This window comes from Streptomyces sp. NPDC057950 (genome assembly GCF_042887295.1).
In the GTDB taxonomy this organism is placed as follows: Bacteria; Actinomycetota; Actinomycetes; order Streptomycetales; family Streptomycetaceae; genus Streptomyces; species Streptomyces kaempferi.
The window spans coordinates 57,672-113,319 of record NZ_JBHVPP010000021.1 but is presented as its reverse complement, the minus strand read 5'-3'; the positions used below and the strand labels follow the sequence as shown (position 1 = coordinate 113,319).

General features: G+C 70.2%; 55 protein-coding genes (2 of these 55 only partly in view). 14 read left to right on the top strand and 41 right to left on the bottom strand.

What is annotated here, in order from left to right; genetic code table 11:
* The 13 genes in view from ACFVTC_RS30935 to ACFVTC_RS30875 are tightly spaced (at most 29 nt apart) and all read right to left on the bottom strand, a layout consistent with a single transcriptional unit that may run on beyond the window.
* Window positions 1-1,460 carry the 5' portion of an NADH-quinone oxidoreductase subunit M gene (locus ACFVTC_RS30935; protein WP_390131783.1) on the bottom strand. The gene continues 112 nt to the left of window position 1, outside the view, so 1,460 of the gene's 1,572 nt are visible here — the first part of the coding sequence; it begins with the start codon at window positions 1,458-1,460; its stop codon lies beyond the left edge, outside the window.
* Between the two features lie 5 nt (window positions 1,461-1,465).
* The gene (nuoL, locus tag ACFVTC_RS30930; protein ID WP_390131782.1) at window positions 1,466-3,379 is read right to left on the bottom strand and encodes an NADH-quinone oxidoreductase subunit L; all 1,914 of its coding nucleotides are present in this window, start codon (window positions 3,377-3,379) and stop codon (window positions 1,466-1,468) included.
* 14 nt (window positions 3,380-3,393) lie between these two features.
* Window positions 3,394-3,693: an NADH-quinone oxidoreductase subunit NuoK gene (nuoK, locus tag ACFVTC_RS30925; RefSeq protein ID WP_018568277.1), complete on the bottom strand. Its 300-nt coding sequence runs from the start codon at window positions 3,691-3,693 to the stop codon at window positions 3,394-3,396.
* Window positions 3,690-4,508 carry an NADH-quinone oxidoreductase subunit J gene (locus tag ACFVTC_RS30920; protein ID WP_390131781.1) on the bottom strand — a complete coding sequence of 273 codons (819 nt, stop codon included), beginning with the start codon at window positions 4,506-4,508 and terminating at the stop codon, window positions 3,690-3,692. Before ACFVTC_RS30920 ends, nuoK begins: the two co-directional genes overlap by 4 nt.
* Window positions 4,505-5,107, bottom strand: coding sequence for an NADH-quinone oxidoreductase subunit NuoI (nuoI, locus tag ACFVTC_RS30915; protein WP_168529530.1), 603 nt, complete (start codon window positions 5,105-5,107; stop codon window positions 4,505-4,507). The genes ACFVTC_RS30920 and nuoI overlap by 4 nt, the downstream gene beginning before the upstream one ends.
* Window positions 5,100-6,482, bottom strand: a complete 1,383-nt coding sequence (gene nuoH / locus ACFVTC_RS30910) for an NADH-quinone oxidoreductase subunit NuoH (RefSeq protein ID WP_390131780.1) — start codon at window positions 6,480-6,482, stop codon at window positions 5,100-5,102. Before nuoH ends, nuoI begins: the two co-directional genes overlap by 8 nt.
* A complete protein-coding gene (locus ACFVTC_RS30905) occupies window positions 6,479-8,983 on the bottom strand; it encodes an NADH-quinone oxidoreductase subunit G (RefSeq protein ID WP_390131779.1) in 2,505 nt (834 codons plus the stop codon). The genes nuoH and ACFVTC_RS30905 overlap by 4 nt, the downstream gene beginning before the upstream one ends.
* Window positions 8,980-10,365, bottom strand: a complete 1,386-nt coding sequence (gene nuoF / locus ACFVTC_RS30900; RefSeq protein ID WP_168529524.1) for an NADH-quinone oxidoreductase subunit NuoF — start codon at window positions 10,363-10,365, stop codon at window positions 8,980-8,982. Before nuoF ends, ACFVTC_RS30905 begins: the two co-directional genes overlap by 4 nt.
* On the bottom strand, window positions 10,365-11,174 hold the full coding sequence (nuoE, locus tag ACFVTC_RS30895; RefSeq protein WP_390131855.1) for an NADH-quinone oxidoreductase subunit NuoE: 810 nt from the start codon (window positions 11,172-11,174) through the stop codon (window positions 10,365-10,367). The genes nuoF and nuoE overlap by 1 nt, the downstream gene beginning before the upstream one ends.
* Window positions 11,175-11,203: 29 nt before the next feature.
* Window positions 11,204-12,538 carry an NADH-quinone oxidoreductase subunit D gene (locus ACFVTC_RS30890; RefSeq protein ID WP_390131778.1) on the bottom strand — a complete coding sequence of 445 codons (1,335 nt, stop codon included), beginning with the start codon at window positions 12,536-12,538 and terminating at the stop codon, window positions 11,204-11,206.
* Window positions 12,535-13,281, bottom strand: coding sequence for an NADH-quinone oxidoreductase subunit C (locus tag ACFVTC_RS30885; protein WP_390131777.1), 747 nt, complete (start codon window positions 13,279-13,281; stop codon window positions 12,535-12,537). The genes ACFVTC_RS30890 and ACFVTC_RS30885 overlap by 4 nt, the downstream gene beginning before the upstream one ends.
* The gene (locus ACFVTC_RS30880) at window positions 13,278-13,832 is read right to left on the bottom strand and encodes an NADH-quinone oxidoreductase subunit B family protein (RefSeq protein ID WP_007383964.1); all 555 of its coding nucleotides are present in this window, start codon (window positions 13,830-13,832) and stop codon (window positions 13,278-13,280) included. Before ACFVTC_RS30880 ends, ACFVTC_RS30885 begins: the two co-directional genes overlap by 4 nt.
* A 14-nt stretch (window positions 13,833-13,846) precedes the next feature.
* Window positions 13,847-14,206, bottom strand: a complete 360-nt coding sequence (locus ACFVTC_RS30875) for an NADH-quinone oxidoreductase subunit A (protein WP_007383963.1) — start codon at window positions 14,204-14,206, stop codon at window positions 13,847-13,849.
* A 722-nt stretch (window positions 14,207-14,928) separates the two neighbouring features.
* Here ACFVTC_RS30875 and ACFVTC_RS30870 point away from each other — a divergent pair.
* Complete coding sequence (locus tag ACFVTC_RS30870; RefSeq protein WP_390131776.1) at window positions 14,929-15,762, top strand: C40 family peptidase; 834 nt, start codon at window positions 14,929-14,931, stop codon at window positions 15,760-15,762.
* Between the two features lie 508 nt (window positions 15,763-16,270).
* On the opposite strand, the gene ACFVTC_RS30865 is transcribed toward ACFVTC_RS30870, so the two are convergent.
* Window positions 16,271-17,566, bottom strand: a complete 1,296-nt coding sequence (locus ACFVTC_RS30865; RefSeq protein WP_390131775.1) for a geranylgeranyl reductase family protein — start codon at window positions 17,564-17,566, stop codon at window positions 16,271-16,273.
* A gap of 100 nt (window positions 17,567-17,666) precedes the next feature.
* Here ACFVTC_RS30865 and ACFVTC_RS30860 point away from each other — a divergent pair, with 100 nt between their 5' ends.
* Both ACFVTC_RS30860 and ACFVTC_RS30855 read left to right on the top strand, forming a co-directional pair.
* Complete coding sequence (locus ACFVTC_RS30860) at window positions 17,667-18,173, top strand: GNAT family N-acetyltransferase (RefSeq protein ID WP_390131774.1); 507 nt, start codon at window positions 17,667-17,669, stop codon at window positions 18,171-18,173.
* Window positions 18,174-18,415: 242 nt separating this feature from the next.
* A complete protein-coding gene (locus tag ACFVTC_RS30855; protein WP_390131854.1) occupies window positions 18,416-18,760 on the top strand; it encodes a PASTA domain-containing protein in 345 nt (114 codons plus the stop codon).
* Here the strand turns inward: ACFVTC_RS30855 and ACFVTC_RS30850 are convergent.
* The 6 genes from ACFVTC_RS30850 to ACFVTC_RS30825 form a co-directional block, all read right to left on the bottom strand.
* Window positions 18,750-19,442 carry a demethylmenaquinone methyltransferase gene (locus ACFVTC_RS30850; protein WP_390131773.1) on the bottom strand — a complete coding sequence of 231 codons (693 nt, stop codon included), beginning with the start codon at window positions 19,440-19,442 and terminating at the stop codon, window positions 18,750-18,752. The genes ACFVTC_RS30855 and ACFVTC_RS30850 overlap by 11 nt on opposite strands.
* A 437-nt stretch (window positions 19,443-19,879) precedes the next feature.
* Entirely contained in the window at window positions 19,880-20,326 is a 447-nt protein-coding gene (locus ACFVTC_RS30845) for a hypothetical protein (protein WP_390131772.1), read from the bottom strand.
* Between the two features lie 7 nt (window positions 20,327-20,333).
* Window positions 20,334-21,533: a cyclic dehypoxanthinyl futalosine synthase gene (gene mqnC / locus ACFVTC_RS30840; protein ID WP_390131771.1), complete on the bottom strand. Its 1,200-nt coding sequence runs from the start codon at window positions 21,531-21,533 to the stop codon at window positions 20,334-20,336.
* A gap of 71 nt (window positions 21,534-21,604) precedes the next feature.
* Window positions 21,605-22,405, bottom strand: a complete 801-nt coding sequence (locus ACFVTC_RS30835) for a prepilin peptidase (protein WP_390131770.1) — start codon at window positions 22,403-22,405, stop codon at window positions 21,605-21,607.
* Window positions 22,406-22,497: 92 nt separating this feature from the next.
* Window positions 22,498-24,261: a serine/threonine-protein kinase gene (locus ACFVTC_RS30830; RefSeq protein ID WP_390131853.1), complete on the bottom strand. Its 1,764-nt coding sequence runs from the start codon at window positions 24,259-24,261 to the stop codon at window positions 22,498-22,500.
* A 100-nt stretch (window positions 24,262-24,361) separates the two neighbouring features.
* Window positions 24,362-25,210, bottom strand: a complete 849-nt coding sequence (locus tag ACFVTC_RS30825) for a menaquinone biosynthetic enzyme MqnA/MqnD family protein (RefSeq protein WP_168529507.1) — start codon at window positions 25,208-25,210, stop codon at window positions 24,362-24,364.
* Window positions 25,211-25,555: 345 nt separating this feature from the next.
* Here ACFVTC_RS30825 and ACFVTC_RS30820 point away from each other — a divergent pair, with 345 nt between their 5' ends.
* On the top strand, window positions 25,556-25,759 hold the full coding sequence (locus ACFVTC_RS30820; RefSeq protein WP_148009945.1) for a cold-shock protein: 204 nt from the start codon (window positions 25,556-25,558) through the stop codon (window positions 25,757-25,759).
* Between the two features lie 280 nt (window positions 25,760-26,039).
* Here ACFVTC_RS30820 and ACFVTC_RS30815 read toward each other — a convergent pair whose 3' ends face one another.
* Complete coding sequence (locus ACFVTC_RS30815) at window positions 26,040-27,938, bottom strand: AMP-dependent synthetase/ligase (RefSeq protein WP_390131769.1); 1,899 nt, start codon at window positions 27,936-27,938, stop codon at window positions 26,040-26,042.
* A gap of 277 nt (window positions 27,939-28,215) precedes the next feature.
* Here ACFVTC_RS30815 and ACFVTC_RS30810 point away from each other — a divergent pair, with 277 nt between their 5' ends.
* Complete coding sequence (locus tag ACFVTC_RS30810; protein WP_390131768.1) at window positions 28,216-29,103, top strand: MaoC family dehydratase; 888 nt, start codon at window positions 28,216-28,218, stop codon at window positions 29,101-29,103.
* Here ACFVTC_RS30810 and ACFVTC_RS30805 read toward each other — a convergent pair.
* The 6 genes from ACFVTC_RS30805 to ACFVTC_RS30780 all read right to left on the bottom strand — a co-directional run bounded on the left by ACFVTC_RS30805 (window position 29,100) and on the right by ACFVTC_RS30780 (window position 34,056).
* Window positions 29,100-29,792, bottom strand: a complete 693-nt coding sequence (locus ACFVTC_RS30805) for a TetR/AcrR family transcriptional regulator (protein ID WP_390131767.1) — start codon at window positions 29,790-29,792, stop codon at window positions 29,100-29,102. The genes ACFVTC_RS30810 and ACFVTC_RS30805 overlap by 4 nt on opposite strands.
* 84 nt (window positions 29,793-29,876) lie before the next feature.
* Complete coding sequence (locus ACFVTC_RS30800; protein WP_390131766.1) at window positions 29,877-30,179, bottom strand: DUF4229 domain-containing protein; 303 nt, start codon at window positions 30,177-30,179, stop codon at window positions 29,877-29,879.
* A 95-nt stretch (window positions 30,180-30,274) separates the two neighbouring features.
* Entirely contained in the window at window positions 30,275-30,814 is a 540-nt protein-coding gene (locus ACFVTC_RS30795) for a GNAT family N-acetyltransferase (protein WP_390131765.1), read from the bottom strand.
* Between the two features lie 86 nt (window positions 30,815-30,900).
* Complete coding sequence (gene mqnE / locus ACFVTC_RS30790) at window positions 30,901-32,064, bottom strand: aminofutalosine synthase MqnE (RefSeq protein ID WP_390131764.1); 1,164 nt, start codon at window positions 32,062-32,064, stop codon at window positions 30,901-30,903.
* Window positions 32,065-32,256: 192 nt separating this feature from the next.
* Window positions 32,257-33,426, bottom strand: coding sequence for a hypothetical protein (locus ACFVTC_RS30785; RefSeq protein WP_390131763.1), 1,170 nt, complete (start codon window positions 33,424-33,426; stop codon window positions 32,257-32,259).
* A 93-nt stretch (window positions 33,427-33,519) separates the two neighbouring features.
* Window positions 33,520-34,056, bottom strand: coding sequence for an RICIN domain-containing protein (locus ACFVTC_RS30780; protein WP_390131762.1), 537 nt, complete (start codon window positions 34,054-34,056; stop codon window positions 33,520-33,522).
* On the opposite strand from ACFVTC_RS30780, the gene ACFVTC_RS30775 reads away from it, so the two are divergent.
* Complete coding sequence (locus ACFVTC_RS30775; protein ID WP_390131761.1) at window positions 34,043-34,582, top strand: DUF3515 family protein; 540 nt, start codon at window positions 34,043-34,045, stop codon at window positions 34,580-34,582. The genes ACFVTC_RS30780 and ACFVTC_RS30775 overlap by 14 nt on opposite strands.
* 163 nt (window positions 34,583-34,745) lie before the next feature.
* On the opposite strand, the gene ACFVTC_RS30770 is transcribed toward ACFVTC_RS30775, so the two are convergent.
* Window positions 34,746-35,303 carry a TlpA family protein disulfide reductase gene (locus ACFVTC_RS30770; protein WP_390131760.1) on the bottom strand — a complete coding sequence of 186 codons (558 nt, stop codon included), beginning with the start codon at window positions 35,301-35,303 and terminating at the stop codon, window positions 34,746-34,748.
* Between the two features lie 282 nt (window positions 35,304-35,585).
* On the opposite strand from ACFVTC_RS30770, the gene ACFVTC_RS30765 reads away from it, so the two are divergent.
* The gene (locus ACFVTC_RS30765) at window positions 35,586-35,948 is read left to right on the top strand and encodes a LuxR C-terminal-related transcriptional regulator (RefSeq protein WP_390131759.1); all 363 of its coding nucleotides are present in this window, start codon (window positions 35,586-35,588) and stop codon (window positions 35,946-35,948) included.
* A 236-nt stretch (window positions 35,949-36,184) separates the two neighbouring features.
* Here ACFVTC_RS30765 and ACFVTC_RS30760 read toward each other — a convergent pair whose 3' ends face one another.
* The 5 genes from ACFVTC_RS30760 to ACFVTC_RS30740 all read right to left on the bottom strand — a co-directional run bounded on the left by ACFVTC_RS30760 (window position 36,185) and on the right by ACFVTC_RS30740 (window position 40,432).
* Entirely contained in the window at window positions 36,185-36,457 is a 273-nt protein-coding gene (locus ACFVTC_RS30760) for a hypothetical protein (RefSeq protein ID WP_390131758.1), read from the bottom strand.
* 307 nt (window positions 36,458-36,764) lie between these two features.
* Window positions 36,765-37,220 carry an Lrp/AsnC family transcriptional regulator gene (locus tag ACFVTC_RS30755; RefSeq protein WP_148009934.1) on the bottom strand — a complete coding sequence of 152 codons (456 nt, stop codon included), beginning with the start codon at window positions 37,218-37,220 and terminating at the stop codon, window positions 36,765-36,767.
* Between the two features lie 146 nt (window positions 37,221-37,366).
* A complete protein-coding gene (locus tag ACFVTC_RS30750) occupies window positions 37,367-38,050 on the bottom strand; it encodes a UbiX family flavin prenyltransferase (protein WP_168529486.1) in 684 nt (227 codons plus the stop codon).
* Window positions 38,051-38,081: 31 nt separating this feature from the next.
* Window positions 38,082-38,984, bottom strand: a complete 903-nt coding sequence (gene mqnP, locus ACFVTC_RS30745) for a menaquinone biosynthesis prenyltransferase MqnP (protein ID WP_390131757.1) — start codon at window positions 38,982-38,984, stop codon at window positions 38,082-38,084.
* Window positions 38,981-40,432 carry a menaquinone biosynthesis decarboxylase gene (locus ACFVTC_RS30740; protein WP_390131756.1) on the bottom strand — a complete coding sequence of 484 codons (1,452 nt, stop codon included), beginning with the start codon at window positions 40,430-40,432 and terminating at the stop codon, window positions 38,981-38,983. The genes mqnP and ACFVTC_RS30740 overlap by 4 nt, the downstream gene beginning before the upstream one ends.
* A 186-nt stretch (window positions 40,433-40,618) precedes the next feature.
* On the opposite strand from ACFVTC_RS30740, the gene ACFVTC_RS30735 reads away from it, so the two are divergent.
* The 7 genes from ACFVTC_RS30735 (at window position 40,619) to ACFVTC_RS30705 (ending at window position 48,409) form a co-directional block, all read left to right on the top strand.
* The gene (locus tag ACFVTC_RS30735) at window positions 40,619-41,032 is read left to right on the top strand and encodes a PLD nuclease N-terminal domain-containing protein (protein WP_390131755.1); all 414 of its coding nucleotides are present in this window, start codon (window positions 40,619-40,621) and stop codon (window positions 41,030-41,032) included.
* Window positions 41,033-41,105: 73 nt separating this feature from the next.
* Window positions 41,106-41,765, top strand: coding sequence for a class I SAM-dependent DNA methyltransferase (locus tag ACFVTC_RS30730; protein ID WP_390131754.1), 660 nt, complete (start codon window positions 41,106-41,108; stop codon window positions 41,763-41,765).
* A gap of 156 nt (window positions 41,766-41,921) precedes the next feature.
* The gene (locus tag ACFVTC_RS30725) at window positions 41,922-43,034 is read left to right on the top strand and encodes an abortive phage infection protein (protein WP_390131753.1); all 1,113 of its coding nucleotides are present in this window, start codon (window positions 41,922-41,924) and stop codon (window positions 43,032-43,034) included.
* 78 nt (window positions 43,035-43,112) lie between these two features.
* Window positions 43,113-43,583: a nucleoside deaminase gene (locus ACFVTC_RS30720; RefSeq protein ID WP_390131752.1), complete on the top strand. Its 471-nt coding sequence runs from the start codon at window positions 43,113-43,115 to the stop codon at window positions 43,581-43,583.
* A gap of 40 nt (window positions 43,584-43,623) precedes the next feature.
* Window positions 43,624-44,595 (top strand): isopenicillin N synthase family dioxygenase, encoded by a 972-nt coding sequence (locus ACFVTC_RS30715; protein ID WP_390131852.1) that lies wholly within the window; start codon window positions 43,624-43,626, stop codon window positions 44,593-44,595.
* Between the two features lie 141 nt (window positions 44,596-44,736).
* The gene (locus tag ACFVTC_RS30710) at window positions 44,737-46,842 is read left to right on the top strand and encodes a hypothetical protein (RefSeq protein WP_390131751.1); all 2,106 of its coding nucleotides are present in this window, start codon (window positions 44,737-44,739) and stop codon (window positions 46,840-46,842) included.
* Window positions 46,843-46,861: 19 nt separating this feature from the next.
* Window positions 46,862-48,409 (top strand): ABC transporter substrate-binding protein, encoded by a 1,548-nt coding sequence (locus tag ACFVTC_RS30705; RefSeq protein ID WP_390131750.1) that lies wholly within the window; start codon window positions 46,862-46,864, stop codon window positions 48,407-48,409.
* Window positions 48,410-48,423: 14 nt separating this feature from the next.
* On the opposite strand, the gene ACFVTC_RS30700 is transcribed toward ACFVTC_RS30705, so the two are convergent.
* The 8 genes from ACFVTC_RS30700 to hemL form a co-directional block, all read right to left on the bottom strand.
* Window positions 48,424-48,846 carry a hypothetical protein gene (locus ACFVTC_RS30700; protein WP_390131749.1) on the bottom strand — a complete coding sequence of 141 codons (423 nt, stop codon included), beginning with the start codon at window positions 48,844-48,846 and terminating at the stop codon, window positions 48,424-48,426.
* Between the two features lie 58 nt (window positions 48,847-48,904).
* A complete protein-coding gene (ccsB, locus tag ACFVTC_RS30695; RefSeq protein WP_390131748.1) occupies window positions 48,905-49,981 on the bottom strand; it encodes a c-type cytochrome biogenesis protein CcsB in 1,077 nt (358 codons plus the stop codon).
* Window positions 49,978-51,849, bottom strand: coding sequence for a cytochrome c biogenesis protein ResB (locus ACFVTC_RS30690; RefSeq protein ID WP_390131747.1), 1,872 nt, complete (start codon window positions 51,847-51,849; stop codon window positions 49,978-49,980). Before ACFVTC_RS30690 ends, ccsB begins: the two co-directional genes overlap by 4 nt.
* Before the next feature lie 3 nt (window positions 51,850-51,852).
* Entirely contained in the window at window positions 51,853-52,590 is a 738-nt protein-coding gene (locus ACFVTC_RS30685; protein WP_356801103.1) for a cytochrome c biogenesis protein CcdA, read from the bottom strand.
* Window positions 52,591-52,626: 36 nt separating this feature from the next.
* Window positions 52,627-53,250 carry a TlpA family protein disulfide reductase gene (locus ACFVTC_RS30680; RefSeq protein ID WP_390131746.1) on the bottom strand — a complete coding sequence of 208 codons (624 nt, stop codon included), beginning with the start codon at window positions 53,248-53,250 and terminating at the stop codon, window positions 52,627-52,629.
* A 66-nt stretch (window positions 53,251-53,316) separates the two neighbouring features.
* A complete protein-coding gene (locus ACFVTC_RS30675) occupies window positions 53,317-54,636 on the bottom strand; it encodes a hypothetical protein (protein ID WP_390131744.1) in 1,320 nt (439 codons plus the stop codon).
* Window positions 54,637-54,809: 173 nt separating this feature from the next.
* Window positions 54,810-55,523 carry a histidine phosphatase family protein gene (locus ACFVTC_RS30670; protein ID WP_390131743.1) on the bottom strand — a complete coding sequence of 238 codons (714 nt, stop codon included), beginning with the start codon at window positions 55,521-55,523 and terminating at the stop codon, window positions 54,810-54,812.
* On the bottom strand, window positions 55,520-55,648 hold the end of the coding sequence (gene hemL, locus ACFVTC_RS30665) for a glutamate-1-semialdehyde 2,1-aminomutase (protein ID WP_329289605.1). The gene runs 1,188 nt beyond the window's last position; only the last 129 of its 1,317 coding nucleotides appear in the window; its start codon lies beyond the right edge, outside the window; its stop codon occupies window positions 55,520-55,522. Before hemL ends, ACFVTC_RS30670 begins: the two co-directional genes overlap by 4 nt.

Below are 55,648 nucleotides of genomic sequence, written 5' to 3'. Positions count from 1 at the left end.
AAGATCAGCAGAGCGATCAGCGGAGCGACCACCAGGAGTTCGCGCACCCTGAGGTCGGGCATCTCGGCGACCTCGGCCTTCACCGGGCCCGTCATCGTCCGCTGGTACAGGACGAGCGTGTAGAGCGCGGCGAGCACGATGCCGAAGGTGGCGACGATGCCGACGGCCGGGTAGCGCGTGAACGTGCCGACCAGGACGAGGAATTCACTCACGAAGGGCGCGAGCCCGGGAAGGGAGAGGGTCGCGAGGCTGCCGACCAGGAAGGTGCCGGCGAGCACCGGGGCGACCTTCTGCACCCCTCCGTAGTCGGCGATCAGACGCGAGCCGCGCCGCGAGATCAGGAAGCCCGCCACCAGCATCAGGGCGGCCGTCGAGATCCCGTGGTTGACCATGTAGAGCGTCGCGCCCGACTGGCCCTGGCTGGTCATCGCGAAGATGCCCAGGATGATGAAGCCGAAGTGCGAGATCGACGCGTACGCCACCAGTCGCTTGATGTCCCGCTGACCGACCGCGACCAGAGCCCCGTAGACGATGCTGATCAGGGCGAGCACGAGGATGGCCGGCGTCGCCCACTTGCTGGCCTCGGGGAAGAGCTGGAGGCAGAAGCGGAGCATCGCGAAGGTGCCGACCTTGTCGACCACCGCCGTGATCAGGACCGCGACCGGCGCCGTGGCCTCCCCCATGGCGTTGGGCAGCCAGGTGTGCAGCGGCCACAGCGGTGCCTTCACCGCGAACGCGAAGAAGAAGCCCAGGAACAGCCAGCGCTCCGTATTGGTCGCCATGTGCAGCGAGCCGTTGGCACGGGCCTGCACGATCTCCTGGAGCGAGAAGTTCCCGGCGACCACGTAGAGGCCGATCACCGCGGCCAGCATGATCAGGCCGCCGACCAGGTTGTAGAGGAGGAACTTCACCGCGGCGTAGGACCGCTGTGTCGCCGCGACCTCGTCGCCGTGTTCGTGGGCCTTGTCCCCGAAGCCGCCGATGAGGAAGTACATCGGGATCAGCATGGCTTCGAAGAAGATGTAGAAGAGGAAGACGTCGGTGGCCTCGAAGGAGATGATCACCATCGCCTCGACGGCCAGGATCAGGGCGAAGAAGCCCTGGGTCGGCCGCCACCGCGTGTTCCCGGTCTCCTGCGGGTCGGCGTCGTGCCAGCCCGCCAGGATCACGAACGGGATCAGCAGCGCGGTCAGCGCCACCAGCGCCACCCCGATGCCGTCCACACCCAGCTCGTAGCGCACCCCGAAGTCCTTGATCCAGGAGTGCGATTCGGTGAGCTGGTAGCGGCTGCCGCCGGGGTCGAACCGTACGAGCACGATCGCGGCCAGGGCGAGTGTGGCGAGCGAGACGAGCAGCGCCAGCCACTTGGCGGCGGCACGGCGCGCGGCCGGCACGGCGGCCGTGGCCACCGCTCCGAGGGCCGGGAGCGCCGCCGTCGCTGTCAGCAGAGGAAAGGACATCGGGATCAGACCGCCCTCATCAGCAGGGTCGCGGCGATGAGGATCGCCGCACCGCCGAACATCGAGACCGCGTAACTGCGGGCATAGCCGTTCTGCAGCTTGCGCAGTCGCCCGGAGAGGCCGCCCATCGAGGCCGCCGTACCGTTGACGACCCCGTCGACCAGGGTGTGGTCGACGTACACAAGGGAGCGCGTGAGGTGCTCCCCGCCGCGCACCAGCACGACGTGGTTGAAGTCGTCCTGGAGCAGGTCGCGCCGGGCGGCCCGGGTGAGCAGGGAACCGCGCGGGGCGACGGCCGGGACGGGGCTGCGCCCGTACTGGAGATAGGCGATTCCGGCGCCGACGACGAGGAGGACCATCGTGGCCAGCGTGACCGTGAGGGCGCTGACGGGCGAGTCGCCCTCCGAGTGCCCGGTGATCGGCTCCAGCCAGTGCAGGAAGCGGTCGCCGAAGCTGAAGAAACCACCCGCGAAGACCGACCCGAAGGCCAGCACGATCATGGGGATCGTCATGGACCGGGGCGACTCGTGCGGGTGCGGCTCGTGGCCCTCCGCGTCCGGCTGCCAGCGCTTCTCACCGAAGAAGGTCATGATCATCACGCGCGTCATGTAGTACGCGGTGATCGCCGCGCCGAGCAGGGCGGCGCCGCCGAGGATCCAGCCCTCGGTGCCACCCTTGGCGAAGGCCGCCTCGATGATCTTGTCCTTGGAGAAGAAGCCGGACAGGCCCGGGAAGCCGATGATGGCGAGGTAGCCGAGGCCGAAGGTGACGAAGGTGACCGGCATGTACTTCCTGAGGCCGCCGTACCTCCGCATGTCGACCTCGTCGTTCATACCGTGCATCACCGAGCCGGCGCCGAGGAACAGCCCCGCCTTGAAGAAGCCGTGCGTCACCAGGTGCATGATCGCGAAGACGTAGCCGATCGGGCCGAGGCCCGCGGCCAGCACCATGTAGCCGATCTGCGACATCGTCGAGCCGGCGAGCGCCTTCTTGATGTCGTCCTTCGCGCAACCGACGATCGCACCGAACAGCAGGGTGACGGCACCGACCACGGTGACGACCAACTGCGCGTCGGGCGCGGCGTTGAAGACCGCACCGGAGCGGACGATCAGGTAGACGCCCGCGGTCACCATCGTCGCGGCGTGGATGAGGGCCGAGACCGGGGTCGGGCCCTCCATCGCGTCCCCGAGCCAGGACTGCAGCGGCACCTGGGCGGACTTGCCGCAGGCGGCGAGCAACAGCATCAGCGCGACGGCGGTGAGCTTGCCCTCCGTGGCGCCGCCGACCAGCCCCGGGTGCCCCTCGCTGCCGAGCACCGGTCCGAAGGCGAAGGTGCCGAAGGTGGTGAACATCAGCATGATGGCGATCGACAGGCCCATGTCGCCGACGCGGTTGACCAGGAAGGCCTTCTTCGCGGCGGTGGCGGCGCTGGGCTTGTGCTGCCAGAAGCCGATCAGCAGGTACGAGGCGAGGCCCACGCCCTCCCAGCCGACGTACAGCAGCAGGTAGTTGTCCGCGAGGACGAGCAGCAGCATCGCCGCGAGGAACAGGTTCAGATAGCCGAAGAAGCGGCGGCGCCGCTCGTCGTGCTCCATGTACCCGATGGAGTACAGGTGGATCAGCGAGCCGACGCCCGTGATCAGCAGGACGAACGTCATCGACAGCTGGTCCAGCTGGAGGGAGACGTCCGCCCGGAAGCCCGCGACGGGGATCCAGCTGAACAGGTGCTGGCCGAGGGGCCGGTCGGCGGCGCTCTTGCCCAGCATGTCGGCGAAGAGGACCGCGCCGATCACGAAGGAGGCCGCCGCGAGCGCCGTGCCGATCCAGTGGCCGACGGCATCGAGCCGCCGGCCGCCGCACAGCAGTACGGCCGCTCCGAGCAGAGGCGCCGCTACCAGCAGCGCAATCAGATCTTCCACGATTCAGCGACCCCTTACAGCTTCATCAGGCTGGCGTCGTCGACCGAGGCCGAGTGGCGGGAACGGAACAGCGACACGATGATCGCGAGCCCGACCACGACCTCCGCGGCGGCGACGACCATCGTGAAGAAGGCGATGATCTGGCCGTCGAGATTGCCGTGCATGCGGGAGAAGACGACGAACGCGAGGTTGCAGGCGTTGAGCATGAGCTCGACACACATGAACACCACGATCGCGTTGCGCCTGATCAGCACACCGGTGGCGCCGATCGTGAACAACAGGGCGGCGAGATAGAGGTAGTTGACCGGATTCACTGGGACGCCTCCTCCGTCTTCGCGCGCTCCAGGCGTTCTTCGGCGCGCTGCTCCAGGGCCTTCAGATCGCTCAGTGCCTCGGTGGACACGTCACGGACCTGACCGCGCTCCCGCAGTGTCTTGTTGACGGTCAGCTCCGAGGGGGTGCCGTCCGGGAGGAGACCCGCGATGTCCACCGCGTTGTGCCGGGCGTAGACACCCGGGGCCGGCAGCGGCGGCAGGTGCTTGCCCTCCCGCACCCGCTGCTCGGACAGCTCGCGCTGGGTCTTGGGGCGCTCGGTGCGCTCCCGGTGCGTGAGCACCATGGCGCCGACGGCGGCCGTGATGAGCAGCGCGCCGGTGATCTCGAAGGCGAACACGTACTTCGTGAAGATGAGGGCCGCGAGACCCTCCACGTTCCCGTTGGCGTTGGCCTTGCCCAGGCCGTTGAACTCCGTCAGCGACGCGTTGCCGATGCCCGCGATCAGCAGGACACCGAAGCCGAGACCGCAGACCAGGGCCAGCCAGCGCTGCCCCTTGATGGTCTCCCTCAGGGAATCCGCCGCGGTGACACCGACGAGCATGACCACGAACAGGAACAGCATCATGATCGCGCCGGTGTAGACGACGATCTGCACGATGCCCAGGAAGTACGCGCCGTTGGCGAGATAGAACACCGCCAGGACGATCATGGTCCCGGCGAGACAGAGCGCGCTGTGCACGGCCTTCTTCATGAAGACGGTGCACAGGGCGCCGATCACGGCGACGGTGCCGAGCACCCAGAACTGGAAGGCCTCTCCGGTGGAGGTGGAGTAGGCGGCGAGCTGCGCGCTCATGCTTCCACCCCCTCCTCATGGGGCTTCTCGCCCTTGGAGACGGCCACTTGGCGTACGGTGCCGGGCGCCGCCTCCGTGACCAGGCCCTGGTAGTAGTCCTGCTCGTCCGTCCCGGGGAAGATCGAGTGCGGTGACTCCACCATGCCCTCCTCGAGACCGGCGAGCAGCTGCTCCTTGGTGTAGATGAGGTTGGCGCGGCTGCTGTCCGCGAGCTCGAACTCGTTCGTCATCGTCAGCGCGCGCGTGGGGCACGCCTCGATGCACAGACCGCACAGGATGCAGCGGGCGTAGTTGATCTGATAGACGCGGCCGTAGCGCTCACCGGGCGAGTAGCGCTCCTCCTCGGTGTTGTCCGCGCCCTCCACGTAGATGGCGTCCGCGGGACAGGCCCACGCGCACAGCTCACAGCCGACGCACTTCTCCAGGCCGTCCGGATGACGGTTGAGCTGGTGCCGGCCGTGGAACCGCGGGGCCGTGGTCTTGTGCTGCTCCGGGTACTGCTCCGTCAGCCGCTTCTTGAACATGGCCTTGAAGGTCACGCCGAAGCCGGCGACGGGGTTCTGGAAACCGGGTTTGGTCTCCTTCGGCTCCTCAGACATCCGACCCCTCCTTTCCGTCACGAGATCCGGCGTCCGATCCGTCACTCGCAGTATCGGACCCACCACTGACAATCAACTCCCGCTCGCGGTGCGGGCGGCGCCGCGGCACCGGCGGCAGCTCCTGCCCCGGCAGCGGCGGCACGGGGAATCCGCCGGCCATCGGGTCGAAGGCGGCGGCCTCGGCCGACGCCTCCCGGGCCTCCGGCTTCTCGCGGAAGATGTCCACGGCGAACGAGATCAGCAGCAGCACGAGGACACCGCCACCGACGTACAGAGCGATGTCGGCGAAGTCGTAGTGCTGGTTCTTCAGGGTCCGTACGGTCGCGACGAGCATCAGCCACACCACGGAGACCGGAATGAGCACCTTCCAGCCGAGCTTCATCAGCTGGTCGTAGCGGACGCGCGGGAGCGTGCCGCGCAGCCAGATGAAGAAGAACAGCAGCAGCTGCACCTTCACCACGAACCAGAGCATCGGCCACCAGCCGTGGTTGGCGCCCTCCCAGAAGGTGCTGATGGGCCACGGGGCCCGCCAGCCGCCGAGGAAGAGCGTGGTCGACACGGCCGAGACCGTCACCATGTTCACGTACTCGGCGAGCATGAACAGCGCGAACTTGATGGACGAGTACTCGGTGTTGAAGCCGCCGACGAGGTCGCCCTCGGACTCCGGCATGTCGAAGGGGGCGCGGTTGGTCTCGCCGACCATCGTGATGATGTAGATCACGAAGGAGACCGGCAGCAGCAGGACGTACCAGCGGTCGTGCTGCTGCTCGACGATCGTCGAGGTCGACATCGACCCGGAGTAGAGGAACACCGAGGCGAACGCGGCGCCCATGGCGATCTCGTAGGAGATCATCTGCGCGCAGGAACGCAGTCCGCCGAGGAGCGGGTACGTCGACCCGGAGGACCAGCCCGCGAGCACGATCCCGTAGATGCCGACCGAGGCGACCGCGAGGATGTAGAGCATCGCGATCGGCAGGTCGGTGAGCTGCATCGTGGTGCGGTGCCCGAAGATCGAGATCTCGTTGCCCGCGGGCCCGAAGGGGATCACCGCGATCGCCATGAAGGCCGGGATGGCCGCGACGACCGGCGCGAGGATGTAGACCACCTTGTCCGCGCGTTTGACGACGAGGTCTTCCTTGAGCATCAGTTTGATGCCGTCGGCGAGCGACTGGAGCATGCCCCAGGGGCCGTGCCGGTTGGGGCCGATGCGCAGCTGCATCCAGGCGACGACCTTGCGCTCCCACACGATGGAGAAGAGCACGGTGATCATCAGGAAGGCGAAGCAGAAGACCGCCTTGACGACGACCAGCCACCAGGGGTCGCGGCCGAACATGGAGAGGTCTTCCGCGGCGAGGTACGGCGTGTAGGGCGTCATGCCTCCACCTCCTTGGGGGCCTCGGTGGCGAGCGTCGCCGGACCGATGCGGACGAGTGCGCCGGGCAGCGCCCCCGTGTCGGAGGCGACGCCTCCGCCGGCGGAGTTCAGCGGAAGCCAGACCACGCGGTCGGGCATCTCGGTGATCTGCAGCGGGAGGGCGAGGGTCCCGGCGCTGCCGGTGACGGCGAGGAGGTCGCCCTCCTTGACACCCGCCTCGGCGGCCGTGGCGGCCGACACGCGTGCGCGTGCCGCGTGCCGGGTCCCGGCGAGCGCCTCGTCGCCCTCCTGGAGACGCCCCAGGTCGAGCAGCAGCCGATGGCCCGCGAGCACGGCCTCCCCGGCGGCGGGACGCGGCAGCGACGCCGCGATCTCGACGGGTTCTGCGGCCCGTGGACCGCCCCAGGCGCCGAGCCGGTCCAGCTCCCCGCGCGCGGTGCGCAGGTCCGGCAGACCGAGGTGTACGTCCATGGCGTCGGCCAGCATCTGCAGCACCCGCGCGTCGGTGGGTGCCAGGGTGCGGGTCATCTGCTCGGGCTTGAGCGCGGCCTCGAACAGGCGGGCCCTTCCTTCCCAGTTGAGGAAGGTGCCGGACTTCTCGGTGACCGCGGCCACCGGGAGGACGACATCCGCGTGTTCGGTGACCTCACCGGGACGCAGTTCGAGCGACACCAGGAAGCCGATCTCCGAAAGTGCCGCACGCGCGCGTGCCGGGTCGGGCAGGTCGTTGACCTCCACGCCCGCCACGACCAGTGCCTGCAGTTCGCCGGCCGCGGCGGCCTCGACGATCTGGCCGGTGTCGCGACCGTAGCGGTGCGGGAGCTGGGACACTCCCCAGGCGGCGGCGACCTCCTCCCGCGCGCGCGGGTCGGTGGCCGGTCGCCCGCCCGGCAGCAGCGACGGCAGAGCGCCCGCCTCGATGGCGCCGCGTTCCCCTGCCCGCCGCGGGATCCACACCAGCGCGGCGCCGGTCGCGGCCGCGGCTCGTACGGCGGAGGTGAGTCCGCCCGCCACCGCGGCGAGCCGCTCGCCGACGACGATCACGGCGCCTGCTCCGCGCAGTGCCTCGGCGGCCCCGGCTCCGTCGCCCTCCAGACCGACCCCGCTCGCGAGGGCGTTCAGCCACTCGGTCTCGGTGCCGGGCGCGGCGGGCAACAGCGTGCCGCCCGCCTTCGCCAGGCCGCGCGTCGCGTGCGTGGCGAGGGAGAAGGTCTTCTGCCCGTGTCCGCGCCATGCCTTGCGCAACCGCAGGAAGACTCCGGGCGCCTCCTCCTCCGACTCGAAGCCGACGAGCAGAACCGCGGGCGCCTTCTCCAGGGAGGTGTACGTGACGCCCGTACCGTCGAGGTCCCGTCCCCGGCCGGCCACACGGGCCGCCAGGAACTCGGCCTCCTCGGCGCTGTGCACGCGCGCGCGGAAGTCGATGTCGTTGGTGTCGAGGGCCACGCGCGCGAACTTGCTGTAGGCGTAGGCGTCCTCGACGGTGAGCCGGCCTCCGGTCAGGACACCGGTCCTGCCCCGGGCCGCCAGCAGTCCCGAGGCCGCGGCCTCCAGGGCCTCCGGCCAGGAGGCGGGCTCCAGTTCACCGGAGGCGCCGCGGACCAGGGGCGTCTCCAGCCGGTCACGCCGCTGCGCGTACCGGAAGCCGAAACGCCCCTTGTCGCACAGCCACTCCTCGTTGACCTCCGGGTCGGGAGCCGCGAGGCGTCGCATCACCTTGCCGCGCCGGTGATCCGTGCGCGTCGCGCAGCCGCCCGCGCAGTGCTCGCACACCGAGTGCGAGGAGACGAGGTCGAAGGGGCGGGAACGGAAGCGGTACGCCGCCGAGGTCAGCGCTCCGACCGGGCAGATCTGGATCGTGTTCCCGGAGAAGTACGACTCGAAGGGATCCCCCTCGCCGGTGCCGACCTGCTGGAGCGCCCCGCGCTCGATCAGCTCGATCATCGGGTCGCCGGCGATCTGGTTGCTGAACCGGGTGCAGCGGGCGCACAGCACGCACCGCTCACGGTCGAGCAGCACCTGGGTGGAGATCGGGACCGGCTTCTCGTACGTCCGCTTCTTTCCGTCGAAGCGGGATTCGGCGCCGCCGTGCGACATCGCCTGGTTCTGCAGCGGGCACTCGCCGCCCTTGTCGCAGACCGGGCAGTCCAGCGGGTGGTTGATGAGCAGCAGCTCCATCACGCCGTACTGGGCCTTCTCGGCGACGGGCGAGGTGAGCTGCGTCTTCACCACCATCCCGTCCGTGCACGTGATCGTGCAGGACGCCATGGGCTTGCGCTGTCCCTCGACCTCGACGATGCACTGGCGGCAGGCGCCGGCGGGGTCGAGCAGCGGATGGTCGCAGAAGCGGGGGATCTCGATGCCGAGCTGTTCCGCGGCGCGGATGACCAGGGTGCCCTTGGGCACGCTGATCTCGGCGCCGTCGATCGTCAGCGAGACGAGATCCTCCGGCGGAACCGCCGCCTCTCCCCCTCCCGAGGGAGCGCTGGTGGTCACCGTCATGCGTTCACCTCCGTGTGCTTGTCCGCCCAGGCCGTCGACCTGGCCGGGTCGAAGGGGCAGCCGCGGCCCGTGATGTGCTGCTCGTACTCCTCGCGGAAGTACTTGAGCGAGGAGAAGATCGGCGAGGCGGCACCGTCGCCGAGGGCGCAGAACGACTTGCCGTTGATGTTGTCGGCGATGTCATTGAGCTTGTCGAGGTCGGACATGACGCCCTTGCCGGCCTCGATGTCGCGCAGCAACTGCACCAGCCAGTAGGTCCCTTCGCGGCACGGGGTGCACTTGCCGCAGGACTCGTGCGCGTAGAACTCGGTCCAGCGGGTGACCGCCCGGACGACGCAGGTCGTCTCGTCGAAGCACTGGAGCGCCTTGGTGCCGAGCATGGAACCGGCGGCGCCCACTCCTTCGTAGTCGAGAGGGACGTCGAGGTGTTCCTCGGTGAACATCGGTGTCGAGGAGCCGCCCGGTGTCCAGAACTTCAGCCGGTGTCCGGCGCGCATCCCGCCGCTCATGTCGAGGAGTTGTCGGAGCGTGATCCCGAGCGGGGCCTCGTACTGGCCGGGACTGGTGACGTGGCCGCTGAGCGAGTAGAGCGTGAAGCCCGGGGACTTCTCGCTTCCCATCGACCTGAACCATTCCTTGCCTTTTTGCAGGATTGCGGGAACTGACGCGATCGACTCGACGTTGTTCACCACAGTTGGGCACGCATAGAGCCCTGCGACGGCTGGGAAAGGGGGACGAAGCCGCGGTTGACCACGGCGGCCTTCGAGCGAGTCGAGCAGTGCGGTCTCCTCACCGCAGATGTACGCGCCCGCGCCCGCGTGCACGGTGAGCTGCAGGTCGAGCCCGCTGCCCAGGATGTTCTCGCCGAGGTAGCCGGCCGCGTAGGCCTCGCGGACGGCCTCGTGCAACCGCCGCAACACGGGGACGACTTCACCGCGGAGATAGATGAAGGCATGCGAAGACCGGATGGCATAACACGCGATCACAATGCCCTCGATGAGGCTGTGCGGGTTCGCGAAGAGGAGCGGGATGTCCTTGCAGGTACCCGGCTCCGACTCGTCGGCGTTGACAACTAGATAGTGGGGTTTTCCATCGCCCTGCGGAATGAACTGCCATTTCATTCCCGTGGGGAATCCCGCGCCGCCCCGGCCGCGCAGACCGGAGTCCTTGACGTACGCGATCAGGTCGTCCGGCGACATGGCCAGCGCCTTGCGCAGCCCCTCGTACCCCTCGTGCCTTCGGTAGACGTCAAGCGTCCAGGACCGCTCCTCGTCCCAGAAGGCCGACAGCACGGGTGCGAGCAGCTTCTCGGGGCTGGTCTCTCCGCCGCGTTCGAATGCGCTCGCGCGGGCGGTGCCCCCGTTCTCGGGTGCCAATGTCATCACTCCCCCTCCTCGGCTGTGGGACCCGCCGGGTGCGACGGATCGGAGGCCGACGTGTCCTGCGGCGCGTCGTGCGAGCTCAGGTGCTCGGCCGGCGGCTGGTCCTGCGGAGCACCTCCACCTCGCGGATGGACCACGCGCGCGGCACCGCTCTCCCCCTTGGCCAGGCGGAGGCCGGTCAGCGAGGCGGGGCCCGCGCCGCCACCCGCTTCGACGGCCCCGGCGCGCTCATCGGGGAAGCCCGCCAGGATCCGGGCGGTGTCCTTGAAGGTGCAGAGGGGGGCTCCGCGGGTGGGCTCGACCACTGTTCCCGCGCGCAGGTCGTCGACGAGGCGCTTGGCGGAGGCCACGGTCTGGTTGTCGAAGAACTCCCAGTTGACCATCACGACGGGTGCGAAGTCGCAGGCCGCGTTGCACTCGATGTGCTCCAGGGTGACCTTGCCGTCACCGGTGGTCTCGCCGTTGCCGACGCCCAGGTGGTCCTGGAGGGCCTCGAAGATCGCGTCGCCGCCCATGACCGCGCACAGGGTGTTGGTGCACACACCCACCTGGTAGTCACCGCTCGGCTTGCGCCGGTACATCGAGTAGAAGGTCGCGACCGCGGTGACCTCGGCGGTGGTCAGACTCAGTACGTCCGCGCAGAACTGCATCCCCGTCCGCGTGACATGGCCCTCTTCCGACTGCACGAGATGCAGCAACGGAAGGAGCGCCGAGCGGGAGTCCGGATAGCGGGCGATGATCTCGCGCGCGTCCGCTTCGAGCCGGGTCCGAACGTCGTCCGGGTAGTCGGGCGCGGGCAGTCGGGGCATGCCCAGGCTGACGCCCTCGGGGGTGGTGGTCACCGGTCGACGCCTCCCATCACGGGGTCGATGGACGCGACGGCGACGATGACGTCGGCGACCTGGCCGCCCTCGCACATCGCGGCCATGGCCTGCAGGTTGGTGAAGGACGGGTCCCGGAAGTGGACCCGGTAGGGGCGGGTGCCTCCGTCGGAGACGACGTGCACCCCGAGTTCGCCCTTGGGCGACTCGACCGCCGCGTACGCCTGTCCCGGCGGGACGCGGAAGCCCTCGGTCACCAGCTTGAAGTGGTGGATGAGGGCCTCCATGGAGGTGCCCATGATCTTCTTGATGTGGTCGAGGGAGTTGCCCAGACCGTCGGGGCCGAGCGCGAGCTGCGCGGGCCAGGCGATCTTCTTGTCGGCGACCATGACCGGCCCCGGCTGCAGCCGGTCCAGGCACTGTTCGACGATGTGGAGCGACTGGCGCATCTCTTCGAGGCGGATCAGGAAGCGCCCGTAGGAGTCGCAGGTGTCGGCGGTGGGGATCTCGAAGTCGTACGTCTCGTAGCCGCAGTACGGCTGGGACTTGCGCAGGTCGTGCGGCAGGCCCGCCGAGCGAAGGACGGGTCCGGTGGCGCCGAGGGCCATGCAGCCGGCCAGGTCGAGATAGCCGACGTCCTGCATACGGGCCTTGAAGATCGGGTTCCCGGTGGCGAGCTTGTCGTACTCGGGAAGGTTCTTCGTCATCTTCTTCACGAACTCGCGGATCTGGTCCACCGCGCCGGGCGGCAGGTCCTGGGCGAGTCCGCCGGGGCGGATGTACGCGTGGTTCATCCGCAGGCCGGTGATCAGCTCGTAGATGTCGAGGATCAGTTCACGGTCACGGAAGCCGTAGATCATGATCGTGGTGGCGCCGAGCTCCATGCCGCCGGTGGCGATGCACACCAGGTGGGAGGAGAGCCGGTTCAGCTCCATGAGGAGCACGCGGATGATCGAGGCGCGGTCGGGGATCTGGTCCTCGATGCCGAGGAGTTTCTCGACCGCGAGGCAGTACGCCGTCTCGTTGAAGAACGGCGTCAGGTAGTCCATGCGCGTCACGAACGTGGTGCCCTGGGTCCACGTACGGAATTCGAGGTTCTTCTCGATGCCGGTGTGGAGGTAGCCGATGCCGCAGCGGGCCTCGGTGACCGTCTCGCCGTCGATCTCCAGGATGAGCCGGAGCACGCCGTGCGTGGACGGGTGCTGCGGGCCCATGTTGACGATGATGCGCTCGTCGTCGGACCTCGCCGCGGACTGCGCGATCTCGTCCCAGTCGCCACCGGTGACCGTGTAGACGGTGCCCTCGGTCGTCTCGCGGGCGGATGCGGCAGAAGAAGGGGTCTGCGTGCTCATGAGTACGACCTCCGCTGGTCCGGAGCCGGGATCTGGGCGCCCTTGTACTCGATGGGGATGCCACCGAGGGGATAGTCCTTGCGCTGCGGGTGGCCCTGCCAGTCGTCCGGCATCATGATCCGCGTCAGTGCCGGGTGACCGTCGAAGACCAGGCCGAAGAAGTCGTACGCCTCGCGCTCGTGCCAGTCGTTCGTCGGATAGACGGGGACGAGTGACGGGACGTGCGGGTCGGCGTCGGGGGCGCTGACCTCGATGCGGATCAACCGGTTGTGGGTGATCGAGCGCAGGTGGTAGACGGCGTGCAGCTCACGGCCCTTGTCGCTGGGGTAGTGCACTCCGCTCACGCCCGTGCACAGTTCGAAGCGGAGGGCCGGGTCGTCGCGGAGGGTCTGGGCGACCTGGACCAGGTACTCGCGTTCGATGTGGAAGGTGAGCTCGTCGCGGTCCACGATCGTCTTCTCGATCGCGTTCCCGGGCACGAGTCCCTGTTCCTCCAGGGCGCCCTCGAGCTCGTCGGCGACCTCGTCGAACCAGCCGCCGTAGGGGCGGGCGGCCGGGCCGGGCAGCCGGACGGAGCGGACCAGGCCGCCGTAGCCGGAGGTGTCGCCGCCGTTGTTGGCGCCGAACATGCCGCGCTGGACGCGGATCTCCTCACCGCCGTCGCCACGCTGGCCGGGGAGGTTGGACGCGCCGAGGTCCTTCTCCGGATTCACGCCGTCGCCGGCGCCGTTAGCGTCGCTCACCGCAGCAGGCCCTTCATCTCGATGGTGGGGAGCGCCTTGAGCGCCGCTTCCTCCGCCTCGCGGGCCGCCTCCTCGGCGTTCACGCCGAGCTTCGAGGACTGGATCTTCTGATGGAGCTTGAGAATCGCGTCCATCAGCATCTCGGGCCGCGGCGGGCAGCCGGGCAAATAGATGTCGACCGGAACAATGTGGTCGACTCCCTGCACAATGGCGTAGTTGTTGAACATTCCGCCCGATGAGGCGCAGACGCCCATGGAGATCACCCACTTGGGGTTGGGCATCTGGTCATAGACCTGCCGCAGTACGGGCGCCATCTTCTGGCTGACGCGTCCGGCGACGATCATGAGGTCGGCCTGGCGCGGTGACCCGCGGAAGACCTCCATGCCGAAGCGCGCCAGGTCGTAGCGGCCCGCACCGGTCGTCATCATCTCGATGGCGCAGCAGGCGAGTCCGAACGTGGCGGGGAAGACGGATGCCTTGCGTACCCAGCCCGCGGCCTGCTCGACGGTGGTCAGCAGGAATCCGCTCGGCAGCTTTTCTTCGAGTCCCATGTCTTAGAGGCCCCTCAGTCCCATTCCAAGCCGCCGCGCCGCCATACGTACGCGTACGCAACGAAGACGGTGAGCACGAAGAGCAGCATCTCCACGAGCCCGAAAACACCCAGGGCGTCGAAGGTGACGGCCCAGGGGTAGAGGAAGACGATCTCGATGTCGAAGACGATGAAGAGCATCGCCGTCAGGTAGTACTTGATCGGGAAGCGCCCGCCGCCGGCCGGCGTGGGGGTCGGCTCGATACCGCACTCGTAAGCCTCGAGCTTGGCCCGGTTGTATCGCTTTGGACCGATAAGCGTGGCCATGACCACGGAGAAGATCGCAAAGCCTGCCCCGAGGGCTCCCAGTACGAGGATCGGCGCATACGCGTTCACGCTCCTCGCTCCTCTCAGTCGGCACTGACTGCTGGCGGTTGTGTCGGGCCGGCACTCCCGCCCACCCGTCCCACGAGCCCCGTGCGTCCCGACGAAGATCGCGTACATGTGAAGCAGGTCACAAGCCCAACTGCCTCGCATCCTATGCCCGCCGGTCTGTGATCTGCGACACGGGGTATTGCACTAGCTTTGTGATCTCCACCACCTGACGAAGGATCATGAAGTCGGATGAGCGGTGATCTTCACACGCGAAGCGTCCGCACGGTCACCAGAGGTGATATTTCCGCTCGTCATCGCAGGTCCGGGGCGACGTCTCCATATCAAGAGACTTCCTTCGCATGCAAATTGGCGATGGACGGGGCGGCTTGATAGAGGAGCCCGTTCACACGTCGGGGGGAGGGGTGTGGACGGATGTGGACGACATCGACGCGTGCACGCGTTCACGAGCGGGGGGCTCTCGGGATCTACGCGCGCGGCATGCCGTCCGTGAGACGCCTGTGTGACCTGTGCCACATCTGTCTATGCGCCAGATAAGCGGGGCTTGGCCACTGGCCGCAAGCAGTGGTAGGCGGAGGGCAATTCGGGCGTATTACGGAAACAGCATGATCACAGGCTTGATCATCTCTGTCCGCAATGCCCGTTACGGCGTCAATAAGGAGTGACGCGCCCCGGATTCGGCCGCGGATTGAACAACTGTGGCGCACCACACGTTTCTTGAAGGTATGAGGGAGCCCCTGATACCGGTTGTACCCATGTCCCACACCGCTCACATACGTAGCCACCGGAAGCCCCGCCGCAACGCGTCGACGCTCGCGATGCGCGCCGGAGTTGCCGGTGGCGTTCTCAGCACCCTGGCCGTCGCCGGTGCGGCCGGCTCTGCGAGTGCGGCCGAGCCCGTGACGCAGACCCTTGAACTGCCGACCCTGACGGCCGACCTCGCGACCCAGGTCGCCCAGTCCGCGGACGCCACCCAGCAGGCCGCGGCCAACTACGAGTTGCAGGCCGAGCGCGACGCGGCAGCCGCGAATGCCGCGAAGCAGGCCAAGGCGGACCTCGCCGACGCCAAGAAGAAGGCCGAGGCCAAGAAGAAGGCCGAGGCCGCGCGCAAGGCCGCGGCCGAGCAGGCCGCCTCGCGCTCCACCGCGCGGACCACCCTGACCGCTTCGGCCTCCACGACCTCGACCGTCTCGGCGCCGGCCAGCGGCAACGTCGCGACCGTCATCGCCTTCCTCAAGGCACAGGTCGGCGACGCGTACGTGATGGGCGGTACGGGACCCAACGCGTGGGACTGCTCCGGTCTCGTGCAGGCCGCGTTCAAGCAGGTCGGTGTCGACCTGCCGCGCGTCTCCCAGGACCAGTCGACGTCCGGTACGCCGGTCTCGCTGTCCAACGTCCAGGTCGGCGACATCCTGTACTGGGGTTCGGCCGGTTCGGCGTACCACGTGGGCGTGTACATCGGTAACGGGCAGTACCTGGACGCCGCCAACCCCTCCAAGGGTGTCGTGATCCAGAACCTGTCGGGTTACCCGGCCACCGGCGCGGTACGCGTTCTCTGAGCCGCACCCGCGTCCGCGTTCCTACGGCTTGAGGGCCGCCGCCTGAAGGCGGCGGCCCCCGTGGTCGTATCCGGGGGGCGACCGCGGCCCGTTCGGGCCTCAGAGGGCCCTCACAGCGACGGGAAGGGGCTGCCGCCGACGGCCACCGGATGCGCCTTGCGCCGCCGGACGGACGGGGGCCGCTCGCGGACCTGACAGCGCGCCGTCCCCGAAGCCGAGCCGCTCCCCGCTCCCCGCAGGCAGGCTCGCGCCACGGACGCCACGGACGCCACGGACGCCACGGACGCCACGGACGAGCGTGCCCGCCGGTGCGCGGGATTCCGCTCGATACGCCCGTAACGGGTCAAGTGCCGCGGATGGAACAAGAGTGCGTGCCGCGCGGACGTGCCGGAGGCGCGCCAGGTGTGCGCCGCGGCTCACGGAAGACCGGCGCGAGGTGTCCCGCGCGCGGGAACACCACGGAGACCGGGCCGCAGGCCCGGCCTCCCCGCGCGCGGCGGCCCCGGCCTCAGGCCTTCGGTGCCACCTTCGACAACCCGTTGATGATCCGGTCCATCGCGTCGCCGCCGGTCGGGTCCGTCAGGTTCGCCAGCATCTTCAGGGTGAACTTCATCAGGAGCGGGTGGGTCAGGCCCCGCTGCGTCGCGATCTTCATGACCTTCGGGTTGCCGATCAGCTTCACGAAGGCGCGGCCGAGGGTGTAGTACCCGCCGTAGGTGTCCTTGAGGACGCGGGGGTAGCGCTCGAGGGCCAGTTCGCGCCCGGAGGGCGTCGAGCGGGCGTGGGCCTGGACGATGACGTCCGCGGCGATCTGACCGGACTCCATGGCGTACGCGATGCCCTCGCCGTTGAAGGGGTTCACCAGACCGCCGGCGTCGCCGACCAACAACAACCCCTTCGTGTAGTGCGGCTGGCGGTTGAACGCCATCGGAAGGGCGGCGCCGCGGATCGGGCCGGTCATGTTCTCGGGCGTGTAGCCCCAGTCCTCCGGCATCGAGGCGCACCACGCCTTCAGGACCTCGCGCCAGTCCAGCTCCTTGAAGGAGTCGGAGGTGTTGAGCACACCGAGGCCGACGTTCGACGTGCCGTCGCCCATGCCGAAGATCCAGCCGTAGCCGGGCAGCAGACGGTCCTCGGCGCCCCGGCGGTCCCACAGTTCCAGCCAGGACTCCAGGTAGTCGTCCTCGTGGCGCGGCGAGGTGAAGTACGTACGGACGGCGACGCCCATCGGGCGGTCCTCGCGGCGGTGCAGGCCCATCGCCAGCGAGAGGCGGGTGGAGTTGCCGTCGGCCGCGACGACCAGCGGCGCGTGGAAGGTGACCTCCCGCTTCTCCCCCGAGTCGCCGAGCTTGGCGTGCACGCCCGTGATGCGGCCCGTGCGGTCGTCGATGATCGGGGCGCCGACGTTGCAGCGCTCGAACAACCGGGCGCCCGCCTTCTGCGCCTGCCGTGCCAGCTGCTCGTCGAAGTCGTCGCGCTTGCGGACGAGCCCGTAGTCCGGGTACGAAGCGAGATCCGGCCAGTCCAGCTGGAGGCGGACACCGCCGCCGATGATGCGCAGCCCCTTGTTCCGCAGCCAGCCGGCCTCTTCGGAGATGTCGATGCCCATCGAGACGAGCTGCTTGGTCGCGCGCGGGGTCAGCCCGTCACCGCAGACCTTCTCCCGGGGGAACGCGGTCTTCTCCAGCAGCAGGACGTCGAGTCCGGCCTTCGCCAGGTAGTAGGCGGTCGTGGAACCGGCTGGCCCAGCCCCGACGACGATCACATCTGCGGTGTTTTCGGAGAGGGGTTGGGGCTCGGTCACGGCGGGGTCTCCCCAAGACTCGAAATCTGCGTGCTGACGGGCACTGGACATGGGCAGTCTATGCAGCGGTACTGACTGACCTGGCTGAAGGGCTGCCCCCGTGAACCGTGCTCTCCCCGACGTCCGACTCCGTGTCCCCACCGACGAGGACGCGTTCGCCTGGCACCGGATCTTCGCCGACCCGGAGGTCATGGAGTTCCACGGCGGCCGGGCGGCCGAGTTGTCCGTGTACGAGGAGCTCACCGCGCGGCAGCGGCGGCACGACGCCGAGCTCGGGTTCTGTCTGTGGACGATCGTCGACTCCGAGGGCGAGGTGCTCGGCTTCACGGGCGCGCAGCCGTGGCCGGGCGAGTGGGGGCCCAGGGGTGAGATCGAGATCGGCTGGCGGCTCGGGCGCGCGCACTGGGGCAAGGGGTACGTCACCGCGGCCGCGCTGACCACCCTGGAGCGGGTACGGGCGGCGGGCGTCCCCGGGGTCGTCGCGATGGTCAGACCCGGCAACGAGCGGTCGATCGCCGTGACCCGACGCGTGGGCATGGAACTGGCCGAGGTCTTCACCCATCCCACGCAGGAGGGCGCCGCGCACTGCTACCGGCTCGCCCTCTGACGGTTCGCGCGAGGGGCTCCCGCGAGGGCCCGTACGAAGGGCTGCGCGCGGCTCCCGCACGAGCCGCCCCCAGCCGGCGCGCAGGCCGCCCCCAGCCCGCGCGGGGGCGGCAGCGACAGCCCGCGCGGGGGCCGCCGGCAGCTCGTGCGGGGGCCGCCGGCAGCTCGTGCGGGGGCCGCCGATGCCTTCCGCGGGGGACCGGCCGGGGCTTACTCTGCCGGTACCGCTGGGGGGTGACGTCCGTGCGCCTGACACCCGAGACACCCGAAGTGCGCGTACCGCGGCTCATCGGCCTGATGGCCGTGGACGCGCGGGAGAGGGCCGAGGCGCGAGGCGTGCTGCTCGCCGCGCCCGACCGGCCCGACTTCCCTCTCACCGTCGTCGACTACGTCGTACGCCAGTACCCGCCGCCCGGCTCCGAGATCCCCCGCGGTGCCGTGGTCACGGTGTGGTTCGACCTCGGTGACGCCGAGGGAGGCGCCGGGGTGCGTGAACCCCGGTTGCCGCTCCCGCCGTCGGGCGGTCTGCGCCGTGAGCTCGACGAGCCGGGCGATCCGTTCGACGCGCTGAGATCCGTCAGGCCTTGAAGCCCCGGTGCAGGGCGACCACGCCGCCCGTCAGGTTCCGCCACGCCACCTTCGACCAGCCGGCCTTGCCCAGCCGCTCCGCCAGGGCGGGCTGGTCGGGCCACTCCCGGATGGACTCGGCGAGATAGACGTACGCGTCGGGGTTGGACGACACCGCGCGGGCGACCGACGGCAGCGCCCGCATCAGGTACTCGGTGTAGACCGTGCGGAAGGGTGCCCAGGTCGGGTGCGAGAACTCGCAGATCACGACCCGGCCGCCCGGCTTGGTCACCCGGTACAGCTCGCCCAGCGCCGTGTCGGTGTCCTGGACGTTGCGCAGACCGAAGGAGATCGTCACCGCGTCGAAGGTGTCGTCCTTGAAGGGCAGCTTCGTCGCGTCGCCGGCGGTCAGCGGCAGCCAGGGGTGGTTCTTCTTGCCGACCCGGAGCATGCCGAGGGAGAAGTCGCACGGCACGACGTACGCGCCGGTGCGGGCGAAGGGGAGCGACGAGGTCGCCGTGCCGGCCGCCAGGTCCAGGATCTTCTGCGCGGGGCGCGCGTCGACCGCTTTCGCGACCTCTCTGCGCCACACCCGGTCCTGGCCGAGCGACAGCAGGTCGTTCGTCAGGTCGTACCGTTCCGCCACGTCGTCGAACATCGAGGCGACTTCGTGCGGCTGCTTGTCCAGGGATGCGCGGGTCACGCTCCCATTGTGGCAGCACGGGACCGGCGGCCCTCCGGCGCCCGGCCCGTAGACAGGTCTTTTACGACCACTCAGGGGAACAGTCCCGGCTTCTTCCGGGCCGCCGCGTCCCGATTCATGTGTCCAATTCCCCGGTTCTCATGTGCCGCGTCCAGGAAACTCGGCCCGGCCTGTCCGTTCTCCCCGTAAGAATTCCTGAACGACGGCACGGCTCAAAGCCGACGCATATGAACCCTATGCCCCGATCACATGTCCGACTCTTCCGATTCGGGACCCCTTTCCCGCGGGCCGCTCATCGAGCCCTGCATTCAGGGACAGCCATCGGATGTGCCACTTTTGAACTCCGGAATCGCATTTGTTTCCGTCCGGGGACGGAAACGACAAGAACGGGTGGCCACGCGAGAGGAGTTTCCCGAGGCCGGCCGGGCCGAAGCGGCTCAGCGGCGTCGGTGCACCAGGCGGCCGGCGCAGACGGTGGCGAGGCACGCCCCGTCCGTGTCGAAGACCGCGAGGTCGGCGCGTCCGGTGTCGACGATCGCCGTCTCGCGGGTACGGGGAAGCACGGCCACCTCGTTACGGACGGCCGCGGCACGCAGGTCGGGTGTGCCCGCGTACCGCTCCAGTACGGCGGTGGAGCCCGACTTCAGGACCGCGTGCAGCCGTTCGCGGGGGGACGGCGCCTGCGGCAGCGGGCCCTCGTGGACCAGCGCGGGCCCGAGCACACCGGGCCAGCGCCGCAGCCGTGCCCCCGGAAAACGCTCGAGCAGCTCGCTCAAGGGCCCGGCCCCCACGACCCGGTCACCCCGCACGGCGACCGCGCCGTCCCGCACGGGCTCCGCGTCCCAGCTGAGCCGCAGCTCGTCGGCGGCGTGAATGGTCAGCACAGCGGGGTCAGTTGGACGCGAGCAGCTTCAGCTCGGGGTGGGCGGTGCCGCCCGCGATCGCGGTGGACGAGATGTGCGACATGACCCGCTCGTCGACCGGGTCGTCCGCCGGGTCCTCGTGGACGACGATGTGCTCGTACGTCGTGGTCCGCTGGGCGGGCACGCGCCCGGCCTTGCGGATCAGGTCGATGATCTCCATGCGGTTGGAGCGGTGCTTGGCGCCCGCCGAGGAGACCACGTTCTCCTCCAGCATGATCGATCCGAGGTCGTCCGCGCCGTAGTGCAGCGAGAGCTGGCCGACCTCCTTGCCGGTGGTCAGCCACGAACCCTGGATGTGGGCCACGTTGTCGAAGAAGAGCCGGGCGATCGCGATCATGCGCAGGTACTCGAAGAGCGTGGCCTGCGTGCGGCCCTTGAGGTGGTTGTTCTCCGGCTGGTAGGTGTACGGGATGAAGGCGCGGAAACCGCCGGTCCGGTCCTGTACGTCGCGGATCATGCTCAGGTGCTCGATGCGCTCGGCGTTGGTCTCGCCGGTGCCCATGAGCATCGTCGAGGTCGACTCGACCCCCAGCCCGTGCGCGGTCTCCATGATCTCCAGCCAGCGTTCGCCGGACTCCTTGAGCGGGGCGATCGCCTTGCGGGGGCGGGCGGGGAGCAGTTCCGCGCCGGCGCCCGCGAAGGAGTCGAGGCCGGCGGTGTGGATCCGCTGGATGGCCTCCTCCACGCCCACCTTGGAGATGCGGGCCATGTGCTCGACCTCGGACGCGCCGAGGGAGTGGATGACCAGCTGGGGGAAGTTCTCCTTGATCGCGGAGAAGTGCTTCTCGTAGTACTCCACGCCGTAGTCGGGGTGGTGTCCGCCCTGGAACATGATCTGGGTGCCGCCGAGTTCGACGGTCTCCGCGCAGCGGCGCAGGATGTCGTCGAGGTCGCGGGTCCAGCCCTTGGCGGTGTCCTTGGGCGCGGCGTAGAAGGCGCAGAACTTGCACGCCGTGACGCACACGTTCGTGTAGTTGATGTTCCGCTCGATGATGTACGTCGCGATGTGCTCGGTGCCGGCGTACCTGCGGCGGCGTACGGCGTCGGCGGCGGCGCCCAGCGCGTGCAGCGGAGCGTCACGGTAGAGGTCGAGGGCCTCTTCCGCGGTGATGCGCCCGCCCTCGGCGGCACGGTCGAGGACGGACTGAAGGTCGGCCTTCTCGGTCACCGGGAGCGTCCCTTTCATAAGGGTGTGGACGGACCTGGCCAGCCTACGCCAGCCCCACCAGGAGCCCGACGTCAGGCCGCGTACGCCCCCATCAGGAGCCCGAGGTAGGCCCCCGCGATCAGGAACGGCCCGAACGGGATCGACGTCCGGCGCCCGGCTCGGCGCGCGAGGACGAGGCCCAGTCCGTACAGCCCCCCGAACAGGAACCCGGCGAAGGTCCCGAGGACGACGGTCCCCCAGCCGTACCAGCCGAGCACCGCCCCGAGTCCCAGCGCGAGCTTCACGTCCCCGAACCCCATGCCGTTCGGATTGACGAGGAAGAGGAGGAAGTAGGCGCAGCCCAGCGCGAGTGCCCCGAACAGCGCGGTCGGCCAGTGCCCGGCGTGTTCCGGGAGGACGGCGGCGGCGCCCAGCAGCGCGAGCGTGAGACCGGCGAGCGGCAGGGTGAGCACGTCCGGCAGCCGCTGCACCCCGAAGTCCACGACCGCGAGCAGCACACCGAGCGGCGCGAGCAGCAGCCAGGCGCCCAACTCGGGGCGGATGCCGGTGGCGAGGGCGAGACCGGCGCAGACCAGCGCGGTGGTGAGGGACACGAGGGGGGTGCGCGGTCCGTACGACGCCGCGGCGGCGAGCCGTGCCGGGCGCCCCGCGGCGCCGGACGCCGCCGGCACCGTACGGGCGGCGCACTCGGCGCAGCGGGCGGGTCCGAGCCAGCCGCCCGCGACCCCGGTGAGGGCGTGGCCGCCGGGACAGCGGTCCCGCCACGCCTCGTCCGGCTCGACGGAGAAGCGGTGGGCGGCCCGTGGGACGAGCACACCCACCGCCGCGCCCCAGGCGGCGGCGACGGCGGTCAGCCAGAGAACGGGGTCCACCCGGACACCCTACGCAGCCGGCCGCGGTCCGGGCAGGGCGCGACGTCCGCGGTCCGTCGCCTCCCCCGGGTCCACGGCCCGCGCGCGGTCGGTCAGTCGGCCGCTTTCGACATCCGCGCGACCGGATCGCCCGCGTCCGGGTTGTCGGTCTCGTACTCGAGGTCGCCCTTGGCTGGTGTCAGCCGGACCTCGTGGCTGCCCGTCGTGCACGTGCCGGGGTTGGACTTCCTGGCGATGCTCGTCGCGGTGAGCCGCTGGTCCGTGACCTTCTTCAGGACGAGCACGTCGTCGCAGACGCCGCCGATCAGGTCGGTCGACCGGAACGTGCCCAGTTCCTTGCCCACGGCGGCCCGGTGCAGGGTGACCCGGAACGTGCCCGCGGGCAGGCTTCCGTCCAGCGCGAAGGCGTCGCCCTCCCAGGTGCCGAGGTACTTCGCGGGCACCGAACCCAGCTCCGTGTCCGCCCGGCCGGACGGGTCCGGCGACGCCGTCGGACGGCTCGCCGCCGAGTCACCGCCGGAGTCCGAGGGGTGATCGCCGCCCGGCAGCAGGTCGAAGAGGAACGCCGAGCCCACCGTCGCCGCCGCGAGCGCTCCGGCGACCGCGAGGGCGACCGTGCAACTGAGCCTGCGCCTACGGCCGTTCACGCCGGAGGCGGAGGTCGCGGCCAGGCTGACGGAGAGTCTGCCGGGGTCCTGGCCGGGACCGGCGGAGTGGCCGGGACCGGCGGAGTGGTCGGGACCGGCGGAGTGGTCGGCGTGGATCTCGGCCGCGTCCCGCGGCTCGCGCTGGTCGGGTACGTACGTGGGGTGGGTGGGGTGGCTGGGGTACGGCGGCATCGTGGGCGGCGGCCCGAAGACTCCGCCGGTCGCATGCGTCCGGGCGCCCGGCGTCCCGGAGCCGGAATCCGTGCCCACCGAACCGCTGTCGAACCCCACGGGTCCGGACGGCGCGGCCTCCGTCGCCTCCAGATTCAGCAACTGCACGGCGCTGCGGCTGACCTGCTCGACCAGCGGCCCCGGCAGCCATCCCGCCGTCACCGAACGGGCCGCTCCGCCGGGGGCCAGTCGCGCGGCCACTTCGGCGGGGGCCGGCCGCCCTTCCGGGTTCTTCGCCAGACAGGCCGCCGCCAGGTCCCGCAGTTCGCCCTCCAGGGAGCCGAGCCGGGGTTCCTCGTGCACCACCTTGTAGAGGAGCGCGGCCGAGGAGTCACCGGGGAAGGGGGACTCCCCCGTCGCCGCGTACACGAGCACCGCGCCGAGCGAGAAGACGTCGGCCGCCCCCGTGACCGCCTTGCCGAGGATCTGCTCCGGCGACATGTAGCCGGGAGAGCCGACGGAGACGCCCGTCGAGGTGAGCGAGGCCGTGCCGTCGGTCGCGCGGGCGATGCCGAAGTCGATGAGGAGGGGGCCGTCGAGGGTCAGCAGGACGTTGGAGGGCTTGACGTCGCGGTGGACGAGGCCGAGCACGTGAACCGCCCCTAGCGCCTCGGCCAGGCCCGCGCCCAGCACCCGTACGGACGCCACGGGCAAGGGGCCGGTGTCCGCGACGGCGGCCGCGAGCGAGGGACCGGCCGCGTATCCCGTCGCCACCCAGGGCACGGGTGCCTCCGGGTCCGCGTCCAGGACCGGGGCCGTCCACGCGCCGCCCACCCGTCGCGCGGCCTCGACCTCGCGACGGAACCGGGCACGGAACTCCTCGTCCAGCGCGAAGTGCGGGTGCACGATCTTGACCGCGACCGTACGCCCGCCCGCGCTGCGGCCCAGGTACACGCGCCCCATGCCGCCGGAGCCGAGCCGGCCGAGCAGCCGGTAGGGCCCCACGACCGTGGGTTCGTCGACTCCGAGCGGCTGCATGACACTCACAGCTCATCCCTCCCCCGTACGCACTGGACGCACTGCCCAGCAGGGTAGTTCCGTACGCCTCCGAGCGCGCGGGACCTCGGGCTTCAGGACCTCAGGGCTTCAGCAGCTCCACGCGCACGTCCGCGGGGAACCCGGTGGTCGAGCCGACCCGCCGGGCGAACTCCCGTACGGCCGCCAGCTGCGGGGCGCCGAAGCGGAAGTCGAGCGTGGTGAAGTACCGCTCCAGGACCCGCTCGTCGAAGGCCTCCCAGCGGGCGGCCTGCTCGGCGACCTTGGAGACCTCGTCGAGGGAGAGGTCCCGGGAGGAAAGGAATGCCTCGTGCACCTTGCGGGTGACGAGCGGCTCGCGCTCCAGGTAGTCGCGGCGGGCGGCCCACACGGCGAAGACGAACGGCAGCCCCGTCCACTCCTTCCACAGGGTGCCGAGGTCGTGCACCTCCAGACCGAACTTCGGCCCGTCGAGCAGATTGGCCCGCAGTGCCGCGTCCCCGATGAGTACGGCGGCGTCCGCCTCCTGCATCATCAGGCTGAGGTCCGGCGGGCACGTGTAGTAGGACGGCTGGACCCCCACGCTCTCGGCCAGCAACAGCTGCGCCAGGCGCACGGACGTACGAGAGGTCGAGCCGAGGGCGACCCTGGCGCCGTCCAGCCGGTCCAGCGGGACCTGGGAGACGATCACGCAGGACATCACCGGACCGTCGCAGCCGACCGCGATGTCGGGGAAGGCCACCAGCTCGTCGGCGTGCTTGAGGAACTCGACGAGCGTGATGGGCCCGATGTCGAGATCGCCCTGCACCAGCTTCTCGCTGAGCTTCTCCGGGGTGTCCTTGGTGAGCTCGAAGTCGAGGAGCGTGCCCGTTCTCGCGAGCCCCCAGTAGAGGGGCAGGCAGTTCAGGAACTGGATGTGGCCGACGCGCGGCCGGGTGCGAGAATTGTCCACATCGCGAGGCTAGACCCCATGCGGTACGGTGCAGTCCTCAGGGTCCCCGCGAGGCTTCACCAGGCCGTCCCGACCCTTCGTGTCCGCCCTCGCGCCGACGGGCCGACACCACGACGTCAACGCGTACACCGGACGGGTCAGACATCCGGGTGACGTGATCTTTTCCCCCTATTGCTTTCGGCTGCCTGCGTGCTAGGCTCGCCGCAAGTTGCAGTTTGGTTTCCCTTGCAGTACAGAGCCTGCGGAGCATGTGACCGCGGGCTCTCGTCGTTTTCAGACGTATGCAGTTGTTTACACAATCGCAGGTTCTGGAGCAGGGCAACCCTTTGGGCCCAAGGAGGGCTTATGGCTACCGGAACCGTGAAGTGGTTCAACGCCGAAAAGGGCTTTGGTTTCATCGCCCAGGAAGGCGGCGGCCCGGACGTCTTCGTCCACTACTCCGCGATCAACGCGAGCGGATTCCGCTCTCTCGAAGAGAACCAGGCGGTTTCCTTCGACGTCACGCAGGGTCCGAAGGGCCCGCAGGCGGAGAACGTCACCCCGCTCTAAGCCTTCGGCTCCATGAGCCCAATGCTTTGATCCGGAACGGATAGCAGTACCCAAGGAGCCCCGCGCCAGCCGGTCGCGGGGCTCCTGCCTTTCCCGCCGTCCGCCACTCCGCCGCTCCGCCGGAGATCCCCGCCGCTCCACGCCGTCCTGGCGCCAGGTTTCACGGCTTCACGGCTTCACGGCTTCACGGCTCCACGGCTTCACGGCTCCACGGCTTCACGGCTTCACGGCTCCACGGCTCCACGGCTCCACGGCTCCACGGCTCCACGGCTTCACGGCTTCACGGCTTCAGGTACAGGCTCTCGATCTCCTTGCCGAAGTCACGTTCGATCGCGGCCCTCTTGAGCTTCAGGGTGGGGGTCACATGGCCGGCCTCCTCCGTGAAGTCCACCGGAAGGACGGCGAAGCGGCGGATGGACTCGGGTCGGGAGACGAGCTTGTTGGCCTCGTCGATCGCGCGCTGGATGATGACGTTCAGTTCGGGATCGTCGACCAGCAGCTCCGGTGGCACGGGGTGCTTGCCGATCATCTGGCGCCAGTGGGTGATGCCGTCGAGGTCGAGGGTGACGAGGGCGCTGACGTAGGGACGGCGGTCGCCGAGGACGATGCACTGGGCGATCAGGGGGTGCGAGCGCAGCCAGTTCTCCAGCGGCGCGGGGGCCACGCTCTTGCCCCCGGCGGTGATCAGGATCTCCTTCTTGCGGCCGGTGATGGACAGATAGCCCCCGGCGTCCAGCTCGCCGATGTCGCCGGTGGCGAACCAGCCGTCGGGAGCCGCGTCGATCACTCCGCCCGCGTGCGGATCCCAGTAACCGCGGAAGATCTGCGCGCCGCTCAGCAGCACTTCGCCGTCGCCCGCGATCCGTACCCGGGTGCCCGGCAACGGCCATCCCACCGTCCCCAGCCGGGGTTTGAGCGGAGGCGTGACCGTGGCGGCCGCGGTGGCCTCCGTCAGTCCGTAGCCCTCGTAGATCTCGATACCGGCGCCCGCGTAGAACGCGGCGAGGCGGCGGCCGAGCGGGGAGCCGCCGCAGATCGCGTAGCGGACCCTGCCGCCGAGCGCGTTGCGGACACGCCGGTAGACCAGCGGATCGTAGAGAGCGCGGGCCGCTCGCAGGGAGCGGGAGGGACCGGGACCGGTGCCGTGCTGCCGGGCCTCGACCGCCTCGCCGTAGCCGCACGCGATGCGCGCCGCCCGGTCGAAGGACGCGCCGCGGCCCATCCTCTCGGCCGTCGCCCGGCCGGTGTTGAACACCTTCTCCAGTACGTACGGGATGGCCAGCAGGAACGTGGGCCGGAAGCTCGCCAGGTCGGCGAGCAGGTCCTCGGTGCGCAGGCTCGGCGCATGCCCCAGCCGGACCCGGGCGCGCATACAGGCCACCGCGACCATCCGTCCGAAGACGTGCGAGAGCGGCAGGAACAGGAGCATGGACGCGGCGTCCGACGTCTTGGCCCTGAAGATCGGGTAGAGCAGCTCGATCGCGTTGTCGATCTCGGCGAAGAAGTTGCCGTGGGTGAGCGCGCAGCCCTTGGGGCGGCCGGTCGTGCCCGACGTGTAGATGAGCGTGGCGAGCGTGTCGGGGCCCAGCACCCCCCGGCGTACGGCGACTTCCTGGTCCGGGATCTCCTGGCCCCGCTCGGCCAGCCGCTCCACGTGCCCCTTCTCGAAGACCCACATGTGCCGCAGGTCGGGGATCCGGTCGCGCTCCGGGCCGAGTGCGGACGCCTGGGCGACGGTCTCCGTGGCGAGCGCGACGGCTCCCGAGTCCTGGAGGATCCAGCGGACCTGGAAGACGGAGGAGGTGGGGTAGACGGGCACGGTGACGAGCCCGGCGGCCCAGGCGGCGAAGTCCAGCAGCGTCCACTCGTAGGTCGTCCGGGCCATGATCGCGATGCGGTCGCCCGGTGCCAGGCCCTCGGCGATCAGTCCCTTCGCGACCGCCAGCACCTGGGCGGCGAACTCGGCCGCCGTCACGTCCTGCCAGCGGCCGTCGGAGTCCTTGCGGCTGAGGACCGGTTCCCCGGGGGCCTCGGTGGCGTTGTCGAACGGGATGTCGGCGAGTGAGCCATGGGTCACCCGGCCGACCAGAGGCGGCACGGACACCTCGCGCACGACACCGTCCAACCGCCTGATCTCGGGCTCCACGAGGGAGGGCGGGGAGTGGTACGGGCTGGGCACGGGGCGACTCCTTTGTCTGCCGGGACCAGGTCGGCCCGAGGGGCCGAAGCCTCATACGGGCCTGGAGGGTGGGGGGTTCATGCGAGGCAGGGGTGAGCGGGATCGTACGGGGCCGGGGTGTGGGGTTTGTGGGTGTTTGGGGCGGGCGAGGTGCGAGTTACCCGAGGTAGCCCTTTTCTTCGCACCCGGCGCCGGCCCGACCGGCCGATCCGTAACGTAGCCTTACCCTGGGTAACTTACTCTGGAGTAAACCTACGTCCCCGCTGGGAGTTGGACAATGGCCGACCGCCACCTGCCCTCCATGACCCCCCACCTCGTCCGCGGCGCGCTCCTCTCCCCCTTCAAGCACCCCCGCCCGGACGCCCCCGTCCCCCGGGACCACCTCGTCCGCCGAGACCTCCGCATCGACCTCGCCCATCTGGCCCGCTACGAACGCGTCTGCGGCTTCGGCACGGGTTCGGACGCGCTCCCGATCACGTATCCGCACGTCCTCGGCTTTCCGCTCGCCATGCGGGTCATGGCGAGCCGTCCCTTCCCGCTGCCGCTGCTCGGGCTGGTGCACACGTCGATCGAGATCAGGCAGCGGCGGGCGCCGGCCGCCGGCGAGACGTACGAACTCGCCGTGTACGCCGAGGGACTGGCACCGCACCGCCGCGGGACCGAGGCCCTCGTCGTGACCGAGGCGAGAGCGGGCGGCGAACTCGTGTGGGCGTCGAGAAGCAGGTACCTGGCACGGCACCGGACGACCGGGGACTCCCCCTCAGCGGCTCCGGAACCGGAACCTGCACCGTCCAGGAACGCGGGCACGGCGGGGAGCCCGTTGCCCGCCCTCGCCGAATGGCGTCTCGGCGGCGACGTCGGACGCCGCTACGGCGCCGTGTCGGGGGACCGCAACCCCATCCATCTGCACCCGTTCACCGCCCGTCTCTTCGGCTTCCCCCGGGCCATCGCGCACGGCATGTGGACCGTCGCCCGCTGCCTCGCGGAACGGGGGCCGCAGGGCCCGGTGTACGTACGCGCGGACTTCAAGGCCCCCGTCCTCCTGCCGGGCACCGTCACCTACGCCGCCGACGGCCCCGACTTCGAACTCCGCGCCCCGGGCGGCGGCCCGGTACGCCGGCACCTCACCGGGGAGGTGCACCCCGGAGACCCTGACCGGGTCTAGGGCCGGGCGGCGAGGTCCACGCCGGGCCGGGTCTGCTCCCGGTCGTCGAGCGGCGGCGGCGACCAGGGGCGGTCGTCCATGAGGTCACCCAGGCCCGCCCAGGCGAAGTTCATCAGGGTCGCCGCGGCCTGCTTCGCGGAGACGCCCGGCGTGGCGTTGGCCCACGCCGCCAGGGACTCAGCGGCACCGACGAGGGCCTCGGCGAGCCCGGCGACCTCGCGTGCGGGCAGGGACGGATCGCGATGCGCCTCGCGCGCGGCGACCACGATCAGCTGGGTGACGAACGCGACGATTTCCTCGCGCATCGCGGCGACCTCGGCCGCGAACGGCTCGCCGTGCGTGCGCGCCTGACGGTGCAGCACCGACCAGCCGTCGGGGTTCTGCGCCGTATGGGTGAAGAACGCCCGCAGGCCTTCCCACAGTTGGCGGTCGGCGGTCAGGCCGGGCCCGACGCCCGCGCGCACCGCCGCGGTCAGTGCCGCGGCCTCACGCCGGATGCAGGCGGTGAACAGGTCTTCCTTCGAGTTCAGGTACAGGTACACCAACGGCTTGGACACGCCGGCCAGATCGGCGATCTCGTCCATCGACGCGGCCCGGTATCCCCGCTGCCCGAAGGTCCGCACAGCGGCGTCCAGCATCTGCTGCTCACGCACCGCACGCGGCATCCGCTTGTTCTTCACAGCACCCATACGGGCAAGCGTACGATCGGCGGCCGCCGGAGCGGCACCGAGGAAGCCGGGGCCCCTGGCCGCGCGGCCGACGGTGCGGGGGTGTCAGGAGGGCTGGCTCTGCGTGCCGCGGGTGGCGTCGTCCACGTGGTCCTCCTGGCTGCGGTTCTGCTCCAGGTTGGCGCGGGCGCGGTCCACGCGCGCGACGACCTGGGCGGAGGCCCGGTCGCGCTCCTTGCGCAGCACGACGAAGCTGATCGGCGCGGAGATCACCAGGGCGAGCAGGACCACCCACATGTAGTTGGAGTCGCCAAGACCGCGCGGCGCGATGCCCGAGTGGACGAGGCCCCAGACGACCACGAGGCAGCCTGCGAAGATACCGAGGCGCATCAGCGTGTAGCGGCCCATGTCAATCCACTCTTCCGTTCCGAATCCGTTTCGAACGTTCCCAAAGGGCACCGTCCAGTGAAGCACGCCGGGAGTGCGGATCACTCAGGGGGGCCTCACTCGCCGCGTGGCAGGGGCAGCAGCATGCTGATGTCGTCCCGGTCGTCACCCGGTGCGACGCGTATCGCCTCGGGCACCCGGCCGACCTCCTTGTAGCCGCAGGAGGCGTAGAAGCGCTCCAGTCCCTCCCCGCCCCGGCAGGTGAGCCGGAGCGCGTCGAGGCCGAGGTCGCGGGCCTGCCGCTCGGCCTCCTGGAGCAGCTCGGCGCCGTACCCGCGGCCCTGGAGCGCGGGGTCGACCATGACGGTGTAGAGCCAGGCCCAGTGGCGCATCAGGGGGTGGTCGTTGAAGGCGAGGAAGGCGGTGGCGGCGAGCCGGCCGTCGGCGGTGAAGGCGGCGAGGAGCCGGGTGCGGCCCTCGGCCACGGCGCCGAGGTGGGCCTCGGCGCGGGGGCGTATGTCGGCGGGGGTCACCGGGGGCACGAACCCGACCGCGCCGCCCGCGTTGGTGACATCCGTCCAGAGCGTGAGCAACTGGTCGGGCAGGGCCGGGGTCGGCTTCGTGTCCTCGGTGAAGAGGGTGAACGTCAGTGGCACGGTCACCCAGGCTAGAACATCGAGGTCAGAGCCCCCTCAACCGCAGAGGTCGCCCCGTTGGACAGCGGCCGGCGCGCGCCGGTACGTCACACGCGCATCGCCTGCGGGGCCTCCCGGCGCGCCGGGTCCGGGCCGTCGTACTCGCGGATGATCTCGTAGCGGGTGTTGCGCTCCATGGGGCGGAAGCCGGCGTCGCGGATCAGGTCGAGCAGATCCTCGCGGGTCAGCTTGTTCGGGGTGCCGTAGTTGTCCGCGTCGTGCGTGATCTTGTACTCGACGACCGAGCCGTCCATGTCGTCCGCTCCGTGCTGGAGGGCGAGCTGCGCGGTCTGTACGCCGTGCATGACCCAGAAGACCTTGACGTGCGGGACGTTGTCGAACAGGAGACGGGAGACCGCGAAGGTCTTCAGCGCCTCGGCGCCGGTCGCCATCTGGGTGCGGGCCTGGAGCTTGTTGCGGACCTTGCCGTCCTTCATGTCCACGAAGTCGTGCTGGTAGCGCAGCGGGATGAAGACCTGGAAGCCGCCGGTCTCGTCCTGCAGCTCACGGAGCCTGAGGACGTGGTCGACGCGGTGGCGGGGCTCCTCGATGTGCCCGTACAGCATGGTGCACGGCGTCTTGAGGCCCTTGGAGTGCGCGAGGCGGTGGATGCGCGACCAGTCCTCCCAGTGGGTGCGGTGGTCGACGATGTGCTGCCGCACCTCCCAGTCGAAGATCTCCGCGCCACCGCCGGTCAGCGACTCGAGGCCCGCCTCGATCAGCTCGTCCAGGATGTCGGAGGCCGACATGCCCGAGATCGTCTCGAAGTGGTGGATCTCCGTCGCCGTGAACGCCTTCAGCGAGACGTTCGGCAGCGCCTTCTTCAGCTCGCTGAGGGAGCGCGGGTAGTAGCGCCACGGGAGATTCGGGTGCAGGCCGTTGACGATGTGCAGCTCGGTGAGGTTCTCGTTCTCCATCGCCTTGGCGAGGCGGACGGCCTCCTCGATACGCATCGTGTACGCGTCCTTCTCGCCCGGCTTGCGCTGGAACGAGCAGTAGGCGCACGACGCGGTGCACACGTTCGTCATGTTGAGGTGACGGTTGACGTTGAAGTGGACGACGTCGCCGTTCTTCCGCGTGCGCACCTCGTGGGCGAGCCCGCCCAGCCAGGCCAGATCGTCCGACTCGTAGAGCGCGATGCCGTCCTCACGGGTCAGCCGCTCACCGGCCCGGACCTTGTCCTCCAGCTCGCGCTTGAGCCCGACATCCATGCTCACACCTTTCTCCGACAGACCCCCCAACCGTACGCCCAGGCAGGTCGCCGCCGGTTCACGGCCCCGGCGGAGGGGACCGGCGGGCGTGCGGGAGGGGGCGCGCCGGGTGGAGGCCCTGCCACCGTCACTCCGGGTGGGCGGGGGCCGGCCGGATCCTGTCCCCGGTGGCCCCGTCACCTCACGGCGGGGTCAGAACCTGCCGTAGTAGCCGGTCAGGTCGGCCTCCGGGCAGGCGACCGAACCGATCAGGCACGCGGTGCTGGCGTACCTCCGCGTGACGACGTTGCTGACCCTCCCGCCGTCGTAGATGTAGATGTAGGTGTTCGGGTACAGCCGGTGCTTGCCGGAGCGAATGGCGTAGTTGCCGCTCGTGGCCAGGTTCATCGTCAGGGCCCCGTCCGCGGCGCCCTTGACTCCGCCCAGGCCCCCGCAGAACGGGTTCGTGGCGTGCACGACCATCCGCACGTCCACGGTCCTGCTGCTCGACCCCAGCTTCTTGGCATAGGTGTTCCGGGCGCTGGCGGTCTTCTGGGCGACGAGCCTGCCGGTCCTCTTCAGGTACACGTGACTGGCCTGTATGTGTTTGTTCGCCACGACCTTCTTGGTGCTCCACGTGACGGTCGCATTCAGGGCGAAGCGGTACTTGTCCGACTTCCAGTTGAAGTCGGAGTGCCCGTCGCCGCCGAACTGGTAGTTCGTGCCGTAGTCACAGCCCGCCGGGGGAGCGTCGACCTTCTTCTGCGGAATGAAGCCCAACCAGGTCACCGTGGACGTCCTGGCCACGGCCGCGGCCGTCGCCCGCTCGGCCGCCTGCGCGCGCAGCCCCGTCAGCGAGCCGGAGGCCGGCACGGACACCCGCACGCCGTACAGCCGGGCCTGCGGGGCGCCGCCCTCGGGCAGCACCGGCACGACCTGGTAGTGGTACCCGGCGCCCGGCTTCACGTTCGTGTCGCGGAAGGAGGTGACGCCCGCGGCCAGGGCGGCCACGTTCCTGCCGTCCCGGGTGATGACGTAGCGGGCACCCCGCTCATAGCCCTTCCAGGACAGTGTCACGAAGTCCTTGCCGGCCGCCGAGGTGATGCCCTCCTGGGCGAGAGAGGTGTCGACGACCGCCGTCTCTCCCGAGGCGGCCCGCAGGACACCGAAGCCCTGCGCCTGAAGCGTCCTGCCCACCGCGCTCTTCGCGCTGACGCCGGACACGTCGCTCAGCGAGTCGGAGGACAGCGCGGACAGGGAGAACGCCGTAGCGCCCGGCCGCGGGTCCTGTCCGGCGGAGGCGGACGAGTCGAGCCCGGTGGCGACCAGCATGAGGGGGGCCACCGTCAGCATTGCCGTCTTCACGGAACGCGAGAGATACATCAGCTTTTCCCTTTCGTCATTTTCTGTGCCGCCGACCGCGGCCGTCTCGCCCTGCCGACGGGCCCACGAGGGTGGCGCCCGACGCCTTCACGGTCAGGACAGGCCCCATTCCTGCTGCTTGCGCTTCGCGGAGCTGTACTTGTCGATGACGGGGTAGGTGTTGGCGTCGCTGCTCTTCGCAGTGATCACCTTGTTCGCCTGCTTGCTGATGATCCGGCTGCTGCCCAGGACCCACTGCTGGCTCTTGGCGGAGGCGTTGCAGGGGTGCTGGGTGACGCGCGTGCCGGCCGCGCTGCTCCTGATGCCGAGGCACTTGCCGGACTTCTTGTTCTTGATGGTGTAGACGCCGCTGGAATTGCCCTTCAGGGTCCACTTCTGCGTGGAGTCCGCGTTGCACTTCTGAAGGGTGAGTTGGGCACCGGTTCCGGTGCTCCCCTTCATGGAGAGGCAGCGGCCGGTGGGACCCCAGACCTTTTCGAGGCGGACGTCGGTGTAGGTGGCGGCGGACCTGAAGGCCGCAGGTTCCGCGCTGGTGGCCGCGGCCGTGGCGGCGGTGGCGGGGGCTACGGTGGCTGCGGCGGCGGCTACGGCCGCTCCGGCGACGACAAGGCCGCGAATGGCATCGCGCATGATGCTTTCTCCTTTTGCGAAAGGGCTGTTGGTGTTGAACGGTTGGTCCCGAAGGTCCTGGGCTTCTGCTGGTCTGGCCCTCGCGGCGCTGGTGGCAGGGGGAGTTCTGGTCGCACGTGAGGTGACTTCGCCGGTGTTCGCCCTTGAACAGGGCCCGTTGGCGGACACGCCGGAGTGCGCGCGGATCGCCGGGAACTATCCGTCGAGCCTGGCCGGCAACGAGCGCGACCGGGTCTCGTACGAGGGGCTCGCCGCGTGGGGCCGAGGGGCGGTGGAGTTGCGGTGCGGCCTGTATCCGCCGGCACCGACCACTGACATGTGTGTGACCGTCGACGGTGTGGACTGGGTGCTGGAAGAGGCTCAGTCCCGGGACGGGCGGAAGTACTTGGTCACCTACGGAAGGCGGCCGGCGGTGGAGGTGTCGATCTCCGACGACGTACCGGAGACCGACGTCGTACTGGTCGAGATGAGCCGCCTCGTCGCCCCGGTGAAGCAGAACGCGAGGTGCATCGCTCCGGACGCCTGAGGGATCGCACGCCGCCCCCCTCCCGCCGTCGACTCACCTTGCCCGGAGGCCCGTTCGGCTTCCGGTGTGATCGAAAGTAGCGCTGTCCGGGCGGCGCGCGCGACGTCCGTAAGGGAGGTGTCCCAGAGGGAACTGCCCCTCCGGGAGGTGGCCTTCGGTGAGGTCAGCGCGCCGATTCGCGCAACAGCGGAGCGGTGACGCGGCGCACGTCGGCTTCCGTGAGGGTGCTGACATAGGTGGCGGCGATCCTGCCCCGGCGGTCGATGAAGAGCGTGAACGGCAGGGCTTGGTACACATAGCCCTTGGGCAACCGGGACAACTGCCGGTGGCCGGGGTCGTGGAGGCTGGGATAGCTGAGACGGTGCTCGTGCTGGAAGGCGCGGCCGGCACTCCTGGCCGCGTCGGTGCTGACTCCCAGCACCTGGACCCCCCGTGCTTTCAAGTGCTCCTGCGCGCGGGAGAGTTCGGGTGACTCGGCGCGACAGGGGCCGCACCAGGAGGCCCAGACGTTGAGCACGACGACCTTGCCCCGGTAGTCGGCGAGGTGAACAGGCGGGCCGTCGAGGGTGGCACCGCTGAGATCGGGCGCCGAGCGGCGGTCGGCCGCCGGAATGCTGTCGAGCGTGGAGGCGGGGGAACCGCCGGACTGGCGCTGTGGGGCGCAGGCCGTGAGGGCGAGCAGGATCAGGGCCAGAACCATCGATCGGCGGGGGTACTCCATGGTCATGAGTATTCCAACGCCTCCCGACGGGGCGGCGCTTGGGGCGCCGACGCGCGTGGCCCCGCTTTCGGCACGGCTGTCAGAACTCCGATCACGCACAACAAGTTTATGAATCAAAGAAGTTGGCGGAAATGATTTCTTCGGAGGGTTCCCTTGAGGCACCCGAAGGAGTCGCCATTTTCTGACGTGCCCGTGTCAGTGCCCGGTGCTACGTTGACAGAGATCACCGCAGCAACCAGGGCACGGGGCTCTGCTGGAAACGCGGGATCAGGAAGGACCGAAATGTTTGAGCGGTCCTACGCGCACCACACGAATGACCCGGCATGTCCTTACCAGTGGTCCGAGAGCGATCCGGGCTCGGGCTCATGGGCAGCGAGGCTGGAGAGGCTGACGGGGCGGGAGAAGGAAGTCCTGCTGCTGCTCGGCACGGGGCTGGGCAACCGCCAGCTGGCGCGCGAGCTGAGCATCGCGGAGCGGACGGTGAAGGCACACATCGCTCGGATCATAGGGAAGCTGGAACAGGAGACGCGGTTGCAGGCAGCCATGCTGTCGGTGCTCGCCCACGGCCTGCTGTGCTCTCATCCGGGCTGCGCGCAGGACGATGGCATGACGCCGCGGGGACGACGCGATACCTGTGCCGCGTAGGGCTCGGGGGCTGGTTCGTCCGCGGCCGGGTGTCCGGTAGCCGGTCCGGGCCGGACAACTCCCCCGGAAAGTCCGGGAATTCGCAACGGACAGGTTCCGCCGCGCACCGACCCGGTGTCGCGGGCCGACTCGGGCCCTGCCGCTTCGCCCCGCCGACCGTCAGGACAGCGGGGCGAAGCGCTGCGCTCCCACGCCACGGGCCACGTCGAGGCCGGCTCCCCGCCGTACGCAGGCGGTCAGGAGGCGTAGGCGATGATGGCGAGGACCGGGTACAGCACACCCACGGATCCGGTGGCGAGCCCGATGAGGCTCCGGCCCCGGTGGGAACCGCGGGTCAGACCGAGGATGCCGAAGGTGACGGCGAGGCTGCCGGCCAGGAGCGGGATCGCGATTCCGACGAAGCCGGAGAGCGCCACGGCGATCAGGGCGACGATGCCGAGACCGAGCGACACCGGCCCGTACAGGGCCGCGGGGCTGTCGGCAGAGGTGGTACCGGTTCCAGTGGCCATGTCGGCTTCCTTGCTGTCGGGCGCCGGAGTCTCCGACGCGCAGGTACGAAGATCCTGCACGCCCCATCATGGCACTCCCGGAAATCCGACAGGCCCCAACCCCGGACGCCCGCGCGATCCGACGGGCTCACCAGGAGCCGGGAACCGGTACGGGCAGGGGAAGCGATGCGCGGGCGCGACCACTTGGCCGACGCCCGCAGGGGAACCCCGGGGCCACGACGTACCACCGGCGGGTGCGGGGACCATGGACGGCACGAGCAGCACCGGGTCGGCCGCGAGGCGTCCCCGGCGACCGCGGAACCGGGTCCTACTCCTCCTCGGGCAGCTCCCCCACCCGGTTCTCCCACTTCGTCGAGAGCACGATCGTCGTACGGGTCCTGGAGACGCCCTTCGTTCCCGACAGCCGCCGGATGGTCTTCTCCAGGCCGTCCACGTCGCTCGCCCGCACCTTGAGCATGAACGAGTCGTCGCCCGCGATGAACCAGCAGTCCTCGATCTCGCCGAGGTCCCGCATGCGGTGGGCGACGTCCTCGTGGTCGGCCGCGTCGGACAGGGAGATGCCGATCAGGGCGGTGACGCCGAGACCGAGCGAGGCGGAGTCGACGGTGGCGCGGTACCCGGTGATGACCCCGGCCGCCTCCAACCGGTTGATGCGGTCGGTGACGCTGGGCCCCGACAGACCGACGAGGCGCCCCAGCTCGGCGTAGGAGGCTCTGCCGTTCTCTCTCAGGGCCTGGATGAGCTGCCTGTCCACCGCGTCCATGCGATCGCTAGCCTTCCGCTGAAGTGTGTGAGTCCTGAAGTGTGCGAGTCCGCTGAGTCGTGCGAGGTCGTTCGGTCGTGTCGAGGTGGTGCTGACGCGGTACCGAGGCGGTACCGGGTGCTGCCGGGAGGTACCGCCGCCGGTGCTCAGGTCGCCCGGGAGCCCCCGCCGAGTTCGCCCTCCCACCGGCGGTACAGCCGGTGTTCGACGCCCGCCGCGTCCAGCACCCGCCCGGCGACGAAGTCCACCAGGTCCTGGATGTGCGTGGCGCCCGCGTAGAAGGCCGGCGAGGCGGGCAGTACGGTCGCGCCCGCGTCGTCCAGGGAGACCAGGTGCCGCAGCGTCTGCCCGTTCAGCGGGGTCTCGCGTACGGCTACGACCAGCCTGCGCCCCTCCTTCAGCGTCACGCTCGCGGCGCGCTGCAGGAGGTCCTTCGACAGGCCGAGGGCGACCCCCGCCACACACGCCGTCGAGGCTGGCACGATGAGCATGCCCTTGGAGGGGTACGAACCAGAGGAAGGTCCCGCCGCCAGGTCGCCCGCGCTCCAGTGCCGCACGGCGTCGAGGTGCCCCTCGAAGGCGTCGAAGGTGCCGGGCTTGCCGTCCGCGCCCCGCGCCAGCCATTCCCGCAGGTCGTCCCGCCAGTGCGCGTCGCGGAAGGAGAGCCCGGTCTCGTCGAGGAGCGTGAGCCGAGAGGCCCTGCTGACGACCAGGTCCACGCTCTCGCCCGCCGCCAGCAGCGCACGCAGCACGGCAGCGGCGTACGGCGTACCGGACGCGCCGGACACCCCCACGATCCAAGGCCGGCGCTGCGTCTGTCCTGGCTTCATGGTGTCGAGGGTATCCGGCGACTGTCGGGATTCAGACCGTGAGCCCGCGGACCAGCAGATCGAGCAGGGCGCACACGAACAGAGCGATGCCGATGAACCCGTTGACGCTGAAGAACGCGCGGTTCAGCCGGGACAGGTCGTGCGGCTTGACGATGCTGTGCTCGTAGAGGAAAGCACCCGCGACGATCACCAGGCCGAACCAGAAGAAGGCACCGGCGCCGGTGGCGAGGGCGTACCAGACGAAGAGCGCCGTGGTGACGGCGTGGCAGACCCTGGCCCCCCGGACGGCGGCGGGGATGCCGAAGCGCGCGGGCACGGACATGACGCCGACCTCGCGGTCCGTCTCGACGTCCTGGCAGGCGTAGATCAGGTCGAAGCCGCCGATCCAGACGCCGACCGCGAGTCCCAGGATCACCGCGTTCCAGGACCACTCGCCGGTGATCGCGAGCCAGCCGCCGACCGGCCCCATCGCCTGCGCGAGACCCAGGATGGCCTGCGGGAAGTTGGTGAACCGCTTGCCGTACGGGTACACCACCATCGGGATCACGGCGATGGGCGCGAGCGCCAGGCAGAGCGGGTTCAGCAGGGCCGCCGCGCCCAGGAAGAAGACCAGGGCGACCAGCGCGCCGGTCCAGGCGTGCTTCACGCTCATCGCGCCGGTGACCAGCTCGCGGTGGGCGGTGCGCGGGTTGCGGGCGTCGATCTCGCGGTCGATGATCCGGTTCGCCGCCATCGCGAAGGTGCGCAGCCCGACCATCGCGACGGTCACCAGGAACAGCCGTCCCCAGTGGATGTTCCCGTCCAGTTCGTACATCGCGGTGAGCGCGGCGATGTACGCGAAGGGCAGCGCGAACACCGAGTGCTCGATCATGACGAGGCGCAGGAACGCCTTGGTGCGGCCCGGCTGCGGGAGCGCCGCGGAAGCTGAACTCACAGCCCGTACTCCTTCCAGCGGCGGTCGACCGTCGCTGCCGTCTGTGGGTCGGACAGCACCATCTCGGGCCAGCCGCCGTCCCGGGTGTAGCCCTCCTCGGGCCATTTCCTCGTCGCGTCGATACCCGCCTTGCCGCCCCAGAACTGCTGGTAGGAAGCGTGGTCGAGGTGATCGACGGGACCCTCCACGACCGTGAGGTCACGGGAGTAGTCGGTGTTGCCCAGGGCCCGCCAGGCGACTTCGTGCAGGTCGTGGACGTCGCAGTCCGAGTCGACGACCACGATGAGCTTCGTGAGGGACATCATGTGGGCGCCCCAGACGGCATGCATCACCTTCTGGGCATGTTTGGGGTATTTCTTGTCGATCGCGACGATCGCACAGTTGTGGAAGCCGCCCGCCTCGGGCAGGTGGTAGTCCACGATGTCCGGCACGATGATCTTCAGCAGGGGCAGGAAGAAGCGCTCGGTGGCCCGGCCCAGCGGGCCGTCCTCGGTCGGCGGCCGGCCCACGACGATGGACTGGAGCAGCGGCCGCTTCCGCATGGTCACGCAGTCGATGGTCAGCGCCGGGAAGGGCTCCTGCGGCGTGTAGAACCCGGTGTGGTCGCCGAACGGCCCCTCGGGCAGCATCTCGCCCGGCTCCAGCCACCCCTCCAGGACCACCTCGGCCTGCGCGGGTACCTGGAGCGGGACGGTCTTGCAGTCCACCATCTCGATCCGCTTGCCCTGGATGAACCCGGCGAAGAGGTACTCGTCGATGTCACCGGGCAGCGGGGCGGTGGAGGCGTACGTCACGGCGGGGGGACAGCCGAAGGCGATCGCGACGGGCAGCCGCTCCCCCCTGCGTGCCGCGACCTGGTAGTGGTTCCGGCTGTCCTTGTGGATCTGCCAGTGCATACCGATGGTGCGCTTGTCGTGGCGCTGCAGACGGTAGAGCCCCAGGTTGCGGATGCCGCTCTCGGGGTCCTTGGTGTGGGTCAGCCCGAGGTTGAAGAAGGAGCCGCCGTCCTGGGGCCAGGTGAAGAGGGCGGGCAGCGCGTCGAGATCGACGTCGTCGCCGCGCAGGACGACCTCCTGCACCGGCGCTTCCTTGACCTTCTTCGGCGGTACGTGGGCCATCGCGCCGAGTTTCCCGAAGGCCTCGCGCACCCCCACGAATCCGTGCGGCAGCTCGGGCCTGAGCAGTCCGCCGATCTTGTCGGAGATCTCGCCGTACGACTTCAGCCCGAGGGCCTTCAGCAGGCGCCGGTCGGTCCCGAAGACGTTCATGGCGAGCGGCATGGCCGAACCGCGCACGTTCTCGAAGAGCAGCGCGGGGCCGCCGGCCTTCTGGACACGGTCGACGATCTCCCCCACCTCCAGGTAGGGGTCCACCTCGGCCTTGATGCGCTTGAGGTCACCCTCGCGCTCCAGTGCCCGCAGCAGGGAGCGAAGATCGTCGTAAGCCATGCGTTCCAGTATCGCCGAGGCCCACTGGGCGGCTGCGTGCGCCCCACCGTCGCCGGGCGGGCGGAGGCCGCCCCGTCCGGCGGTCGGGGCCGGTCCGGTTCGCCGCGGTGGGGCCAACCGCTACCCTGGCCGCGTCATCGGGGCCCTGTGCCGCCCCGCCGTCGCTCACTGGGGGACCGTTCGGCCATGCTCAGGTATCTGCCCTTCCTGCTGGTCCTGGCGCTGTGGATCTACGCCTTCATCGACTGTCTGAACACGCCCGAGGAAGAGGTCCGCGGTCTGCCGAAGGTGGTGTGGGTGATCATCATCCTGCTCTTCGGCGAGGTTCTGGTCGGACCGGTGGCCTGGCTCGTCGCGGGCCGCACGCGCCGCGGTGGCCCGGCGGGCGCCGCGGCCACCGGATGGCGCCGCGACCAGGGCGCGTCGTACGTCGCCCCCGACGACAACCCGGAGTTCCTCGACTCGCTCAGGACCGGAAAGGCCGCCGAGCGGCCGGACGGTGACGAGGCACTCCTGAAGGACTGGGAGGCCGACCTGCAGCGCCGCGAGGAGGAGCTGCGGCGCAGGGAGCAGCAGAGCAAGTCCGACGACGAGTCCTGAGCCGGGCGAACGCCCCTGCGGGAGCCCGCCGCCGGCGACGCGTTGTCGGTGCCGAGGGCTAGGGTTCGCCGCCATGACCTCTCGCCCGGACGCCGTCAGGGCGTCGTACGACACCGTCGCCGACGACTACGCCGAGCTGCTCGGAACGGAGTTGGCGGGCAAGCCGTTCGACCGGGCCGTGCTCGGGGCCTTCGCGGAGATGGTGAAGGGCGGCGGGGGCGGGGTGGTCGCGGATCTCGGGTGCGGGCCGGGGCGGGTGACCACGTATCTGGACGGGCTCGGGCTGCACGCGTACGGGATCGATCTGTCGCCGGGGATGGTGGCCGTGGCCCGCCGCAGCCACCCGGAGCTGCGGTTCGAGGTGGGGACCATGGCCGCCCTCGACATCGCGGACGGCGCACTCGCCGGAGCACTGGCCTGGTACTCCACCGTGCACACGCCACTGGAGGAACTCCCCGTGCTGTTCCGGGAGTTCCATCGCGTACTGGCTCCCGGCGGCCATCTCCTCCTCGCCTACAAGGTGGGGGACGAGCGGGTGCACCTGGACCACGCGTACGGGCACGACCTCGACCTCGACGTCCACCGCTTCCCGCCCGAGCGTGTCGCGGAACTGCTGCGCGCGGCCGGGCTGGTCGAGGTCGCGCGTCTCGTCCGCGAGGCCGACGCGCGGGAGAACACGCCCCAGGCGTTCGTACTGGCCCGCAGCGAGCGTGAGGTGAGAGGGCGGGTGTAGCCGGTACGCCCCGGCGCGCCGTCCGTGTGGTGCGCCGATCGTCTGCGCGCCCCGCTGTGGCTCATCCCTTCGGCCACCGTCCGTAGACAATCGGCGGACGGCGCGGTGGCGGGTCGCTTCCCAGACTGGGTCGGGACGACGACACGGGGAGGCGCGATGCAGGGGATCAGCCGGGCACGGTTCCTGGGGATGGCCGCGGCGGGGACGGCGGCGGCGGTGCTGCCCGCGGGGCGGGCCGGGGCGACGGCCGGCCGGCGTGGGCTGACCTATCGGGGCGCGGTGTACGAGGTGGCGGACGGAGAGACGCCCGGCACGGGGTGGAGCGCCCGGCGTATGCGCGGCGATGTGCGCGCCCTCGCGCACGACCTGCACGCCAACTCCGTGAAGGTCACCGGCGCCAGCGTCGAACGGCTCGCCGCCACGGCCGCCGAGGCGGCGGAGCGGGGCCTGCACGTGTGGCTCGAACCGACCCTGGGCGACGTGCCCGAGCGGGACATCCTCGACCACCTCGCCGAGACGGGCCGGTGCGCGGAGCGGCTGCGGCGGCAAGGGGCCGGGGTGCACCTCAGCGTGGGGTGTGAGTTCGTGCTGTACGTGCCCGGGATCGTGCCCGGCGCCAACGCCCGGGAACGCGTGGAGAACCTCCTCAACGGCACGTTCGACCCCGTGACGGCGGCGCGGCGTCTGCACCGCTTCACGGCGCGGGCGGCGGGCGTGGGCCGCTCCGTCTTCCGCGGGCGGCTGACGTACGCCGCCGCTCAGGACGAGGACGTCGACTGGGGTCTCTTCGATCTCGTCGGCATCGACTACTACGGGTTCTTCCGGCACCGGGACGCCTATGTCCGCGATCTCGCCCGGTACACCCGGTTCGGGAAGCCCGTCGCCGTCATGGAGTTCGGCTGCTGCACCTTCGAGGGCGCCCCGAAGCGCGGCGGCATGGGCTGGGACGTCGTCGACTACGGCAAGGAACCGCCGGAGATCGAGGAGGGCGTCGTCCGCAGCGAGCGCGCGCAGGCCGCGTATCTGACGGCGGTGCTGTCGGTCTTCGAGTCGATGGGCCTGTACTCGGCGATGGCGTACACCTTCGTCACCCCGGACGCCCCGCACCGCCCCCGCGATCCGCGCCACGACCTCGACACGGCGAGCTACTCCCTCGTCAAGGTGGTCGAGGACCGTCGGCCCGGCGCTCCGGAGGCCGCCGGATGGCACTGGGAGCCGAAGGAGTCCTTCCGCGCGCCGGCCCGGCAGTACGCGCGCCACTGCCGCTGACGGTCCGTCCGGGTCCGGCTCGCGGGGAGAGGGCCTTCGCTCGTTGCCCTCGCGTCCCGGCCACAGGAGAGTGGACTCATGGAGCGCATCGATCAGGCAGTCGACCCGGCACGGGCCCGCGCGTGGCTCGCCACCGCCGTCGAGGAGGCACGCGCCGGGCTCGCGGAGGGCGGCATCCCCATCGGCGCCGCGCTGTACGGCGCCGACGGCAGCCTCCTCGGGCGCGGCCACAACCGGCGCGTCCAGGACGGCGACCCGTCCATGCACGCGGAGACCGCGGCCTTCCGTGCCGCCGGACGGCGGCGGACCTACCGCGGTACGACCATGGTGACCACCCTGTCGCCGTGCTGGTACTGCAGTGGTCTGGTCCGCCAGTTCGGCATCTCCCGGGTCGTGATCGGGGAGGCCGGGACCTTCCACGGCGGCCACGACTGGCTGGCCGGGCACGGTGTGGAGATCGTCCGGCTGGACGATCCCGAGTGCGCGGCCATGATGCGCGACTTCGTCGAGAAGAACCCGGCCCTGTGGAACGAGGACATCGGTGAGTGAGGCGCGTGAGGTGAGTGATCCCCGGTTCCCCCGCCGGGCGGTGTCCCCTGCCCGCCCCCGTATCCCGACCGTCGACCTGCGCCCGTGGCTGTCCGGAGACCGGGCGACCCGCGCGCGGATCGCCCGTACCGTCGACGACGCCCTGCGGACCGCGGGCTTCCTCCTCGTCACCGGCCACGGCGTCGACCCGTCCCTGCGCGCCCGGATCCGGGCGGCGGCGCGCGCCTTCTTCGTCCTGCCCGTGGAGACGAAACAGCCGTACGCCGCCCGGGTCGGCGGACGCGGCTGGCTCGGTCCGGGCGCCGAGGCCAACGGGTACTCCGAGGGCACCGAGACCCCGCCGGACCTCAAGGAGTCGCTGACCTTCGCGACGCACGAACCGTTCGAGGACCCGCGGACCAACGCGGAGTGGTACGCGCCCAACGTGTGGCCGGCACAAGCCCCCGGGCTGCGGGAGCTGTGCGGGGAGTACCTGGCCCGGATGGGCGAACTGGAGAACCACCTCCTCGCCCTCCTCGGCGAGGCGCTCGGCCTGGAACCGGACTTCTTCACCCGGCACATGGACCACCCGACCTACGGCTTCAACATCAACTGGTATCCGGGGACGGAGGTCGTGGGCGCGCCCGAGCCGGGCCAGTTCCGCATCGGCCCGCACACCGACTTCGGTACCGTCACCCTGCTCGACCGGCAGGCGGGCAAGGGCGGGCTGCAGGTCTTCACGGACGAGGACGGCTGGCGGGACGCGCCCTTCGATCCCGCTGCGTTCACCGTCAACATCGGTGATCTGATGGCCCGTTGGACCGGCGACCGGTGGCGTTCCGGGCGGCACCGGGTACTGCCGCCCCCCGTGGACGCGCCCGCCGAGGAGCTGATGTCGCTGGTCTACTTCGGCGAGTGCACGCCGGGAACGGTGGTGGAGTCCGTACCGCCTCCGGTGGGGCGCGTCACGTACCCGCCGGTCGACTCCCACGCGTACCTGCGGGACAAGCTCGATTCGATCACTGTGGGCTAGCCGCCGGAAAGGATGCGGAAGAATTCCGTAACCAAACGGACATCACGCACCCTAGTCCGAAGCAACTCCCCCTTTTTACACTGGTATTGATACACCTCACAGCAGCACAGGCAGGACCGGACCGCGCCAGGGGGAGATGCGGTGCACAGAGGGCTGCACGGACGCGGGGCGTTGTTCGACACCGACCCGCCCGGTCTCGCTTCACGTCTCGTCGGGCTGCGCCCGTACCAACTGCGCGCGGCCGCCGTCGAACATGCGAAGGAACTGCCCTTCGTGGTGTTCACGGGTGGCCGGGGCCTGGGCAGGAGCGCGGTGCTGCGCGAACTGCGGGACGCCTACCGCGGCCATACGCCGGTCGCGCTCGTCGACGGCGAGGACCGCCAGTTCACCGCTCCCCCGCCGGAGCGGCCCGCGGAGTCCTGGTCACCGGTCGGACAGGCGCTCACCACGATCGCCGAGCAGCTCGCCGAGCCGGTGACCGGCGCCGGGCGGATCGGCTTCCCGCGGCTGGCCTCCGGGCTGCTGGCGGTGGCGGCGGGCGGCTGGAGCGACCGCGACGTGCCGCGCATCCGGCAGGAGGCGGAGCGCATCCTGCTCCTGAACGAGACGGGCTCACTGCTGTCGGGCTTCGCGGGCCGCTGGGTGAGCAAGGTCGTCGCCAAGCTCATCGCCTCGATGAGCAGCACGGGCCCGGTGGTGGAGCCGATCATCGAGGCGACCCTGGAGGCCTTCGCCGAGGGGATCGCCCCCACCCACCGCAGACTGCGCAGGGCCGCCACCTGGTACCGCGACTATCCGAACGCGGGCGGCAACGCCAAGCTCGGACTGATCCTGCTCTCCGCCCACTTCCGCGCCGGCGGCGACTCGCGCACGCACGCCGAACGCCATCTCGTCCGGGCCCTGCTGGCCGATCTCGACGACGCGTACGCGGGGGTCATGCAGCGCTCGCACCGGCTGGGCCGCCCGGTCGTACTGATCGACAACCTGCGGGAGCCGGCCGGCCTCGGCCTGCTGGAACCCGTGCTGCGCGACCGCGCCGACGGCATCGCCGACCAGGTCGTCTTCTTCGCCGCCCTGCGCGGGGACACCCACCCGGCGCTGCGCAACGCGGGCCGGCGCGCCCTCCCCGAGGTGATCCGGCACACCGGCTGGGAGCCGGGCACCTCGCCGTCCTCACGGGCCCTTCTCCTCAAGCTGCCGCCGCTGACCCCGGACGACACCCTGCACCTGCTGGGCGGCACCGCCCAGGGCCTGGACGTGCCGCCGCACCTCCCGCACGCGACCCACCGGCTGACCGGCGGCAGCCCGCTCGGCGTGACCCTGCTCGCGGAGTCCGCCCGGCAGAACCTGCCCCGCGGAGCCGCCTCGCTGGGGCCGTTGCTCACCGCGGACGTCGTCGTCCACGAGGACCACGACGGCCGCCCCACGTATCTGGAACTGCTGGACCGGCTGGTGCCCGGCGGCCGGCTCGACGAGCTGACCGTGCTCGCCGCCGCCCACGACCGCGACTCGGCGTGCGCCCTCGCGGAGGTCCAGCTCCCGGACGACTTCGGCGCTTCGGGCGTCCTCGACCTGGAGGAGAGGCTGGCGCGGGAGGGTCTGCCCACGGTCGCCGGGCAGTTCGTGGGCGATCCGTTCCTGCGCGCGCTGCTCCTGCTGCGCCTGCACCACGGCGACCCGGACCACGAGCGGTGGCGGGCCGTGCACCGCACTCTCGTCGACCACTACGGCGACGGGGAACTCCCCGACCGGGACCGCTACCGGCTGCACCACGAACTCGCCCTGGGCAAAGCGGACTTCGCGGTGGCGCACCTGCGCGACACTTTCCCGCGCACCGACACCGCGAGCTGGCTCGCGACGCTGCTCTTCATCGCGTCCGCGCCGTACTACCACGCGCACGGCCCGGACGGCCGGGACGCCGACGACCCCGTCGGCCACGACGACCGGGCGTCGATCGCGCTCGGTCGCACGGACGCGGCCCAGCGGCCGCCGGACAGCGTGGACGCCGTACTGCATCTGCGGGTACGACGGCTGCTGCACGCCGTCTGGCAGCTGACCGATCCGCTGGTGCTGCCGGACCCGAAGGTGGGCGAACGGCTCCGCTTCGAACTGGAGCAGCTGTCGAACCTGCGGCCCGCGGGCAACCCGCTGCTGTGGCGGGCCTCGCGGGAGTGGCCGTCGCACGCGCTGGCCGGACGCCCTCTGCGCGTCCCCGACGACGACGAGAACGGGACCGGGGGGCAGTGATGACAGGGGACGGGGACCGATGACGGCGCGTTGGTGGCGGTGGCTGCGCGAGGACGTCTGGGAGATCCGCTTCCGCCGGTATGTGGCGCTGGCCCTGGCCGCCGTCCTCGCGGGCCTCGGCATCTGGGGCGGCATGACGGCCACCAAGGAGAATCGGTCCTGCGCACCGGGCGTCGTCCAGCCCGAGGGCAGCGGCGAATGCGTGGGCGTCTCGTGGTCCACGTACGCCTTCGGCCGGCCGCGGTTCGCCGACACCGTACGGGCGATCCACCGGGAGAACGCCCGCCTGAAGCCGGGCAGTTACGTCACCGTCGCCCTGCTGGAGCCGTTCACCGCGACCGACGCCGACAACCTGGCCGACGTGCTGCACGAACTCCAGGGCGCCTACCTGGCCCAGTACCAGGCCAACCACGACACGACCGGACTGAAGCCGAAGATCCGCCTGGTGCTGGCCAACCCCGGTTCCACCGGCACGTACTGGCAGTACACGGTCGACCGGCTGGAGCGCATGGCGAAGGGACCCGACCGACTGCGCGCGGTGACCGGGGTCGGACAGAGCACCGACAACAACAAGAAGGCCGTCGCGGAGCTGACCGCCCGGGGCATCCCGGTGATAGGGAGCTCGATCACCGCCGACGACCTCGCCAACGGGCAGCACGGCAAGGACCCCTTCCCCGGCCTCGCCCGCGTCTCCCCCACCAACACGGACGAGGCCCGCGCCCTCGCCTCGTTCGCCAAGGTCTCGGCCGTCAACGCCTTCCTGGTCTACGACCGGACGGGCGACCCGTACACGCGCACCCTGCAGGGATCCTTCGAGAAGATGCTCAAGGGCTCGCGCTACGAGGCCCAGCCCTTCACGCCGCCCGCCGACCGCAGCAAGGAAGGCAGCACCTCCAACGTCTTCGCGCAGATCACCAACATCCTGTGCAACACGCCGCCCGGCACCGACACCATCCTCTTCGCCGGGCGCCACACCCAACTGCGCCAGTTCATCAACACGCTGGGCCAGCGCGGCTGCCACGACCGCCGGTTCACCGTGCTCACCGGCGACGAGGGGTCGTACCTCGCCGGCGACAGGGACCTCGACCCGGCTGCCCTCAAGGACCCGCTGCTGACCGTGCGCTACACGGCGCTCGCCCACCCGGACGCCTGGCTGAAGGACTCGGCGAGGACCGGGGGCGGCGCGGCCGACGCGAGGACGCTCCGGGCCCTGCTGGCCGGCGCCGCGAAGGAGCCGGTCGGTCCGGTCGGCCCGATCGCCCTGGACGACGGCCAGCTGATCATCGCCTACGACGCCATGCGGCTCGCCGTGCGAGGCATCCGCGGGGCGTCGCCGACCGGGAGGATCCCGGCCCTGGCGGACGTGGGGCTCCAGTGGCCGCAGGTCAAGGGAAGGGAGCTGCGGGTGAACGGGGCGAGCGGGTGGATCTGTCTGGACGCCCACGGCAATCCGTACGACAAGGCCGTACCGATCGTGCAGCTGACCCCCGAGTCCCGCGCCCGCTTCGTGAAGATCGCCTGGCCGGAGGGGAAGCCGCCGGCGAAGGAGTGCCTGCCGCCGTCGTAGCGCCGTCCCGCGCTCTAGGGCATGTTGCGAAAGTCCGTCAGCAGGGTCAGCAGCCGTTCGAAGCGGATTCGCCAGGGGCCGGGCGCGTAGTCGCCCTCGTACTCGTGGGTGAACCGGACGGTGGTGCCGGAGCCGGTGTGGTCCGGCGGCGCGGGCTCCAGGTGGAACCGGACCCGGCCGCGGCTCTCCATCGTGTACTCGGCGACCCGCTCGACGTCCCAGGCGGTGATCCGGCCGGTGCCCAGTCCGCGCAGGTCGACCGCCCCGCCGAGGCGCGGCTCGAACACCTCCGCACGCGCCAGCCACCCCACGAGTCCCTCGGGGGTGGCCATCGCCGCCCAGACCTCGTCCACAGGCTGGGGAACACGCAGCAGCCAGTGCCGTACGTGCGTGTCCCCCCGGGTCTCGACGGCTCCCTCTTCGATGGTTCCGGTCATGACACCAGCGTGGCCCGGGGCGGAGGGTTCCGCACCCGTGGTCACGCCGGTGCGGACGTCAGACCCCGGCGTAGGAGTGCTTGCCGGAGACGAAGATGTTGACGCCGTAGTAGTTGAAGAGGAAACACGCGAAGGCGATGAGCGCGATGTACGCGGCCTTGCGTCCCTTCCAGCCGGCCGTGGCACGGGCGTGCAGATAGCAGGCGTAGGCGACCCAGGTGATGAACGCCCAGGTCTCCTTCGGGTCCCAGCCCCAGTAGCGGCCCCACGCGTCGCCGGCCCAGATCGCGCCCGCGATGATCGTGAAGGTCCACAGCGGGAAGACGGCGGCGTTGACCCGGTAGGAGAACTTGTCGAGGGAGGCCGAGGAGGGCAGCCGCTCCATGACGGAGGTGGCGAAGCTCCCCGGCCTGCCACCGCCCGCCAGCTTGTTCTCGTAGGAGTCCTTGAAGAGGTACAGCAGAGTGCCGACCGCGCCCACGTAGAAGATCGCGCCGCAGAGGATCGCGGTCGAGACGTGGATGTAGAGCCAGTACGAGTGGAGTGCGGGAACCAGCTGGTCGCTGGCGGTGTACAGCACCGTGACGGCGAGACCGAGGTCGAGCAGGACCGTCGTGACCAGCGGCAGGCCCAGCCAGCGGATGTCCTTCCTCGCCAGCAGGAACGCCAGGTACACGGTCACGGCGACGGTCGAGAAGGTGACGCTGAACTCGTACATGTTGCCCCACGGCGCACGCTGCACCGACAGGGCGCGGGCCACCACGCCGGCCGTCTCGACGGCCCAGGCGACCACGGTGAGGGACACCGCGATACGGCCGTACAGGTCTCCCTGTTCGTCCCCGCCGTGCGCCCCCGGACCGTCGGGCACGTCACGGGCGCCGGCCGCGGACCGGGTGACGACCTGCGGCCGCTCCAGGACGGCGGTACCGCCCGCCGACTTCACGGTGACCGCGGGAGCCGCCGCCCCGGTGCCGGCGGTGAGCGCGGCCGCCGTGCGGGCGACCTTGCTGCGGCTGCCGAAGATCCACTCGGCGATGTACGCGAAGAAGGCCAGGGTGTAGACGGCCATCGAGGAGTAGACCAGCGTGTTGCTGATGTTGGCGAGGTGTTCGTTGGTTGCGGTGGCGAGAGTCACTGCTTCTCAGCCCCTTCGGCGGCAGGTACGGCGTGAGGGTCGGGGTCGGTGGTGTCCGAATCGGCGTCCGGCTCGGCTGCGGGGTCCGTCCCGGCGTCGGGGTCCGTCCCCGCGTCGGGTTCGTCGGTCTTGGTGGGTGCCTGTTCGTGCACGAGCGCGGCCAGGTCGCCGAGCTCCTCGGGGAGCTTCGCGGACTCGCTGCGGCCCAGGCCCGCCATCTCCACGACGGTCACACCGTCCGCGCCCGTGGTGGCGCGCACCCAGACCCGGCGGCGCTGGATGAAGAGGGAACCGGCGAGGCCGAAGATCGCCGTGAAGGCTCCGGCGAGCGCCCAGTCACTGCCGGGCTGCTGGGTGACCTGGAAGTTCGCCCACTGCTTGACGCCCTTGTCGAAGGTGATCGAGCCGGCACCGTCAGGCAGCTTCATGGTCTCGCCGGGCAGCAGACGCGCCGCGAGAATATCGCCCTTCGCGTCCTTGAACTGCTTCATCTTGGACTTGTCGAGCTGGTACACGTTCTGCGGGATGCCCGCGTCGACCCCCAGGCTGCCGTGGTATCCGGTCAGCGCGAGCACGGGGAAGTCGAGCGCGGGGAACTGCGAGAACATCGTGCCCTTGCCCGCGCCCGCGAAGGTCGGCACGAAGACGGCGGAGAAGCCGAGCTGCTCGGGCTGCCCCCGCCCGTTCCGGTAGCCGTCCATGACCTTGATCGCGCCCTGCGAGGTGACGTTCGGGTCGAGCGGCAGCATCGGCACGGCGTCGTGGAAGACGACGTCGCCCTTGCCGTTGCGGACCGTGACGACCGGCGCGTAGCCGTGGGCGGTGAGGTAGACCTTCGAGTCGCCGATCCTCAGCGGCTCGTTGACCTTGACGAGGGTCTTCCGGTCCTTGCCGTAGGCGCCCACGCTGTAGGTGACGGCCGCCTGGTACGTCCGCGGGGTGCCCTTGTTGGGACCGGTCCGCTCGTAGGTGCCCGTGAACTTCTTCAGGTCGAAGCTGAACGGCGTGAGGTCGTCGCTGCCGAAGAGGTTGCCCGACTTGAAGTCGTCGTACTGCGAGAGCGTGTTGGAGAAGCCGTCGCCCTCGACGATCAGCTTGTTGCCCTCGGACTTGAAGAGCTGGCCCCAGGCGAAGGCGACGAGCATCACGACGAGCGCGATGTGGAAGAGCAGGTTGCCGGTCTCGCGGAGGTAGCCCTTCTCGGCGGCGACGGCGTCCTTCTCGACGTGCGCCCGGAAACGGCGCCGCCCGAGCACCTCGAGCGCGGCCGCGCGGACCTGCTCCGGCTCGGCGGCGGTGCGCCAGGTCGCGTACGCGGGCAGCCGGTCCAGCCGCTTCGGCGCGCCCGGCGGACGGCCGCGCAGCTGCCCCACGAACCCCCAGGTGCGGGGCACGATGCAGCCGATGAGCGAGACGAAGAGCAGGATGTAGATGGCCGAGAACCACACCGAGCTGTAGACGTGGAAGAGGCCCAACCGGTCGTAGACCGGACCGAGGATCGAGTGCGCGTCCTTGAAGTCGGCCACCTTCTGCGCGTCGGTCCCGGACTGCGGGATCAGCGACCCGGGGATCGCGCCGAGCGACAGCAGGAAGAGCAGGATCAGCGCGACCCGCATCGAGGTCAGCTGCCGCCAGAACCAGCGCGCCCAGCCGACGGCCTCACGACCGGTCCATGCCAGCGCCCCGGCGGGGCCGGGCGCCCGCATCCCGCCGAACGAACCGGGCACGGCCGTGTCGACGGGAGCCGTGGACAACTGGGATCCGGCCTCGCCGAGTTCGCCGTCGGCGCTCACTCCGATGTGCCGCTTGGCGGCCGCCGGTTCGGCCGCCGTCCTACCGGTTCCGTCGTCGGTGTCGGTCGTGCTCATCGATCAGATCCCTACCGTGAAGCCGTTGGACCACGTCTGCATCTCCTGCACCAGACTGTCCCAGGCACCCGTCAGCAGGAGCACACCGGTCACGATCATCATGGTGCCGCCGATGCGCATGACCCAGACATAGTGGCGCTTGACCCAGCCGAAGGCGCCGAGCGCCTTGCGGAAGGCGACGGCGGCGAGCACGAAGGGCACGCCGAGTCCGAGGCAGTACGCGACGGTCAGTATGGCCCCGCGGCCCGCGCTCGCCTCGTTGGAGGAGAGCGCCAGCACGGAGGCGAGGGTCGGGCCGATGCAGGGCGTCCAGCCGATCCCGAACAGCGCGCCGAGAAGGGGCGCCCCGACCAGACCCGCCACCGGCCGCCTGTGGAAGCGGAACTCGCGCTGGGTCAGCCAGGGCATCATCCCCATGAAGAAGACGCCCATCAGGATCATGAGCACGCCGAGCACCTTGGACAGAGCGCCCTGCTGCTCGTAGAGCGTCGACCCGAAGTACCCGAACAGTGCCCCGCCGGAGACGAACACGGCGGTGAAGCCGAGTACGAACAGGCTCGCGCCCGCGACCATCCGCCCCCGTCTGGCCTCCGCCAGATCGGTACCGGTGACACCGGTGACGTACGACAGATAGCCCGGTACGAGCGGCAGCACGCACGGTGAGAAGAAGGAGACGAGCCCGCCGAGCACGGCGACGGGCAGGGCGAGCAGCAGGGCCCCGCTGTAGACGGTGCCGTTCATTCCGTCGGCGGAGGCGGCGAGAAGGGACACGTCAGGTCACTTCTCCGCGATGATCGGGTCGAGCAGCTCGCGCAGCTTGTCCTCGCTGAGGGCCTGAAGCGTCCGCGCCGCGACCTTCCCGTCCCGGTCGATGACGAGCGTGGAGGGAATCGTCTGCGGGTTGAGCGTGCCCTTCTTGAAGCGGAGCATCAGCTTGCCCGTCGGGTCGTAGAGGCTGGGGTACGTGACCCCGAACTCCTTCTCGAACGCGCGGGCGAGCGAGGCCTCGGAGTCCCGGGTGTTGATACCGACGAACTGCACGCCCTTCGCCTCGGTGTCCTTGGCGACCTTGACGAAGTTCGGGGCCTCGGCACGGCACGGCGGGCACCAGGAACCCCACACGTTCAGGACGACGATCTTGCCCTTGTAGTCCGCGACGTCGAGCTTCCTGCCGTCGACGGTCGCGCCGGAGAGGTCTGGGGCGTCGACCCGTGACCCCTTCGCGACGGTGGAGATGCCGTCCTTGCCCGCGACGAAGTTGGTGTTGCCCGAGCCCCCGGAGGTCCCCCCGGACCCGCACGCGGACAGGACGAGCATGGCGGCGGCGGCCCCGGCGGTGAGCAGGGCGACGCGGCTACGGGTGCGGTTCGAGCGTGGTTCGGCGCGACAGGCGGCACTCATGTGAAAAGTTTCGCATGCCCGTTTCGGGGATCTTCCGCACCCCCCTCGCGGGCGGAGAACACCATTTCAGGTGGCACTCCCCGTCGCACCGGCCGAGGCACCGGCGGAGGCGCCGGCGGTCCCCTTGTCCGTGTCGCCCAGGAACGTCCTCCAGCCGCCGGCCGGCCGCTGGCCCACGTCCAGGGTCTGCAGCTTGGCGACGATCTCGGGCGGCTGCACGTCCAGCCAGTCCACGAACTGCCGGAAGGAGACGAGCCGCACGTCCTCGCCCTTCTCCTTCTCCCGCGCGATGTGCGTGAAGGCCTGCTCGACGGCGTCCATGTAGATGCCGCCGTTCCACTCCTCGAAGTGGTTGCCTATGAAGAAGGGCGCCCGGTTCGACTCGTACGCCCGCCGGAATCCGGCGATGTACGCCTCGGCCGCCTGCTTCCGCCAGCCCGGGTAGTTGTACGACGGCGCCTTCGTCGAGTTGACCGACTGGTTGGCGAGCATGTTGTAGTCCATCGAGAGGACTTCGAAGCTGTGGCCCGGGAACGGGACGGCCTGCAGCGGGAGATCCCACACGCCGTGGTTCTTCTGCGGCCAGCGCTGGCGTCCACCGGGCGAGGAGGCGTCGTAGCGCCAGCCGAGTTCCTTGGCGGTGGGCAGCAGGTTGTTCTGCCCGAGCAGACACGGGGTCCGGCCGCCTATGAGTTCCTTGTCGTAGTCGAACGGCAGTGAGGGCAGATCGCTCCAGCCCGTGTTGGTCCGCCACTCCTTGACGAAGGACTTGGCCTGGTCTATCTCGCTGCGCCACTGGGCCGGCGTCCAGTTGGCGACGGTGCCGTGGCCGGAGCAGAAGTGGCCGTTGAAGTGCGTGCCGATCTCGTGGCCGTCGAGCCAGGCCTGCCGGACGCCTCCGAGGGTCGCCTTGACGTGCTCGTCGGTGAGGTAGCCGATGTCCGAGGCGCCGCGGGGGTTGTTCGGCGGCAGGTACATGCGCTTCTTCGACTCGGGCAGCAGATAGAGCCCGGAGAGGAAGAAGGTCATGTGCGCGTCGTGCTCCTCGGCGAGCCGCAGGAACCGGGAGAAGAGGCCGGTCCCGACCTCTCCCGCGCCGTCCCAGGAGAAGATCACGAACTGCGGAGGGGTCTCGCCGGGCTCCAGGGGCACGGGGGCCTTGGGCTGCTTCGGCTGCTTGCCTGTGAAGGAGGTGGAGCCGTCGCCTATCGGGCGCGCGGTGGGCTTGGGGGTGCCGGGCCGGGACGACCGACCGGGTTCGCCCGGCCGGGAATCGCCCGCACCGTTGGACGCGTCGTGGTCCGCGGTGCCGCACGCCGCCAGTCCGAGTGCCGCCGCGGCACCCGCCCCGAGGCCGATCATTCCCCTCCGGCTGATGTCCCGCATGCGGTCCCCATCTCCTTCGCGCCCTCTCAGCTGTCTCTCAGCAGGCACATAATGAGAGGGCACGAAGTGCGGATGGGTTCCGCCAACTCGCTCATATTGATCATAATTTACGAAGATCGTTCCGAGTGGCACACTTCACAGTCACCGGATGTTCATATGCGGGACCGGAACGGCTACGCGCCGAACGCCTTGCTCTTCCCCTTCACCGGCTTGGCGCCCGCGAGGAGATGGGACGGGACGAGATCCCGGGCGGGCTCGCTGTAGCCGACGGAGACGATCTTGTCGCCGCGGTAGGTGAAGGTCGTGAGGGACGCGAGCGTGCACTGCCGCTTCCGCGGGTCGTGCCACAACCGCCGCCGCTCGACGAAGGAACGCACGATCCAGATCGGCAACTGGTGGCTGACCAGAACCGCCTCATGCCCGCGGGCCGCGTCCTTGGCGGCGTCCAGCGCCCCCATCATCCGGACGACCTGCTCCACGTACGGCTCGCCCCAGGACGGCTTGACCGGGTTGACGAGGTACTTCCAGTTCTCGGGCCTGCGCAGCGCGCCGTCGCCCACCCCGAAGGTCTTGCCCTGGAAGACGTTCTCGGCCTCGATCAGCCGCCCGTCGGTCCCGAGGTCGAGTCCGTGCGCCTTGGCGATCGGCGTCGCGGTCTCCTGCGCCCGCTCCAGCGGGGAGGCGATCACCTGCGTGACGTCACGCGACGCCAGGTGCTCGGCGACCCGGTCGGCCATCTGCCGCCCGAGCTCGGAGAGGTGGTACCCGGGCAGCCGCCCGTAGAGCACCCCGTCCGGGTTGGCGACCTCGCCGTGCCGCATGAGATGGACGACGGTGATGTCCTGATGCCGACTCTCGCTCATGCTCGCGTTCACGCTCTCGCTCATGCCGTGGCCTCCGCCGCTGCCCGTGCCGCCGCCGGAAGGGCGTCGGCGATCCGCTGGATGGCCCGCTCGTCGTGGGCCGTGGACACGAACCACGACTCGAAGGACGACGGCGGCAGGTAGACGCC

Excerpts from the sequence above, each read along its gene's own strand:
- ACFVTC_RS30920 (WP_390131781.1), bottom strand. The coding sequence starts at position 4,508 with ATGAGCGCGCAGCTCGCCGCCTACTCCACCTCCACCGGAGAGGCCTTC.
- nuoI (WP_168529530.1), bottom strand. The coding sequence starts at position 5,107 with ATGTCTGAGGAGCCGAAGGAGACCAAACCCGGTTTCCAGAACCCCGTC.
- nuoH (WP_390131780.1), bottom strand. The coding sequence starts at position 6,482 with ATGACGCCCTACACGCCGTACCTCGCCGCGGAAGACCTCTCCATGTTC.
- ACFVTC_RS30905 (WP_390131779.1), bottom strand. The coding sequence starts at position 8,983 with ATGACGGTGACCACCAGCGCTCCCTCGGGAGGGGGAGAGGCGGCGGTT.
- nuoF (WP_168529524.1), bottom strand. The coding sequence starts at position 10,365 with ATGACATTGGCACCCGAGAACGGGGGCACCGCCCGCGCGAGCGCATTC.
- nuoE (WP_390131855.1), bottom strand. The coding sequence starts at position 11,174 with ATGCCCCGACTGCCCGCGCCCGACTACCCGGACGACGTTCGGACCCGG.
- ACFVTC_RS30890 (WP_390131778.1), bottom strand. The coding sequence starts at position 12,538 with ATGAGCACGCAGACCCCTTCTTCTGCCGCATCCGCCCGCGAGACGACC.
- ACFVTC_RS30880 (WP_007383964.1), bottom strand. The coding sequence starts at position 13,832 with ATGGGACTCGAAGAAAAGCTGCCGAGCGGATTCCTGCTGACCACCGTC.
- ACFVTC_RS30870 (WP_390131776.1), top strand. The coding sequence starts at position 14,929 with ATGAGGGAGCCCCTGATACCGGTTGTACCCATGTCCCACACCGCTCAC.
- ACFVTC_RS30830 (WP_390131853.1), bottom strand. The coding sequence starts at position 24,261 with ATGCAGCCGCTCGGAGTCGACGAACCCACGGTCGTGGGGCCCTACCGG.
- ACFVTC_RS30820 (WP_148009945.1), top strand. The coding sequence starts at position 25,556 with ATGGCTACCGGAACCGTGAAGTGGTTCAACGCCGAAAAGGGCTTTGGT.
- ACFVTC_RS30810 (WP_390131768.1), top strand. The coding sequence starts at position 28,216 with ATGGCCGACCGCCACCTGCCCTCCATGACCCCCCACCTCGTCCGCGGC.
- ACFVTC_RS30805 (WP_390131767.1), bottom strand. The coding sequence starts at position 29,792 with ATGGGTGCTGTGAAGAACAAGCGGATGCCGCGTGCGGTGCGTGAGCAG.
- ACFVTC_RS30800 (WP_390131766.1), bottom strand. The coding sequence starts at position 30,179 with ATGGGCCGCTACACGCTGATGCGCCTCGGTATCTTCGCAGGCTGCCTC.
- mqnE (WP_390131764.1), bottom strand. The coding sequence starts at position 32,064 with ATGGATGTCGGGCTCAAGCGCGAGCTGGAGGACAAGGTCCGGGCCGGT.
- ACFVTC_RS30785 (WP_390131763.1), bottom strand. The coding sequence starts at position 33,426 with ATGTATCTCTCGCGTTCCGTGAAGACGGCAATGCTGACGGTGGCCCCC.
- ACFVTC_RS30775 (WP_390131761.1), top strand. The coding sequence starts at position 34,043 with ATGGCATCGCGCATGATGCTTTCTCCTTTTGCGAAAGGGCTGTTGGTG.
- ACFVTC_RS30780 (WP_390131762.1), bottom strand. The coding sequence starts at position 34,056 with ATGCGCGATGCCATTCGCGGCCTTGTCGTCGCCGGAGCGGCCGTAGCC.
- ACFVTC_RS30770 (WP_390131760.1), bottom strand. The coding sequence starts at position 35,303 with ATGGAGTACCCCCGCCGATCGATGGTTCTGGCCCTGATCCTGCTCGCC.
- ACFVTC_RS30765 (WP_390131759.1), top strand. The coding sequence starts at position 35,586 with ATGTTTGAGCGGTCCTACGCGCACCACACGAATGACCCGGCATGTCCT.
- ACFVTC_RS30760 (WP_390131758.1), bottom strand. The coding sequence starts at position 36,457 with ATGGCCACTGGAACCGGTACCACCTCTGCCGACAGCCCCGCGGCCCTG.
- ACFVTC_RS30755 (WP_148009934.1), bottom strand. The coding sequence starts at position 37,220 with ATGGACGCGGTGGACAGGCAGCTCATCCAGGCCCTGAGAGAGAACGGC.
- ACFVTC_RS30750 (WP_168529486.1), bottom strand. The coding sequence starts at position 38,050 with ATGAAGCCAGGACAGACGCAGCGCCGGCCTTGGATCGTGGGGGTGTCC.
- ACFVTC_RS30740 (WP_390131756.1), bottom strand. The coding sequence starts at position 40,432 with ATGGCTTACGACGATCTTCGCTCCCTGCTGCGGGCACTGGAGCGCGAG.
- ACFVTC_RS30735 (WP_390131755.1), top strand. The coding sequence starts at position 40,619 with ATGCTCAGGTATCTGCCCTTCCTGCTGGTCCTGGCGCTGTGGATCTAC.
- ACFVTC_RS30730 (WP_390131754.1), top strand. The coding sequence starts at position 41,106 with ATGACCTCTCGCCCGGACGCCGTCAGGGCGTCGTACGACACCGTCGCC.
- ACFVTC_RS30725 (WP_390131753.1), top strand. The coding sequence starts at position 41,922 with ATGCAGGGGATCAGCCGGGCACGGTTCCTGGGGATGGCCGCGGCGGGG.
- ACFVTC_RS30720 (WP_390131752.1), top strand. The coding sequence starts at position 43,113 with ATGGAGCGCATCGATCAGGCAGTCGACCCGGCACGGGCCCGCGCGTGG.
- ACFVTC_RS30705 (WP_390131750.1), top strand. The coding sequence starts at position 46,862 with ATGACGGCGCGTTGGTGGCGGTGGCTGCGCGAGGACGTCTGGGAGATC.
- ACFVTC_RS30700 (WP_390131749.1), bottom strand. The coding sequence starts at position 48,846 with ATGACCGGAACCATCGAAGAGGGAGCCGTCGAGACCCGGGGGGACACG.
- ACFVTC_RS30690 (WP_390131747.1), bottom strand. The coding sequence starts at position 51,849 with ATGAGCACGACCGACACCGACGACGGAACCGGTAGGACGGCGGCCGAA.
- ACFVTC_RS30685 (WP_356801103.1), bottom strand. The coding sequence starts at position 52,590 with ATGAACGGCACCGTCTACAGCGGGGCCCTGCTGCTCGCCCTGCCCGTC.
- ACFVTC_RS30680 (WP_390131746.1), bottom strand. The coding sequence starts at position 53,250 with ATGAGTGCCGCCTGTCGCGCCGAACCACGCTCGAACCGCACCCGTAGC.
- ACFVTC_RS30675 (WP_390131744.1), bottom strand. The coding sequence starts at position 54,636 with ATGCGGGACATCAGCCGGAGGGGAATGATCGGCCTCGGGGCGGGTGCC.
- ACFVTC_RS30670 (WP_390131743.1), bottom strand. The coding sequence starts at position 55,523 with ATGAGCGAGAGCGTGAACGCGAGCATGAGCGAGAGTCGGCATCAGGAC.